The 55,041-nt window shown below is 72.2% G+C and carries 58 protein-coding genes (1 of these 58 only partly in view); 12 read left to right on the top strand and 46 right to left on the bottom strand.

The genetic code is table 11. The features are described from left to right. On the bottom strand, positions 1-448 hold the 5' portion of the coding sequence (gene rimP, locus AB4Y76_RS17785; protein WP_441927698.1) for a ribosome maturation factor RimP. The gene continues 80 nt to the left of window position 1, outside the view; the window shows 448 of its 528 coding nt (coding positions 1-448); its start codon is at positions 446-448; the stop codon falls past the left edge of the window. Between the two features lie 129 nt (positions 449-577). Here rimP and AB4Y76_RS17780 point away from each other — a divergent pair, with 129 nt between their 5' ends. After that, positions 578-1,135, top strand: a complete 558-nt coding sequence (locus AB4Y76_RS17780; protein WP_441927696.1) for a hypothetical protein — start codon at positions 578-580, stop codon at positions 1,133-1,135. After that, positions 1,132-1,551, top strand: a complete 420-nt coding sequence (locus AB4Y76_RS17775; RefSeq protein ID WP_441927694.1) for a ferritin-like domain-containing protein — start codon at positions 1,132-1,134, stop codon at positions 1,549-1,551. The genes AB4Y76_RS17780 and AB4Y76_RS17775 overlap by 4 nt, the downstream gene beginning before the upstream one ends. A 53-nt stretch (positions 1,552-1,604) precedes the next feature. Here the strand turns inward: AB4Y76_RS17775 and AB4Y76_RS17770 are convergent, their stop codons facing one another. Continuing rightward, complete coding sequence (locus AB4Y76_RS17770; RefSeq protein ID WP_441927692.1) at positions 1,605-2,333, bottom strand: HAD family hydrolase; 729 nt, start codon at positions 2,331-2,333, stop codon at positions 1,605-1,607. 200 nt (positions 2,334-2,533) lie between these two features. Next, positions 2,534-4,303: a proline--tRNA ligase gene (locus AB4Y76_RS17765; RefSeq protein WP_441927690.1), complete on the bottom strand. Its 1,770-nt coding sequence runs from the start codon at positions 4,301-4,303 to the stop codon at positions 2,534-2,536. A 95-nt stretch (positions 4,304-4,398) separates the two neighbouring features. On the opposite strand from AB4Y76_RS17765, the gene AB4Y76_RS17760 reads away from it, so the two are divergent. Next, positions 4,399-5,244 carry a hypothetical protein gene (locus AB4Y76_RS17760; RefSeq protein WP_441927688.1) on the top strand — a complete coding sequence of 282 codons (846 nt, stop codon included), beginning with the start codon at positions 4,399-4,401 and terminating at the stop codon, positions 5,242-5,244. Positions 5,245-5,251: 7 nt separating this feature from the next. On the opposite strand, the gene AB4Y76_RS17755 is transcribed toward AB4Y76_RS17760, so the two are convergent. Both AB4Y76_RS17755 and AB4Y76_RS17750 read right to left on the bottom strand, forming a co-directional pair. Then, complete coding sequence (locus AB4Y76_RS17755; RefSeq protein WP_441927686.1) at positions 5,252-5,617, bottom strand: DoxX family protein; 366 nt, start codon at positions 5,615-5,617, stop codon at positions 5,252-5,254. Between the two features lie 31 nt (positions 5,618-5,648). After that, positions 5,649-6,527, bottom strand: coding sequence for a GNAT family N-acetyltransferase (locus tag AB4Y76_RS17750; RefSeq protein ID WP_441927684.1), 879 nt, complete (start codon positions 6,525-6,527; stop codon positions 5,649-5,651). Positions 6,528-6,625: 98 nt separating this feature from the next. On the opposite strand from AB4Y76_RS17750, the gene AB4Y76_RS17745 reads away from it, so the two are divergent. Beyond that, positions 6,626-7,384, top strand: coding sequence for a hypothetical protein (locus AB4Y76_RS17745; RefSeq protein ID WP_441927682.1), 759 nt, complete (start codon positions 6,626-6,628; stop codon positions 7,382-7,384). On the opposite strand, the gene ispG is transcribed toward AB4Y76_RS17745, so the two are convergent. The 4 genes from ispG to AB4Y76_RS17725 are packed head-to-tail and all read right to left on the bottom strand — an operon-like array spanning position 7,377 to position 11,385. Continuing rightward, complete coding sequence (gene ispG, locus AB4Y76_RS17740; RefSeq protein ID WP_441927680.1) at positions 7,377-8,528, bottom strand: flavodoxin-dependent (E)-4-hydroxy-3-methylbut-2-enyl-diphosphate synthase; 1,152 nt, start codon at positions 8,526-8,528, stop codon at positions 7,377-7,379. The two genes, AB4Y76_RS17745 and ispG, sit on opposite strands and share 8 nt — an antisense overlap. A gap of 43 nt (positions 8,529-8,571) precedes the next feature. Next, on the bottom strand, positions 8,572-9,864 hold the full coding sequence (locus AB4Y76_RS17735) for a M50 family metallopeptidase (protein WP_441927678.1): 1,293 nt from the start codon (positions 9,862-9,864) through the stop codon (positions 8,572-8,574). Then, positions 9,861-10,979, bottom strand: a complete 1,119-nt coding sequence (gene dxr, locus AB4Y76_RS17730; protein WP_441927676.1) for a 1-deoxy-D-xylulose-5-phosphate reductoisomerase — start codon at positions 10,977-10,979, stop codon at positions 9,861-9,863. The genes AB4Y76_RS17735 and dxr overlap by 4 nt, the downstream gene beginning before the upstream one ends. 31 nt (positions 10,980-11,010) lie before the next feature. Further along, positions 11,011-11,385, bottom strand: coding sequence for a nuclear transport factor 2 family protein (locus tag AB4Y76_RS17725; protein WP_441927674.1), 375 nt, complete (start codon positions 11,383-11,385; stop codon positions 11,011-11,013). 185 nt (positions 11,386-11,570) lie between these two features. Between AB4Y76_RS17725 and AB4Y76_RS17720 the strand changes: the two genes are divergently transcribed. Further along, on the top strand, positions 11,571-11,792 hold the full coding sequence (locus AB4Y76_RS17720) for a tetratricopeptide repeat protein (RefSeq protein WP_441927672.1): 222 nt from the start codon (positions 11,571-11,573) through the stop codon (positions 11,790-11,792). Positions 11,793-11,804: 12 nt separating this feature from the next. Here AB4Y76_RS17720 and AB4Y76_RS17715 read toward each other — a convergent pair whose 3' ends face one another. Continuing rightward, positions 11,805-13,262, bottom strand: coding sequence for an NAD-dependent succinate-semialdehyde dehydrogenase (locus AB4Y76_RS17715; protein ID WP_441927670.1), 1,458 nt, complete (start codon positions 13,260-13,262; stop codon positions 11,805-11,807). A 22-nt stretch (positions 13,263-13,284) separates the two neighbouring features. Here AB4Y76_RS17715 and AB4Y76_RS17710 point away from each other — a divergent pair, with 22 nt between their 5' ends. After that, positions 13,285-14,142 (top strand): ABC transporter substrate-binding protein, encoded by an 858-nt coding sequence (locus tag AB4Y76_RS17710; RefSeq protein WP_441927668.1) that lies wholly within the window; start codon positions 13,285-13,287, stop codon positions 14,140-14,142. Positions 14,143-14,289: 147 nt separating this feature from the next. Beyond that, a complete protein-coding gene (locus tag AB4Y76_RS17705; RefSeq protein ID WP_441927666.1) occupies positions 14,290-15,201 on the top strand; it encodes a serine protein kinase RIO in 912 nt (303 codons plus the stop codon). Positions 15,202-15,209: 8 nt separating this feature from the next. Here AB4Y76_RS17705 and AB4Y76_RS17700 read toward each other — a convergent pair whose 3' ends face one another. Both AB4Y76_RS17700 and AB4Y76_RS17695 read right to left on the bottom strand, forming a co-directional pair. Next, on the bottom strand, positions 15,210-16,562 hold the full coding sequence (locus tag AB4Y76_RS17700; RefSeq protein ID WP_441927664.1) for a UDP-glucose dehydrogenase family protein: 1,353 nt from the start codon (positions 16,560-16,562) through the stop codon (positions 15,210-15,212). Beyond that, positions 16,559-17,767, bottom strand: a complete 1,209-nt coding sequence (locus AB4Y76_RS17695) for a glycosyltransferase family 4 protein (protein WP_441927662.1) — start codon at positions 17,765-17,767, stop codon at positions 16,559-16,561. The genes AB4Y76_RS17700 and AB4Y76_RS17695 overlap by 4 nt, the downstream gene beginning before the upstream one ends. A 116-nt stretch (positions 17,768-17,883) precedes the next feature. Here AB4Y76_RS17695 and AB4Y76_RS17690 point away from each other — a divergent pair, with 116 nt between their 5' ends. Then, on the top strand, positions 17,884-18,975 hold the full coding sequence (locus AB4Y76_RS17690) for an LOG family protein (protein WP_441927660.1): 1,092 nt from the start codon (positions 17,884-17,886) through the stop codon (positions 18,973-18,975). On the opposite strand, the gene AB4Y76_RS17685 is transcribed toward AB4Y76_RS17690, so the two are convergent. Continuing rightward, positions 18,865-19,959 carry an adenylate/guanylate cyclase domain-containing protein gene (locus tag AB4Y76_RS17685; protein WP_441927658.1) on the bottom strand — a complete coding sequence of 365 codons (1,095 nt, stop codon included), beginning with the start codon at positions 19,957-19,959 and terminating at the stop codon, positions 18,865-18,867. The genes AB4Y76_RS17690 and AB4Y76_RS17685 overlap by 111 nt on opposite strands. Before the next feature lie 7 nt (positions 19,960-19,966). Continuing rightward, on the bottom strand, positions 19,967-20,377 hold the full coding sequence (locus tag AB4Y76_RS17680) for a cyclic nucleotide-binding domain-containing protein (protein WP_441927656.1): 411 nt from the start codon (positions 20,375-20,377) through the stop codon (positions 19,967-19,969). A 177-nt stretch (positions 20,378-20,554) separates the two neighbouring features. On the opposite strand from AB4Y76_RS17680, the gene AB4Y76_RS17675 reads away from it, so the two are divergent. Beyond that, a complete protein-coding gene (locus AB4Y76_RS17675) occupies positions 20,555-22,369 on the top strand; it encodes a TIGR03767 family metallophosphoesterase (RefSeq protein WP_441927654.1) in 1,815 nt (604 codons plus the stop codon). Positions 22,370-22,418: 49 nt separating this feature from the next. Here AB4Y76_RS17675 and rlmN read toward each other — a convergent pair whose 3' ends face one another. The 7 genes from rlmN to rpsB all read right to left on the bottom strand — a co-directional run bounded on the left by rlmN (position 22,419) and on the right by rpsB (position 28,555). Further along, on the bottom strand, positions 22,419-23,573 hold the full coding sequence (gene rlmN / locus AB4Y76_RS17670; RefSeq protein ID WP_441927652.1) for a 23S rRNA (adenine(2503)-C(2))-methyltransferase RlmN: 1,155 nt from the start codon (positions 23,571-23,573) through the stop codon (positions 22,419-22,421). Positions 23,574-23,613: 40 nt separating this feature from the next. Further along, positions 23,614-24,399: an META domain-containing protein gene (locus tag AB4Y76_RS17665; RefSeq protein ID WP_441927650.1), complete on the bottom strand. Its 786-nt coding sequence runs from the start codon at positions 24,397-24,399 to the stop codon at positions 23,614-23,616. Between the two features lie 62 nt (positions 24,400-24,461). Further along, a complete protein-coding gene (locus AB4Y76_RS17660; protein WP_441927648.1) occupies positions 24,462-25,355 on the bottom strand; it encodes a phosphatidate cytidylyltransferase in 894 nt (297 codons plus the stop codon). A gap of 10 nt (positions 25,356-25,365) precedes the next feature. Further along, positions 25,366-25,920, bottom strand: coding sequence for a ribosome recycling factor (gene frr, locus AB4Y76_RS17655; RefSeq protein ID WP_441927706.1), 555 nt, complete (start codon positions 25,918-25,920; stop codon positions 25,366-25,368). Beyond that, positions 25,920-26,654 (bottom strand): UMP kinase, encoded by a 735-nt coding sequence (gene pyrH / locus AB4Y76_RS17650; protein ID WP_441927646.1) that lies wholly within the window; start codon positions 26,652-26,654, stop codon positions 25,920-25,922. Before pyrH ends, frr begins: the two co-directional genes overlap by 1 nt. Before the next feature lie 162 nt (positions 26,655-26,816). After that, the gene (tsf, locus tag AB4Y76_RS17645; RefSeq protein WP_441927644.1) at positions 26,817-27,629 is read right to left on the bottom strand and encodes a translation elongation factor Ts; all 813 of its coding nucleotides are present in this window, start codon (positions 27,627-27,629) and stop codon (positions 26,817-26,819) included. Positions 27,630-27,631: 2 nt separating this feature from the next. Continuing rightward, positions 27,632-28,555, bottom strand: coding sequence for a 30S ribosomal protein S2 (gene rpsB, locus AB4Y76_RS17640; RefSeq protein WP_441927642.1), 924 nt, complete (start codon positions 28,553-28,555; stop codon positions 27,632-27,634). 355 nt (positions 28,556-28,910) lie between these two features. On the opposite strand from rpsB, the gene AB4Y76_RS17635 reads away from it, so the two are divergent. Then, positions 28,911-29,456 carry a murein hydrolase activator EnvC family protein gene (locus AB4Y76_RS17635; RefSeq protein WP_441927640.1) on the top strand — a complete coding sequence of 182 codons (546 nt, stop codon included), beginning with the start codon at positions 28,911-28,913 and terminating at the stop codon, positions 29,454-29,456. Here the strand turns inward: AB4Y76_RS17635 and AB4Y76_RS17630 are convergent. The 10 genes from AB4Y76_RS17630 to rplS all read right to left on the bottom strand — a co-directional run bounded on the left by AB4Y76_RS17630 (position 29,404) and on the right by rplS (position 38,053). Next, positions 29,404-30,324: a tyrosine recombinase XerC gene (locus AB4Y76_RS17630; protein ID WP_441927638.1), complete on the bottom strand. Its 921-nt coding sequence runs from the start codon at positions 30,322-30,324 to the stop codon at positions 29,404-29,406. The two genes, AB4Y76_RS17635 and AB4Y76_RS17630, sit on opposite strands and share 53 nt — an antisense overlap. Positions 30,325-30,371: 47 nt before the next feature. Next, complete coding sequence (gene dprA, locus AB4Y76_RS17625) at positions 30,372-31,589, bottom strand: DNA-processing protein DprA (RefSeq protein ID WP_441927636.1); 1,218 nt, start codon at positions 31,587-31,589, stop codon at positions 30,372-30,374. Continuing rightward, entirely contained in the window at positions 31,586-33,181 is a 1,596-nt protein-coding gene (locus tag AB4Y76_RS17620) for a YifB family Mg chelatase-like AAA ATPase (protein ID WP_441927634.1), read from the bottom strand. The genes dprA and AB4Y76_RS17620 overlap by 4 nt, the downstream gene beginning before the upstream one ends. Then, positions 33,181-33,543: a YraN family protein gene (locus tag AB4Y76_RS17615; RefSeq protein WP_441927632.1), complete on the bottom strand. Its 363-nt coding sequence runs from the start codon at positions 33,541-33,543 to the stop codon at positions 33,181-33,183. Before AB4Y76_RS17615 ends, AB4Y76_RS17620 begins: the two co-directional genes overlap by 1 nt. Before the next feature lie 122 nt (positions 33,544-33,665). Next, positions 33,666-35,270 (bottom strand): hypothetical protein, encoded by a 1,605-nt coding sequence (locus AB4Y76_RS17610; RefSeq protein ID WP_441927630.1) that lies wholly within the window; start codon positions 35,268-35,270, stop codon positions 33,666-33,668. Then, complete coding sequence (locus tag AB4Y76_RS17605) at positions 35,270-35,731, bottom strand: TadE family protein (protein WP_441927628.1); 462 nt, start codon at positions 35,729-35,731, stop codon at positions 35,270-35,272. Before AB4Y76_RS17605 ends, AB4Y76_RS17610 begins: the two co-directional genes overlap by 1 nt. A gap of 103 nt (positions 35,732-35,834) precedes the next feature. Next, positions 35,835-36,143, bottom strand: a complete 309-nt coding sequence (locus AB4Y76_RS17600) for a DUF2469 domain-containing protein (RefSeq protein ID WP_441927626.1) — start codon at positions 36,141-36,143, stop codon at positions 35,835-35,837. A 73-nt stretch (positions 36,144-36,216) separates the two neighbouring features. Continuing rightward, positions 36,217-36,957, bottom strand: coding sequence for a ribonuclease HII (locus tag AB4Y76_RS17595; RefSeq protein WP_441927624.1), 741 nt, complete (start codon positions 36,955-36,957; stop codon positions 36,217-36,219). Further along, complete coding sequence (gene lepB / locus AB4Y76_RS17590) at positions 36,957-37,664, bottom strand: signal peptidase I (protein ID WP_441927622.1); 708 nt, start codon at positions 37,662-37,664, stop codon at positions 36,957-36,959. The genes AB4Y76_RS17595 and lepB overlap by 1 nt, the downstream gene beginning before the upstream one ends. A gap of 38 nt (positions 37,665-37,702) precedes the next feature. Further along, the gene (rplS, locus tag AB4Y76_RS17585; protein WP_441927620.1) at positions 37,703-38,053 is read right to left on the bottom strand and encodes a 50S ribosomal protein L19; all 351 of its coding nucleotides are present in this window, start codon (positions 38,051-38,053) and stop codon (positions 37,703-37,705) included. Between the two features lie 273 nt (positions 38,054-38,326). Between rplS and AB4Y76_RS17580 the strand changes: the two genes are divergently transcribed. After that, complete coding sequence (locus AB4Y76_RS17580; protein WP_441927618.1) at positions 38,327-38,455, top strand: hypothetical protein; 129 nt, start codon at positions 38,327-38,329, stop codon at positions 38,453-38,455. Between the two features lie 68 nt (positions 38,456-38,523). On the opposite strand, the gene trmD is transcribed toward AB4Y76_RS17580, so the two are convergent. The 11 genes from trmD to AB4Y76_RS17525 all read right to left on the bottom strand — a co-directional run bounded on the left by trmD (position 38,524) and on the right by AB4Y76_RS17525 (position 49,658). Further along, a complete protein-coding gene (gene trmD, locus AB4Y76_RS17575; protein ID WP_441927616.1) occupies positions 38,524-39,666 on the bottom strand; it encodes a tRNA (guanosine(37)-N1)-methyltransferase TrmD in 1,143 nt (380 codons plus the stop codon). Positions 39,667-39,669: 3 nt separating this feature from the next. After that, positions 39,670-40,212, bottom strand: a complete 543-nt coding sequence (gene rimM / locus AB4Y76_RS17570; RefSeq protein WP_441927614.1) for a ribosome maturation factor RimM — start codon at positions 40,210-40,212, stop codon at positions 39,670-39,672. A 16-nt stretch (positions 40,213-40,228) separates the two neighbouring features. After that, the gene (locus tag AB4Y76_RS17565) at positions 40,229-40,471 is read right to left on the bottom strand and encodes an RNA-binding protein (protein WP_441927612.1); all 243 of its coding nucleotides are present in this window, start codon (positions 40,469-40,471) and stop codon (positions 40,229-40,231) included. A 5-nt stretch (positions 40,472-40,476) separates the two neighbouring features. Beyond that, the gene (gene rpsP, locus AB4Y76_RS17560; RefSeq protein ID WP_441927610.1) at positions 40,477-41,001 is read right to left on the bottom strand and encodes a 30S ribosomal protein S16; all 525 of its coding nucleotides are present in this window, start codon (positions 40,999-41,001) and stop codon (positions 40,477-40,479) included. A 179-nt stretch (positions 41,002-41,180) separates the two neighbouring features. Beyond that, positions 41,181-42,257, bottom strand: a complete 1,077-nt coding sequence (locus tag AB4Y76_RS17555) for an amidohydrolase family protein (RefSeq protein WP_441927608.1) — start codon at positions 42,255-42,257, stop codon at positions 41,181-41,183. A gap of 5 nt (positions 42,258-42,262) precedes the next feature. Continuing rightward, the gene (gene ffh, locus AB4Y76_RS17550) at positions 42,263-43,804 is read right to left on the bottom strand and encodes a signal recognition particle protein (protein ID WP_441927606.1); all 1,542 of its coding nucleotides are present in this window, start codon (positions 43,802-43,804) and stop codon (positions 42,263-42,265) included. A 96-nt stretch (positions 43,805-43,900) separates the two neighbouring features. Further along, positions 43,901-46,132, bottom strand: coding sequence for a [protein-PII] uridylyltransferase (locus AB4Y76_RS17545; RefSeq protein WP_441927604.1), 2,232 nt, complete (start codon positions 46,130-46,132; stop codon positions 43,901-43,903). A 28-nt stretch (positions 46,133-46,160) separates the two neighbouring features. Further along, positions 46,161-46,499 carry a P-II family nitrogen regulator gene (locus tag AB4Y76_RS17540; protein ID WP_441927602.1) on the bottom strand — a complete coding sequence of 113 codons (339 nt, stop codon included), beginning with the start codon at positions 46,497-46,499 and terminating at the stop codon, positions 46,161-46,163. Between the two features lie 9 nt (positions 46,500-46,508). Beyond that, complete coding sequence (locus AB4Y76_RS17535) at positions 46,509-47,855, bottom strand: ammonium transporter (protein ID WP_441927600.1); 1,347 nt, start codon at positions 47,853-47,855, stop codon at positions 46,509-46,511. 133 nt (positions 47,856-47,988) lie between these two features. After that, a complete protein-coding gene (locus AB4Y76_RS17530; RefSeq protein ID WP_441927598.1) occupies positions 47,989-48,327 on the bottom strand; it encodes a P-II family nitrogen regulator in 339 nt (112 codons plus the stop codon). Continuing rightward, entirely contained in the window at positions 48,324-49,658 is a 1,335-nt protein-coding gene (locus tag AB4Y76_RS17525) for an ammonium transporter (protein ID WP_441927597.1), read from the bottom strand. Before AB4Y76_RS17525 ends, AB4Y76_RS17530 begins: the two co-directional genes overlap by 4 nt. Positions 49,659-49,949: 291 nt before the next feature. Here AB4Y76_RS17525 and AB4Y76_RS17520 point away from each other — a divergent pair, with 291 nt between their 5' ends. Further along, positions 49,950-50,567 (top strand): TetR/AcrR family transcriptional regulator, encoded by a 618-nt coding sequence (locus AB4Y76_RS17520; protein ID WP_441927595.1) that lies wholly within the window; start codon positions 49,950-49,952, stop codon positions 50,565-50,567. Between the two features lie 23 nt (positions 50,568-50,590). Here AB4Y76_RS17520 and ftsY read toward each other — a convergent pair whose 3' ends face one another. The 4 genes from ftsY to AB4Y76_RS17500 form a co-directional block, all read right to left on the bottom strand. Then, entirely contained in the window at positions 50,591-51,727 is a 1,137-nt protein-coding gene (gene ftsY / locus AB4Y76_RS17515; protein ID WP_441927593.1) for a signal recognition particle-docking protein FtsY, read from the bottom strand. A gap of 44 nt (positions 51,728-51,771) precedes the next feature. Beyond that, entirely contained in the window at positions 51,772-52,065 is a 294-nt protein-coding gene (locus AB4Y76_RS17510) for a hypothetical protein (RefSeq protein WP_441927591.1), read from the bottom strand. An 85-nt stretch (positions 52,066-52,150) separates the two neighbouring features. Further along, on the bottom strand, positions 52,151-52,630 hold the full coding sequence (locus tag AB4Y76_RS17505; RefSeq protein WP_441927589.1) for an acyl-CoA thioesterase: 480 nt from the start codon (positions 52,628-52,630) through the stop codon (positions 52,151-52,153). Continuing rightward, positions 52,627-55,041: AAA family ATPase (locus AB4Y76_RS17500; RefSeq protein ID WP_441927587.1), on the bottom strand; the 2,415-nt coding region annotated here is incomplete at its 5' end. The genes AB4Y76_RS17500 and AB4Y76_RS17505, both read right to left, overlap by 4 nt.

The following is a 55,041-nucleotide window of genomic DNA, read 5'->3' as shown; positions in this document are numbered from 1 at the left end:
CCTTGGCCTTGCTCACGTCGGCGTACGCGATCCGCCGGGTGCGGCCGGCGACGTCGAGCACCACGCCCTCGTCGTCGCTGCTGCCGACCCGGCCGGTCACCGGGGCGCTCCCGTCGGTGAACGAGACCTTCACCAGCCGGTCGGCGTTCCGGCGCCAGTGCCGCGGCAGCGTGAGCGGGCGGTCGACGCCCGGGGAGGAGACCTCCAGGGTGTACGCGCCCTGGCCCATCAGGTCGGAGCCGTCGAGCAGCTCCGAGACGGCGCGGGTGGCGTCGGCGATGTCGTCCATGTCGACGCCGCCGTCCTTGTCGACGGCCACGCGCAGGACCGAGTGCTTGCCGGCCTTGGTGAGCTCCACCGCTTCGAGATCGAGGCCGAGCGCCTCGACCTTCGGCGCCAGCTCTCCAGCCAGGCGGTCGGTGATGTCCGGCGTCTTCCCAGAACTCATCCGGCGACCTCCTGCTGTGATGTTGTGTGGCGCCAGCCTAGGGCATCGACCCCCGCCTCAGAACCACCCCGCCTCCGGACCACCCCGCCTCCGGACCACCCCGCGCCGACCCGCTGGCTACGATGCGCCGTGATGTCGCCCCGTCCTTCTTCCGCCAGCCCGGTCCGGTCCCCCGGTCCGTCGCGGCGCGCTCTGCTGGCCCTCGGCGCCGGCCTGACCGGCGCGGTGACCCTCGTCGCGGCCGGCTGCAGCGTCGAGAACCCGTTCTCCGACCAGACCACCCCGGCCGCGGAGGCGGTCCGGGACCTCTCCCCCGACGTCGCCGTCGCGGTCGAGGCGACCACGCTGATCCGCGGCGTGCAGGCCGCGGTCGGCGCCACCACGACGGCCTTCCCGGCGACGGCCCCCGCCCTGTCCGGCCTGGCCGCGATGCACGCCGCGCACCTGGCCGCGGTCGAGGACGCGGTGCCGGACCGGGTGGACACCTCGGCCGGCGGAGCGGCGTACCAGGTGCCGGCGACCCGGGCCGCGGCCCGCACCCGGCTGCTCGCCGCCGAGCGCACCCACCACGACCAGCTCGTCGGGCTGGCGATGCGGGCCGAGAGCGGACCTTTCGCCGGCCTGCTCGGCCAGATGGCCGCGTCGGTCTCCCAGCACCTGGCCGCCTTGGACGGGACCGCCCGATGACCCCGGTCGAGGCGCTGCAGGCGGCGCTGGCCGGTGAGCACGCCGCGGTCTACAGCTACGGCGCGATCGGCGCCCGGACCTCCGCGTCGGCCGAGCACGCCCTGTACGCCGCGATGCTGGCCGCCTTCCGGGCGCACCGCAAGCGCCGCGACCAGCTGACCGTGATGGTCCAGGGGCACGGGGAGACGCCGGTCGCGGCCGAGGTCGACTACGAGGTCACGACCGCGCTCGGCACTCCCGCAGAACTGAGCAATGCGGCGCTCCAGGTGGAGCGCCGCATTGCCAGGACGTTCAACCAGCTGGTCGAGAGCACCGCCGGCGCGGAGCGCCGGTGGGCCCTTGTCGCTCTCGACGACGCGGCCGTTCGTCAGGTGGAGTTCCGAGGAACCCCCGAGATGTTCCCCGGCACCACCTGACAGGAATCTTGTCGCCCCTCAGGTCCCAGTGGAACCAACCCGCCACTTCCACTTCATGCACTGCACAACCCGGCAACAATTGCCGGGATCTCGGCGAGCTCGTGGGCGACCGCGTCCGGGACCCCCTCGGTGTGCCCGAGCTGCTCGGCCGGGATCGCGCTGTGCGGCACGTGCACGGCCTTGAGGCCCGCGTTCCTGGCGCCCCAGACGTCGTCGAACAGCCGGTCCCCGACGTACACGCACCGGGCCGGGTCGGTCGCCCCCACCGCCGCCATCGCCGCCGCGAACGCCTCCGGCGCCGGCTTCGTCCACGGGATCTCGCTGGTGTACACGTCGCCGTCGATCAGGTCGAGCACCCCGTCGCGGCGGAACCAGCCCTCGTGCCACTCCCGTGGCCAGATCGTGTTCGACAGCACGCCGACCTTGATGCCCGCACCGCGGAGCGCGCGCAGCATCGGCCCGGCCTGCGGGTCGGTCAGGGTGTGCGGCTCCCAGAACTCCCGGTAGGCCGTCAGCAGGGCGGGGTCGTGGTCGAGGCCGGCCTCGGCGAACAGGTCGGCCACCGTGGCGCTGCGCTGGTGGTCCCGGCTCCAGCCCCAGACCGTGCTCCCGGCCGCGTGCAGCCGGGCCGCGTTCGCGTGGTGGTCGTCCTCGGTCGAGGGCGTCGCGGTCACCGCGGCCGCCAGCGCCAGCGACTCGGCGTGGAAGTCGATGTCGTGCCAGGCGGTCAGCGTGCCGCCCCAGTCGAAGATGACCGCCTCGACGGTCCGCGGGTCCTCCATCGGGCGAACCTATCCGCAGGACCGCCGCGGGGTCAGCCGGGTTTCGGGGCGGTGTGCCCCGGTGCACGTTTGAAACGACGGCATGGGGGAACTCGGACGGCGTGGGGTGATCGCGGCGACGAGATCACCGGGTACGGACCCTCGGGCTCCGGCCCGCCCGGACGGGGGATGGAAGATCCGGGTGGGTCGGGGGGCTCGGTTCAGCCGCGGACCAGGGCGTTCAGGTGCGCGGCCGCCTCGGCCACCGGCACCTCGGTGCGCTCGCCGCTGCGCCGGTCCTTGACCTCGACGTTGCCCTCCGCGAGCCCGCGGCCGACGGTGACGATCGTCGGGACCCCGATCAGCTCGGCGTCCTTGAACTTCACCCCGGGGCTCACCTTGCCGGCGCGGTCGTCGTAGAGCACGTCGACCCCGGCCGCGGAGAGCTCCGCGGCGAGCTTCTCGGCCGCCTCGAACAGCGCGGGCTCCTTGCCGGCCGCGACCACGTGCACGTCCGCCGGGGCGATCTCGCGCGGCCAGACCAGGCCGAGCTCGTCGTTGTTGCCCTCGGCGATCGCCGCGACCGCGCGCGAGACACCGATGCCGTAGGAACCCATCGTCACCGTGACGAGCTTCCCGTTCTCGTCGAGGACCTGCAGGTCCAGCGCCTCGGCGTACTTCTTGCCGAGCTGGAAGATGTGACCCATCTCGATGCCGCGCGCCGACTCCAGGACGCCGTCCGCGCAGTTCGGGCAGGCGTCGCCGTCCCGCACCTCGGCGGCCTCGATGGTGCCGTCGGGCGTGAAGTCACGACCCGCGACGAGGTCGAGGACGTGGCTGCCGGCGACGTCCGCGCCGGTCACCCACGCGGTGCCCTCGGCGACCCGCGGGTCCACCAGGTACCGGATGCCCGAGGCCGACGCCTCGCCGAGCACGCCGGGGCCGATGTAGCCCTTGACCAGCGCGGCGTGCTTCTTGAGCTCGGCGTCGTCCATCGGCTCGACCTCGATCGGCTCGAGCTGGCCCTCCAGGCGCTTCTGGTCCACCTCGCGGTCGCCCGGCAGGCCGATCGCCAGCGGCTCCCGGGTGCCGTCGGGGTGCTTGAGCACGACGAGCACGTTCTTCAGGGTGTCGCCCGCGGTCCACGGCCGGCCGGCACGGGGGTGGCGCTCGTTGAGGAACGCCACCAGCGTGTCGATGGTCGGGGTGTCCGGGGTCTCCTCGGCGTGCGCTGCCGGGGCGGCGTCGTACGCGACGGGCGCGGGCGGGCGGACCTCGACGGCCTCGACGTTCGCCGCGTAGTCGCAGTTCGTGCAGCGCACGTAGGTGTCCTCGCCGACCTCGGCCTTGGCGAGGAACTCCTCGGACTTCGAGCCACCCATCGCACCCGCCGTCGCCTTGACGATCACGTAGTCGAAGCCGAGCCGGTCGAAGGTCTTGATGTAGGCCTCGCGGTGCGCGGCGTACGAGCGGTCCAGGCCCTCGTCGGTGGTGTCGAAGGAGTAGGAGTCCTTCATCACGAACTCGCGCCCGCGGAGGATGCCCGCCCGCGGACGCGCCTCGTCGCGGTACTTGTTCTGGATCTGGTAGAGCCAGACCGGCAGGTCCTTGTACGACGAGTACAGGTCCTTCACCACCAGGGTGAACATCTCCTCGTGCGTCGGGCCGAGGAGGTAGTCGCCGTCCTTGCGGTCCTTGAGCCGGAAGATGCCGTCGCCGTACTCGGTCCAGCGGCCGGTCGCCTCGTAGGGCTCGCGCGGCAGGATCGCCGGGAACAGCAGCTCCTGGGCGCCCATCGCGTCCATCTCCTCGCGGATGATGCCCTCGACGTTGCGCAGCACCCGCAGCCCGAGCGGCAGCCAGGTGTAGATGCCCGGCGCGGCGCGGCGGACGTACCCGGCCCGCACCAGCAGCTTGTGGCTCGGCACCTCGGCGTCCGCCGGGTCGTCCCGGAGGGTGCGCACGAACAGGGTCGACATCCGCAGGATCATGGGGTGAAGGCTAGCCGTGAGGTGCGGCCGGCCGCGAAGCGGATTCCCCGAGGTCGCCGTGCCACGGGCTTGGCGCCGCGTGGCACCATCGCCGCGTGAAGCGCGTCCTGATCGGCTCCCTGGCCCTCCTCGTCCTCGCCGGCTGCGGCTCGTCCCCGGGCGAGAAGGCCGACCCGGCCCCGAGCGGCAGCCCCTCCTCCTCGGCGACCGCGACCCCGGGTGCGTGGGCGCAGGCGAAGAGCATCCTCACCGGCGGCAGGGGCCGGGTCGGCACGTTCCGGACGCAGGTCGACCTCGGCCCGCGCGGCGCCCTCGTGGAGCGCGGCGGGTACACGATCGGCCCGGACGGCTCGTCGGTCGAGCGGAAGACCCGGCTCGTCGACCCGAAGACCGGGAAGTCGAGCACCCAGGTGCTGTCCGTGATCCGCACCCCCGACAACAGTGCCTTCGTGATGCAGACGACGGGCGCCGCCGCGCACTGCTGGATCCCGGTCACCGCGAGCGAGCTCGAGCGCGACAGCAGCGGTCAGTCGCCGCTGCCCGGCGCGGTGCTCGTCCTGCAGGGCGCCCGGGTCGCGGAGGACCCCGCGAGCACCGGCAAGCCGATGTCCGTGCCGGGGACGATCTCCGGGCTGACCGCGTTGCAGGCGCTCGGTTTCAGCCTCGACGAGGTCGACGCCGCCGCCACCGCCGCGAGCGAGACCGACGTGCCGATCACGCTGCTGGTCGCGGCCGACGGGTCCCCGGCCGGCTTCACCGTCGACGGCAAGGCGGTCGCGGACGCGCTCGGTGACGCCGGCCTGCCGAAGGCGGTCTCCGACCTGCTCCCGCAGATGAGCGCCCGGTCCGTGCTGAGCCGGCTCGGTACGAACCCCCAGATCGCGGCACCGCCGGCAGCGTCGCTCGCCGCCCCGCAGGGCACCTGCACGCCGAAGTCCTGAGGCCGGGTCAGCGACCGGCGCGCAGCGCTCCCCGGATCATCGGGACCTGGAGTGGGAGCCGCGCGAACGCCGCGACCTTGAACGGAGTGTTCCGGGTCTTCGACGCGTCGACGGCCATCTTCACGTTGCCCGGGTAGACCCCGACCAGCAGCGCCGCGCTGGCGAGGCCGGCGATCCGGCGGGTCCGCGGCACCAGCATGCCGAGCGCGCAGACGATCTCGGCGACGCCCGAGCCGAGGACGACCTCGCGGTGCGCGGGCACCCAGGACGGCATCAGCGGCTCGAAGACCTCCGGCTTGACCAGGTGGACGGTGCCGGAGACGAGGAAGGCTCCGACGACGATCTTGGCGTCGCGACGCAGGGGTGCGGTCATGCGGCCGAGCGTACGGGGAGGTACCGAACCCTCAGAACATCAGCGTCGAGAAGGTGCCGGTCTGCTCGAAGCCCACCCGCTCGTACGCCGTCCGGGCACCGGTGTTGTGCGCGTTCACGTACAGCGCGACGTTCGGCGCGATCTCCCGCCGAGCGAACTCGACCACCGCCGCCATGCCCCGGGTGCACAAACCCTCGCCTCGCCGCGCCGGGTCGACGTACACGCCCTGGACCTGGCAGGCCGTCGGGGTCGCGCAGGCGACCTCGGCCTTGAAGACCACCTTGCCGTCCTCCACCCGGGAGAACGACCAGCCGCGGTTGACCAGCTGGGAGACCCGGGCCCGGTAGAGGTTGCGGCCGCCGTCGGCCTCCGGCGAGACGCCGACCTCCTCGGTGTACATCGCCACGCAGGCCGGGTAGAGCAGGTCGGTCTCCGCGGTGGTGGTCCGTCGTACCAGCGGGTCCGGCTCGACCGCCGGCTTGCCGCTGATCACCAGGTGCGGCTGGTCCCAGCGCTCGTCCCGCGGCCGGCCCCACTCGGGCTCGAGGTCGGCCCAGAGCATCTCGACCGCCTCGCGCGGGCCGACGATCGTCGAGCTCGTACGCCGCTGCGCCAGCGCACGCCGGGCGAACGCGGCGCACGCCTCGCGGCCGGCCTGCACCGGGACCAGGTTGGCGCCGACGTGGCAGAGCGAGAGCAGCTCGCCGTCCTCGACGTAGCCCCACATCTGGCCGCCGAGCCAGCGCTGGTCGAGCTGGGTGATCCGGCTGCGGTACTCCGCGAACACGTTGGTGACCGGGTCGACCGCCATCACCTCCAGCGCGGCCGGCAGGTCCGCCGGCCCGAGCACGCGCACCCCGGCCGAGCGCGGCCCGGGGGCCTCGGCGTACCGGTCGGCGGAAGTGAGCACGCTGCGACTCTAAAGGTTCCCGCGGTGCTCCCGACAGGCCCGGTCCCGACTCCGGCGACCTGCCCTCGGGCGGGCGCCGTGGCGGCTACCGTTGCGCCATGTCTCGTCTGTCCCGGTGGTTCGCACCCGCCCCAGTCGCGGGCCCGGCGCTGGCACTGACGGTCCTCCTCGGGCTGGCGACGACCGGCTGCGGTGCCGACACGGCTCCGGCGAAGGCGGCCTCGACGGCCGACCTCCAGAAGGTCTGCCGCGCCCAGTGGCACGACGTCGCCCAGACCGTCCTCGGCCTGGACGGGGAGACCGACCCGTCCGCCCTGGCGTCGCGCTGGACCTCGATCATCGCCACGATCGACTACTACGAGACGGCGGCGACCACGAAGAAGTGCCAGCAGACGATCGAGACCCAGGTACGGGCGATCAGCGCGCTGCGGCAGTTCACCCAGAAGCTGCAGCCCTACGACATGACCCGCCAGCTGCGGCAGGTCGAGCCCTCGGTCGAGCTCTACCTGACCGACCCGCTGCCGAGACCGACCCGCGACGAGAACGGGAAGCTCGTGAGGCCGGCGGGCAAGGGGCAGGTGAACCAGGCCGTCAAGCAGCTGCGCGCGAACGCCGCGGCGGCCGACGCGGACCTGGCCGCCGGCTGGGGCGAGATGGCACGGGTCGACCTCGACGACCCCGCGGCCGTCAAGGCCGCGCTGGCCGACCTGGACCAGCTCGCCCAGGACAGCCAGGCGTGGCAGGCCAGCGAGCAGGCGTTGCAGGTGATCGTCGCCGCGATCCGGGCCCAGGAGGGCCAGGTGGGTCAGCCGGCCCCCGAGCCCGACCCGACGGACGTGCCCGGCGGCGTCAGCTGACCGTGACCTCGGCGGCGGCGCCCTCGACCGGCTCCATCTCCTCGGCCAGGCGCATGGCCTCCTCGATCAGGGTCTCCACGATCTGCGACTCGGGCACCGTCTTGATGACCTCGCCCTTGACGAAGATCTGACCCTTGCCGTTGCCGGAGGCGACACCGAGGTCGGCCTCGCGGGCCTCGCCGGGGCCGTTCACGACGCAGCCCATCACGGCCACCCGGAGCGGGACCTCCATCCCCTCCAGCCCGGCGGTGACCCGCTCGGCGAGGGTGTAGACGTCGACCTGGGCCCGGCCGCAGGACGGGCACGAGACGATCTCCAGCTTGCGCGGCCGCAGGTTCAGCGACTGCAGGATCTGGATGCCGACCTTGACCTCCTCCACCGGCGGGGCCGACAGCGAGACCCGGATCGTGTCGCCGATGCCGCGGGAGAGCAGCGCGCCGAAGGCGGTCGCGGACTTGATGGTGCCCTGGAACGCCGGCCCGGCCTCGGTGACCCCGAGGTGCAGCGGCCAGTCGCCCTCCTCGGCGAGCAGCTCGTAGGCGCGGACCATGACGACCGGGTCGTTGTGCTTCACCGAGATCTTGAAGTCGCGGAAGCCGTGCTCCTCGAAGAGGGACGCCTCCCACTTCGCGGACTCGACCAGCGCCTCGGGCGTCGCCTTGCCGTACTTGGCGAGCAGCCGCGGGTCCAGCGAGCCGGCGTTGACGCCGATCCGGATCGAGGTGCCGTGGTCCTTCGCGGCCGCGGCGATCTCCTTGATCTGGTCGTCGAACTTCTTGATGTTGCCCGGGTTCACCCGGACCGCGGCACAACCGGCCTCGATGGCGGCGAAGACGTACTTCGGCTGGAAGTGGATGTCCGCGATCACCGGGATCTGCGAGTGCTTCGCGATCTCCGGCAGCGCCTCGGCGTCGTCCTGGGACGGGCAGGCGACCCGGACGATGTCGCACCCGGCGGCGGTGAGCTCGGCGATCTGCTGGAGCGTGGTGTTCACGTCCGAGGTGAGCGTGGTGGTCATCGACTGCACCGAGACCGGCGACTCGCTGCCGACCCCGACCTTGCCGACGCGGATCTGACGCGTCGGACGACGCGGGGCGAGCACCGGCGGCGGGGCCTCGGGCATGCCGAGGGAGATCGAGGTCATGGACCCAGGCTATCGGCCCGGGCCTCACGATCCCGCACGACGCCTACGCCACGGGAGCGACGATGTCGGCGTACACCAGGACGACCGTCATGACGAGGAGCAGCCCGGCCACGACGTACGCCACCGGGAGCAGCCGGGCGACGTCGAAGTAGCCCGGGTCGGGCTGGCCGCGCAGCCGCGCCCAGGCCCGCCGCATCGCCTCGTACAGCGCACCGGCGATGTGGCCGCCGTCCAGGGGCAGCAGCGGCACGAAGTTGAACATGCCGAGGAACAGGTTGACCCCGGCGAGCAGGCTGAGGACGAACGCGGCCTTGTCGCCGAACCCGACCCCGTCGTTCGACGCCGCCTCACCGGCCACCCGGCTGACGCCGACGACGCTCATCGGGCTCTCCGGGTCGCGCTGCTCGAGGCCGAGCGCGGCCTTCCCGACGCCCCACAGCTTGACCGGCAGGTTGCCGAGGGCCTTGACCGTGTCGACGGTGTAGCCGCCCATCTGGCCGAGCGTGAAGAGCGGACCCTTCGAGACGTTCTCCTGGGTCGGGGTGATGCCGAGGTAGCCGACCTTGACGGAGTCCTCCTGGTTCTTCAGGGAGGGCAGCTCGTTGACGGCGGTCGTCGCGGTCAGCACCTTCTCCTGGCCGTCGCGCAGCACCGTGATGTCGGCGGTGCCGGCGCCGTTGGCGCGGATCAGCTTCTGCAGCTGGGCGTAGGAGGTGATCTCGGTGCCGTCGAACGCGACGACCTGGTCCCCCGCCGCGATGCCGGCGACCTTGGCCGGCGCGGCCGGGTCGGCGTCGGTGCACCGCGGGGTCGGCTCGTCGACGCGTACGGCGACGACGCAGTCGGCCACCGACTTCACCGTGGTGGTGGTCTCCGGGACGCCGTGGAACCAGAAGACCGCCCCGAAGAGGACGAACGCGATCATCAGGTTCACCGTCGGGCCGCCGGCCATCACGATGACCTTCTTCTGCCACGGCAGCTTGTAGAACATCCGGTCCTCGTCGCCCGGGATGAGCAGCTCGGCCTCGGCGGCGCGCGCGTCGGCGACCAGACGGCCGAACCCGGTCTCCTTGCCGGCCTTGTCGGCCCGCTCGTCGTGCGGCGGGAACATCCCGATCAGCTTCACGAAGCCGCCGAGCGGGAAGGCCTTGAGGCCGTACTCGGTGCCGTTGCGGTGCTTCGACCAGACGGTGCGGCCGAACCCGACGAAGAACTGGGGCACCCGGACGCCGAACTTGCGCGCCGGGACCATGTGCCCGCACTCGTGCAGCCCGATCGAGATCGCGAGGCCGAGCATGATCGCCGCGACACCGACGGTGTAGAGCAGAGGGGTCATCGGCGCTTCTCCAGCAGGCGGGCGGCCTCGTCGCGTGCCCAGGCGTCCGCCGCCAGCACGTCGTCGAGGGAGAGATCGGTCGGCGTCGAGCCTACGTCGTGGTTGGTGAGCGTGTCGGCGATCGTGTCGACGATCCCGGTGAACGGCAGCCGGCCGTCGCGGAACGCGGCCACGCACACCTCGTTCGCGGCGTTGTAGACCGCCGGCGCGGTGCCGCCGCGGGTGCCGGACTCGCGGGCCAGCCGGACCGACGGGAACGCGTCGTCGTCGAGCGGGAAGAACTCCCAGGTCTGCGCCGTGGTCCAGTCGACGGCCGGCGCGACGTCGTCGAGCCGGTCCGGCCAGGCCAGCCCGAGCGCGATCGGGATCAGCATCGTCGGCGGCGAGGCCTGCGCGATGGTCGACCCGTCGGTGAACTGCACCATCGAGTGCACCACCGAGGTCGGGTGCACCACGACCTCGATCCGGTCGAACGGGATGTCGAAGAGCAGGTGCGCCTCGATCACCTCCAGGCCTTTGTTGACCAGGGTCGCGGAGTTGATCGTCACCACCGGGCCCATGTCCCACGTCGGGTGCGCGAGGGCTTCCGGGAGGGTGACCGCGGCGAGCTGGTCGCGGGTCCGGCCGCGGAACGGCCCGCCGCTGGCGGTGAGGACCAGCTTGCGGACCTCGCCGGCCGAGCCGGAGCGCAGGCACTGGGCGAGCGCGCTGTGCTCGCTGTCCACGGGCACGATCTGGCCCGGCCGGGCACGCGAGGTCACCACCGAGCCGCCCATGATCAGGGACTCCTTGTTGGCCAGCGCCAGGGTGTTCCCCGCCTCCAGTGCGGCCAGCGTCGGACGCAGGCCGACCGCTCCGGTGATGCCGTTGAGCACGACGTCGGCCTCGACGGCGGCCGCCTCGATCGAGGCCTCCTGGCCGAGCCCGCTGAACAACCCCGGGTACGTCGCGGCGAACTCGTCCACCTGGTCGTCGTACAGGGCGCGGTGGGATCCGCCCGCGGTCAGCCCGACCACCCGGAAGCGGTCGGGGTTGGCGCGGACGACGTCGAGCGCCTGGGTGCCGATGGAACCGGTCGAGCCGAGGATCACCACGTCGCGTCGGGGAGAAGTCACGGCACCATCCTCCCAGGCCCGGGCCCGCCCGTCAGCGCGGGAAGGCCCGGTTCAGCAGCGCTTCACCCCCGTACGCCTGGAACCGCGCCAGCCGGCCGTCCCCGTCGAAGTCCAGGACGTCGACGGTGTCGACCTTCTCGCCGTCGATCGTCGTCTCGGTGAGCACCACGACCTTGTCGCCGTCCGCGAGGAATTCCTTCGGGGACGTCTGGAAGCCCTTCTCGACGATCTTCATCCAGAAGCCGCCGACCTCTTCCTTGCCGCGGTAGGTCCCGCTGATCGCGCTGTCGCCGCTGACGACCCACTCGATCGCGTCGGACATGTCCTTCATCGCGCCCTCGGCGTCGAGGGCGATGAACGCCGCGTACCCGTCCTTGGCCACCTGCTTGTTGCTGTCCGCTGCCATGTCGCACCTTCTGTCGGTTTCCCCCGAAACCGGGTCGCCCGCCCCGCAGCACTCCCCTCGACGCTAGGCGCGCTTCCCCGGCACGACAAGACTCGGTGGGGTGGTTTCCCCGCGGACCGCTCAGGTCGTCGCCGGGACGGCCGATGTGACGGCGATCACCTGATCCGACACCCGGGGAGACATACGTGGACGACCGCCTGCTGGCCAGCGTGGAGGCCGCCGTCGCGGCCCTGCCCGAGAACCTCTCCCTCCGGGTCCGGCTGGCCGACCTGCTGGTGCACGCTGGGAGGCCGGGCGAGGCGGTCCAGCACGCGGCCGCGGCGCTCGCCGTCGACCCGGGCTACGCCGACGCGCGGGCCGTGATGGGCCGTGCGCTCGCCGCCGCGCCGACGATGTCGGCGGCCTGACGGCCGGGTCGCTCAGACGTTGATCGCGACGTACTTGGTGTCCAGGTACTCCGCGATCCCCTCGTTGCCGCCCTCGCGGCCGGTGCCGGACTGCTTGACGCCGCCGAACGGGGCGCCGGCGTTGGAGACGATGCCCTGGTTGAGCCCGATCATCCCGGTCTCCAGCGCCTCGCAGACGCGGAAGGCCCGGGACAGGTCACGGGTGTAGACGTAGGCGACCAGTCCGTACTCGGTCCGGTTGGCGGCGGCGATCGCCTCCTCGTCGGTGCCGAAGGTCGCGATCGGGGCGACCGGGCCGAAGATCTCCTCGACCAGCACCTTGGCGTCCGGGGTCACGCCGGTCAGCACGGTCGGGGTGTAGAAGTACCCGTCTCCCTCGCCCTTCGTCCCGCCGGTGATCGCGGTAGCGCCCTTGGCGACCGCGTCCTCGACCAGCTCGGCGACCTTGCCCTGCTGGGTCTCGTCGATCAGCGGCCCGACGTCGGTGCCGTCCTCGGTGCCGCGGCCGACGGTGAGCGCGCCCATCCGGGCGGCGAGCTTGGCCGCGAACTCCTCGGCCACCGACTCGTGCACGTGGAACCGGTTGGCCGACGTGCAGGCCTCCCCCATGTTCCGCATCTTCGCCAGCATCGCGCCCTCGACGGCGGCGTCGAGGTCGGCGTCGGCGAAGACCAGGAACGGCGCGTTGCCGCCGAGCTCCATCGAGACCCGCAGGACCTGGTCGGCCGCCTGCGCGATCAGCTTCTTGCCGATCTGGGTGGACCCGGTGAAGCTCAGCTTGCGCAGCCGCGGGTCGCCGATGATCGGGGCCGAGACCTCGCCGGAGCGCATCGCGGTGATCACGTTCAGGACGCCCGGCGGCAGGCCGCACTCCGCCAGCACCTTCGCCAGCGCGAGCATCGACAGCGGCGTCTGGTGGGCCGGCTTGACCACCATCGTGCAACCGGCCGCGATCGCAGGCCCGATCTTCCGGGTGCCCATCGCGTTCGGGAAGTTCCAGGGCGTGATGAAGTAGCACGGGCCGACCGGCTGGCGCATCACCAGGACCCGGCTCTGCCCGTTGCCGGTGGTCTTGTAGTAGCCGTCCAGGCGCAGCGCCTCGCCGGAGAACCAGCGGAAGAACTCGGCGGCGTACGCGATCTCGCCCTTCGACTCCGCGACCGCCTTGCCCATCTCCAGGGTCATCAGCAGCGCGAGCTCCTCGGACCGCTCGCCCAGGGCGAGGAAGGCGCGGTGCAGGATCTCGGAGCGCTCGTTGGGCGGCGTCGCGGCCCAGCCGGCCTGCGCGGCGACGGCCGCGTCGAGCGCGGCGACGGCGTCCTCGGGCGACGCGTCCGCGACGCTGCAGAGGGTCTTGCCGGTGGCCGGGTCCTCGACCTCGAACGTCGCTCCGCCGGTGGCGTCGCGCCACTCGCCGCCGATGTAGAGCTGCTTCGGTACTGACGCCAGCACGGACTCTTCGGAGGTCATGTGCCCACCATAGAGTCGGCGTGTGCGCATCGTCAGCCTGCTCCCGTCGACCACCGAGATCCTGTTCGCGATCGGTGCCGGCGCCGACGTCGTCGGAGTGACCTTCGAGTGCGACTTCCCGGCCGAGGCGCGGACCCGGACGATCGTCTCGACGTCGGCGATGCCGGAGGGGCTGACGCCCGCGGAGATCGACGCGTACGTCGTCGGCGCGATGGCGCGCGGCGAGGACCTGTACCACCTCGACGAGGGCGCGCTGGCCGACCTGGACGCGGACCTGGTCGTGACGCAGGACCTCTGCGCGGTGTGCGCGGTCGACGTCTCCGTGGTCGACGACGCGCTCGCCCACCTCGGCTGCACGGCCGAGGTGCTGACCATCGACCCGCACACCCTCGACGAGGTCTTCGCCTCGATCGAGACCCTCGGTGCCGCCACCGGGCGCTCGGCGGAGGCTGCCGCGCTGGTCGCCGCCGAGCGCGCCCGGCTGGACGCCGTGAGCTCCCGGATCGCCGGCCGGATCGCCGGTGGGCCGCGCCCGCGGGTGATGTTCCTGGAGTGGACCGACCCGCCGTTCGCGCCGGGCCACTGGACCCCGGAGATGATCGTGCTCGCCGGCGGCGAACCGCTGCTCGGCACCCCGGGCCAGAAGTCCCGGCGGGTGACCTGGGAGGACGTCCACGCTGCCGCGCCCGACCTGGTGGTGGTCGCGCCGTGCGGCTACGACCGGGACGGCTCCGCCGCCCTGGCCGCGGAGCTCGTCGCCGCGGGGATGCTCCCCGCCGGGATCCCGGTGCACCCGGTCGACGCGAACGCCTCCTGGGCCCGCCCCGGCACCCGGCTGGTCGACGGCGTCGAAGAGCTCGCGCGGATCCTGCACCCGTAAAACCTGTTGCCCCGCCCCGGCCCCCTCGGTGAAGGTGGACCGGTCGAGCCCGGTCGTCGGGCTCCGGAGAGAGGAGAGGTGACATGCAGATCGCTGTCGTCGGCGTGCACTCGTCCCGCCACCCCTTCTCACTTCTTCGGAGCCACGATGACTTCAGCAGGGAACACCCCTGCGGCCGCTGAGCCGGCCGACCTCTTCACCCCTGAGCTCGACGCAGAGCTCGACGCAGAGCTCGACGCGCAGCTCGATCCCGCCTTCACCTGCGCCTGGGACGCCCTCGACGAACCCGGCGACGACCAGCGCTTCACCCGCTACTGGGACCTCGAACCGCTGATGCGGGGACCGCAGCCGGTCCCGGACTGGCTGGTCACCGACCGGGCCGCGGTCGAGACCGACCTCGGCGTCCTCAAGACCGGCAAGGAGGCGGACGTCCACCTCCTCGAACGGGCGGTCCCCGGGACCGGGGACCAGGTGGTGCTCGCCGCGAAGCGCTACCGCGGTGCCGAGCACCGCACCTTCCACCGCACCGCCGACTACACCGAGGGCCGCCGGACCCGGAACTCCCGGACCACGCGGGCCGTGGCCAAGAAGTCCGCGTTCGGCCGCGAGGTCGCCGCCGGCCAGTGGGCCTGGGCCGAGTGGGAGTCGCTGCAGCGCTGCTGGACCGCAGGCGTGCCGGTCCCCTACCCGGTGCAGATCGACGGCACCGAGATCCTGATGGAGCTGGTGACCGTGGACGGCGCACCGGCACCGCGGCTCGCGACCACCCGGCCGGAACCGCGGCTGCTGGCGGCCTGGTTCGAGCAACTCCGGGAGGCGATGCGGGCGATGGCGACGCACGGGTTCGCGCACGGCGACCTGTCGCCGTACAACATCCTCGCGGCCGGCGAGCGGCTCGTGGTGATCGACCTCCCGCAGGTCGTCGACCTGGTCGCCAATCCCCAGGGCGCGGACTTCCTGCTCCGCGACTGCCACAACGTCTGCACCTGGTTCGCCCGGCGCGGCCTGGCGGTCGACGAGCACGAGCTGTTCGCCGACCTGGTCGTGCTCGCCTGCTGAGGCGGCCGTCAGACGAGGCTTCCCGCCCGGGCCGGTGCCGCCAGGTGCCGGCCCGGGGCGCGGACCGCCCACCCGGCCGCCGTCCAGGCGTCCACGTCCAGGGCGTTGCGCGCGTCGATGAGCACCCGGCGCCGTACCGCCTGACCGACCTCCTCCGGGTCGAGCGCGCGGAACTCCGGCCACTCGGTCAGGTGCAGCACCAGGTCGGCCTTGCGGCAGGCGACCAGCGGGTTCGCGGCGAACCGCACCCCGGGGGCCGCGGCACGCCCGGTGAGCACCGCCGCCGGGTCGTACGCCGTCACCCGGGCGCCCGCGCGACGCAGCCGGTTCATCACGTCGACGGCCGGGCTGTCCCGGACGTCGTCGGACCCCGGCTTGAACGACGCCCCGAGGACCGCGATCCGGACGCCGTCGAAGGCGCCGACCTCGCGCTGCGCCATCGCCAGGACCCGGTCACGGCGGCGCAGGTTGATCGCGTCGACGTCGCGCAGGAAGGCCACGCTCTTCCCGCAGCCGAGCTGCTCGGCCCGGGCCACCAGGGCCCGCAGGTCCTTCGGCAGGCAGCCGCCGCCGAACCCGAGCCCGGAGTCGAGGAAACGGCGGCCGATCCGCTCGTCGTGCCCGAGCGCGTCCGCGAGCGCGGTGACGTCCGCCCCGCTCGCCTCGCAGACCTCGGCCATCGCGTTGACGAAGGAGATCTTGGTGGCGAGGAACGAGTTCGCCGCCTGCTTGATCAGCTCGGCGGTCGGCAGGTCGGTCACGACGACCGGGACGCCGGCCGCGATCGCCTCGGCGTAGACCTCCCGCAGCAGCGCCTCGGCGCGCGGCCCGGGGACGCCCAGCACGATCCGGTTCGGCGCCAAGGTGTCCTCGACGGCGTGCCCCTCGCGGAGGAACTCCGGGTTCCAGGCCAGCTCGACCGTGACCCCCGGCGCGCTGATCTCCTCGATCCTCGACCGCAGCGCCGCGGCGGTACCGACCGGGACGGTCGACTTCCCGACCACCAGCGAGTCGAGGCGCAGCAGCGGGACCAGCGCCTCGACGGCGCCGATCACCTGGCTCAGGTCGGCGGACCCGTCGGCGCCCTGGGGTGTCCCGACACAGACGAAGTGGACCTGCGCGTGTGCGACGTCGGCGACCTCGGTGGTGAAGCGCAGCCGGCCCGAGGCGACGTGCCCCTGCAGCATCTCGGCCAGGCCCGGTTCGTGGAACGGCACGATCCCGCGGGACAGGGAGTCGATCCGGGACGGGTCGCGGTCGAGGCCGATCACCTCGAAGCCCAGCTCGGCCAGGCCGGCGGCATGGGTCGCGCCCAGGTAGCCGGTGCCGATCACGGAGAGGACAGGACGGTGGGTGCTCATCGGGTTCTCCTCCTGGTGCGGGTCGACGATCCGATCACCGACCGGTAGTGGTCGGTCAGTGCGACGTTGACGGCGTGCCAGGAGCGGTCCCGCACGCCGGCGTGGGCGGCCAGCCCCATCCGGTGCCGGGCCGCGGGGTCCGCGACCAGCGCCTCGAGGTGGCCGTAGAGGTCGCAGGCGTTGCCCGGCTCGAAGAGCAGCCCGTTGACGCCGGGCACGACCAGGTCGCGCAGGCCGCCGGCGTCGGCGGCGACGACCGGGACCCCGGACGCCAGCGCCTCCTGCGCGGACTGGCAGAACGTCTCGGTGCTGCCGGTGTGGACGAACACGTCGAGCGAGGCCACGATCCGCCCGAGGTCCGCCCCGTGCCGGACGCCGAGGAACCGCGCCTCCGGCAGCAGCGCCCGCAACCGGGCCTCCTCCGGGCCGCCGCCGACGAGGACCAGCCGCTGGCCGGGCAGGTGCTGGACCTGGGCGAGCAGGTCGAGCTCCTTCTCGCCGGCGAGCCGGCCGACGTAGCCGACCAGGACCTCGTCGGGCAGCGCCCCGACCGCGGCGCGGAGCTCGGCGGTGCGGTGCGCCGGGTGGAACTGGCCGACGTCCACACCCCGCGGCCACAGCGCCTGCCGGGTCACGCCGAGGCCGGCGAGCTGGGCCCGGCTGACGCTGGACGGCACCAGGGTCAGGGTGGCCGGGAGGTGGATGCTCCGCGTCAGCCGTCGCATCGCGGGAACGCCGCCCGGGAACGGGTAGCGCGCGGCGAAGCCGATCAGGTCGGTCTGGTAGACGGCGACGACCGGTACGCCGGCCTGCCGGGCGGCCCGGCCGGCCGCGTGCCCCAGCAGCGCCGGCGAGGCGAGGTGGACGACGTCGGGAGCGAAGTCGCGCACGAGCCGTCGCAGCGCGTGCCGCGACGGGAGCCCGACCCGGAAGTCGCGGTAGGTCGGCATCCCGACCGACGACGAGCGGACGACCGGGAAGCCCGCGTACTCGGCGGGTCCGCTCGGCGCGACCACCTGCGCGGTGTGACCTTCCGCGGCGAGGTGGTCGAGCACGCGGCGTACGGAGTGGGTGACGCCGTTGACCTGCGGCAGGAAGGACTCGGTGACGACCAGGACACGGAGTCCTTCGGCAGCGCCGCGCAGGCCGGTACCCGTTCCCGGGCCCGTTCCCGGGCCCGTTCCTGCGCGCACTCCTGGGTCCATGTCTCGACGGTAGGAACCGCCCCGGAACGGGCGGCAAGGCGGAGCCTGCGTGTCGATGAACGTCACGTGGCCGCGAGACGCGCGGTTCCGGGCTTCGGATGCCCTAGGTTCGGGCCGTGGACCTGCGCGAGATCGAGTCCCTGGCCGCCTTCGACGCCCTCGTCGCCGCAGGCGGCCGGTCGCTGCGACGGTGCCACCTGCAGGCGGTCGACCTGAGCGCGCGCGGCGACGTGCTCGCCCGGATCCGGGTCGCGGGCGCGGTCTTCCTGGGCTGCCGGTTCCCCGCGTCCGGCCCGGGCAGCGAGCCCGACGTCGAGGCCCGGGGCGGGCTGGTCTTCCCCGCGGTCCCGGACCTGCCGTTCGACCCGTACCGGCCGACGCTCTACACCCCCGCCGACCTGTACGACGGCCTGCCCGGCGGGTACGCCGGCACCCCCGACGCCCGCGCCTACGCCTGGTCCCGCGGGCCGCGGACGATGGACCGCACCCTGGCCTCGGCGCTGCACGACCACGCGGTCGACGACGCGCTGGCCGAGTTCGCCGACGGCCGCCACCTGGTCGGCGTCCTCGGCGGGCACGCGCTGCGCCGCGACGACGCCGCGTACCGGTCGGCCGCGCTGCTCGGCCGGGATCTCGCGCGGCACTTCACGGTGGCGACCGGCGGCGGCCCGGGCGCCATGGAGGCCGCCAACCTCGGTGCGTGGCTCGGTGATCGCGACCTGGACGGCGCCCTCGGCGTGATCGCCGGCGCCGCCGACTTCCACGACGGCATCGACGCCTGGGCCGGGGCGGCGTTCGAGGTCCGCGAGCGCTGGCCGGACGGCGCGGAGTCGCTCGGCATCCCGACGTGGTTCTACGGGCACGAGCCGCCGAACGCGTTCGCGACCGCGGTGGCCAAGTACTTCAGCAACGCGCTCCGCGAGGAGGTGCTGCTGCGGATCTGCCGCCGCGGCCTGGTGTTCCTGCCCGGTGCCGCGGGCACGGTCCAGGAGATCTTCCAGGCGGCGTGCGAGAACTACTACGCCGACGCCACCCAGGTGATCCCGATGGTGCTGGTCGGCCGCGAGCACTGGACGCGCACGCTGCCGGTGGACGGCCTACTCGGGGCTCTCGGCACCGGCCGCGCGTTCGGGGCGCGCCTGCATCTCGTCGACGACCCGGAGGAGGTCCTGCCCCTTCTCGTAGATCTGGGCGGCGACGGGCGGTAGCTCGTCCTCGTCGAGCGGCCGGCGCAGCACCCACGGCTCCAGCCTGCGGTAGCCCTTGACCGAGACCCGCCGCATCCGGCGCAGCTTGAAGTCGGGGTCGCCCTCGACGGCCTCGGCGAGCTCCTTGTCGATGAGTACCCGGCCGGGGCGGGCCACCGAGGTGAGCCGGGACGCGAGGTTCACGGTCGGCCCGAAGACGTCGCCCAGCCGGTGGAGGACCGGCCCCCACGCCACGCCGACGCGCAGCTCCGGGAAGTCCTCGTCCTCCCGGTGTCCCTCGACCAGCTCGAGCGCGATCCGCGCGGCGTCGGCGGCCGAGTCCGCGGCGAACAGGATCTCGTCACCGATCGTCTTGATGATCCGGCCGTGGTGCGCGGTGATGATCGCCAGGGCGCGGGCCTCGAACCCCTCCACGAGGGCGGCGAGCTCCTCCTGCGAGAGTGATCGCGTCTGCCGGGTGTAGCCGACGATGTCGGCGAACCCGATCGCGGCGTTGACGCCGTCCTCGTCCTCGACCGGCGGGGCCAGCAGCGCCCGGGACGCGGCGCCGAGGATGTGCCGGCGCCAGACGTAGCCCTGGACCTGGTCGATCAGCGGGATGATCTCGTCGACCACGGCGTCGAGCTCCTCGGCGCCGAGAACGCTCGGGTCGACGGTGCTGCCGAGCATCGCGAGCTGCCACTCGGCGAGCCGGGCGAAGCTGCGGCCCAGGGTCCGGATCAGCGCCGCCTCGTCCTCGACCGAGATCAGGCCGAGCTCGTGCATCCGCTGGGTCAGCCGGAGCGCCTCCAGGTCCGCTGGGGTGAAGGCGACCTCSTCGTCGGCGACCGCGGTGAACCCGAGCGAGCGCCAGCGCAGCCGGGCGACCTCGATGCTGACGCCGACCTCGTCGGCGAGCTGCTGGCCGGTCAGCGTCGGCGGGCCGCCGAGAAGCTTCTGCTCCAGGAGCTCGACGACCTCCTGCGGGTCGAGCGGGTCGGTCACGCCGGGCTCAGCTCGCGCCGTCGGAGTCCAACCGGTCGGCGGCGGTGGCACGGATCGCCTCGCCGAACGCCGGCACCGAGTCCAGGAGCTCGGTGAGCGCCTCGCGGGTGAAGTGGATGACCTCGAGCGGGGTCAGGCTGACCACGCTGGCGTTGCGCAGCTTGTGGTTGACGATGGCCAGCTCGCCGATGACGTCGCCGGCGCCGAGTCGGGCGATCTCCTGGCCGTTGCGGCGTACCGAGACCTCGCCGTCGATGATCAGGTACGCCTTGTCGGCCGGGGTCTTCTCCCAGATCAGCGACCAGTCGGCGGGCAGGTGGACGTGCCGGCCGGCGGCGACGACCGCCTTGAGGTCGGCGTCGCTGAGCGACTCGAGGCGGTTGAGCTGCTTGAGCTTGTCGGGCTGGGCCTCGGACATGGTCGTGCTCCTCCGGTTCGGGGGCGCGTGCCGGGATGACCACCGGCGACGCGGGACAGGGGGCCCGGGGTGCTCCGGGTTCGGCGGCCATCCTCGCAACCCGGCGCGACAGGTGTCCACCGAATCGCCACGTACCGGACGATCGGGGCCGCTTCGTACGCACGAGTAGGAACAGACGTGACCGGCGCCACGTCCGGTCGTTGGTGGGACATGGACCTCACCCGTCGCCACCTCCTCCGCTCGGCCGCCGTCGTCGGCGGTGCCGCCGCCGTCAGCCCCGTCCTCGGCTCGCTCAGCGAGGCCGCCGTCGCGTCCTCCGGCYCCGGCGGCACCACCCTGGCCCGCACCCTGAAGCGCGGCACCCCGAACGCCAAGGGCTACGCCAAGGTGGTCCAGGCGGCCGGTGAGCCGCACGTCGTCCGCACCGACCTCGGCATCGCGGCCGCGCCCGGCCGCGCCGGCTGCCGTACGCCGCTGCTGGCGTTCGCGCAGTTCAGCGACGTGCACGTCGTCGACCACCAGTCCCCGGCCCGGGTCGAGTGGCTGGACCGGTTCGAGGACCCGAACGCGCTCGACGCCAAGCTCGGGCTCCTCGACTCCTCCTACCGCCCGCACGAGATGCTCAGCGCCCAGGTCGCCGACGCGATGGTCCGCGCGGTGAACGACATCGGGGTCGGCCCGGTCACGAACCTCCCGCTGGCGTTCATGATCGAGACCGGGGACAACTCGGACAACTGCCAGAAGAACGAGGTCCGCTGGAACATCGACATCCTCGACGGGAAGGCCGGCGTCCGGCCGGACAGCGGCAGCTACTCCCGCTACGAGGGCGTGATGGACAACAACGTCCTCTACTACGACACGCACTACTGGCACCCCGAGGGGACGCCGCTGCTGCACGTGGACGACAAGCTCCGCAAGGACCACGGTTTCCCGGTCGTCAAGGGTCTGCTCGACGCCGCCCGGCGGCCGTTCGACGCGGAGGGCCTGGACATCCCCTGGTACAGCTGCTTCGGCAACCACGACGGCCTGATCCAGGGCAACTTCCCGGCCAACACCACCCAGCTCGGCCTGCTCGGCACCGGCGGCCTCAAGGTCATCACCGCTCCCCCGGGCCTGAGCCAGAGCGACGTGATCAACGCGGTCGCCGAGCTCGACCTGGAGGACCTGGTCACCAGCGTGCTGCTGCTCCCGGGTGCCCGCCTGGTCACGCCGGACCCCGCGCGCAGGACCATGAGCCGCAAGGAAGTCGTCGCCGAGCACTTCAACACCCCGGCCACGCCCGGCCCGGTCGGTCACGGTTTCACCGCCGAGAACAAGGCGAAGGGCACCGCCTACTACTTCTTCGACCAGGGCAGCTTCCGGTTCGTGGTGATGGACTCGGTCAACCCGAACGGGTACGCCGACGGCTCGCTCGACAAGGCGCAGTTCGACTGGCTCAAGACCACGATCGCCTCGGCGACCGGCAAGGCGGTGCTGGTCTTCAGCCACCACACCAGCGACACGATGACGAACCCGCTGGTGCTCACCGGCCTCGACGCGAGCCAGCGCGTCCTCGGCGCCGAGCTGACGACGTACCTGCTCAGCCAGCCGCGGGTGATCGCCTGGGTCAACGGCCACACCCACAACAACGCGATCACCGCGCACCCGCGTGCCGACGGCTCGGGCGGGTTCTGGGAGATCAACACCGCCTCGCACATCGACTTCCCGCAGCAGGCGCGGCTGATCGAGGTGGTGGACAACAAGGACGACACATTGTCGATCTTCACCACCGTCGTCGACCACGCCGGGGCGACCGACTACGCCGGCGACCTGAGCACGACGGTCGCGCTGGCCGGGCTGTCGCGCGAGCTCGCGGCGAACGACCCGCAGTCGAACCTCGCCGGGCACACCGGGACGCTCGCCGCGCGGAACACCGAGCTGCTGCTGGCCACCCCGCCGGAGCTGCGCGGTGCCCTCTGCGCGACCTCGAACGTGGCCCTCGCGCCGGCCTGATCCGGAGGGGTCCTCAGGACTCGGGGGTCAATCGGGGGTCACTCCGGGGTCACTCGGCGGCGGCGAGCTGCCCGCAGGCGCCGTCGATGTCGCTGCCGCGGGTGTCGCGCACGGTGGTCGGGATCCCGTGCACCTCGAGGCGGCGGACGAACTCGCGCTCGTCGGCGGGGTCGGAGGCGGTCCACTTCGAGCCCGGCGTCGGGTTCAGCGGGATCAGGTTGACGTGCACCCAGCCCCAACGGCGCTCCTCCGGCCCGGTGCCGTAGGAGTTCAGCACGTCGGCGAGCAGATCGGCCCGCCAGGCCTGGTCGTTGATGCCGCGCATCATCGCGTACTCGATCGAGACGCGGCGCTTCGTCTTCCGGGCGTAGTCCCAGGCGGCCTCGACGGTCTCCGCGACCGAGAAGCGGGTGTTGATCGGGACGAGCTCGTTGCGCAGCTCGTCGTCCGGGGCGTGCAGGCTCAGCGCGAGCGTGACCGGGATGCCCTCGTCGGCGAGCTGCCGCATCCGCGGGACGAGACCGACCGTGCTCACCGTGACGCCGCGGGCGGACATGCCGAGCCCGTCCGGCGTCGGGTCGGTGAGGCGTCGTACGGCGCCGATGACCGCGTTGTAGTTGGCCATCGGCTCGCCCATACCCATGAACACCACGTTCGAGACCCGCCCGGGGCCGCCGGGGACCTCGCCGCGGGCCAGAGACCGGGCGCCGGCGACGACCTGCTCGACGATCTCCGCGGTCGACATGTTCCGCTGCAGCCCGCCCTGGCCGGTGGCGCAGAACGGGCAGGCCATCCCGCAGCCGGCCTGGCTGGACACGCACATGGTGGTGCGCCCCGGGTAGCGCATCAGCACCGACTCCACCAGGGCGCCGTCGAAGAGCTTCCAGAGGGTCTTGCGGGTGGTGCCCTTGTCGGCCTCCATCACCCGCAGCGGCGTCATCAGGTCCGGGAGCAGGCCGGCGACGAGCGCATCGCGGGTGCCGGCCGGAAGATCGGTCATCTCGGCCGGGTCGTCGACCAGGCGGGAGAAGTAGTGCGTGGAGAGCTGCTTGGCCCGGAACCCGGGGAGGCCCAGCTCCTCCAACCGCGCCTTGCGCTCGGCGGCGGTCAGGTCGGCGAGGTGCCGCGGCGGCTTCCCGCGACCCTTCGGCTCCTCGAAGACGAGCGGGAGGGTCTTGATGCGCAGTTCATTCGGCTCCGTCATGACGGGTGCGATTCTCCCACCGCCGGAGCGGGATTCCGAATCAGCCGGCCGAGCCCGTCCGGAAGGCCAGACCCTGGTCGCCCTTCCGGATCCACAGCGTGCCCTGGTCGAGCTCGTAGGTGGTGACCCCGTCGAGCACCGTCGCGAACGCCCGCTGAACGTCCTCGGACTCCGGGCACGCCATCCTCGTGCCCGCCAGCGGGCCGAACGTGATCCGGGAGCCGGAGACCACGGCGGGCCCGTGGCCGTTGTTGCAGCCGTCGTTGAGCTGCACCTGGCCGTCGGCGAGCTCGATCCAGGCTGTCACCCCGGCGGGGATGGAGCTGACCGTGCTCCCGTCGGCGATCGAGTCCAGCTCCCACCGGGTGCCCTCCAGCGCGTCGTCCGGCGCGACGGCCTCGCGGTCCTTCAGGGTGAGCTCCACCTCGCCCGCGGTGATCGTGGCGTCGTCCCCGGAGATCGCCATCTCCACCGGCTGCTCGAAGAGGCCGGCGAGCCACGAGTCCTGCTCCATCAGCGCGGTCGGGCAGGCCATCTGCGTCATCGCGAGGGTGTCCACGGTGAGCGTCCCGCCGTCGTAGGTGTAGCCGCCGCTCATCGTGTTGCAGCCCGCGGTGATCACCAGCCGGTCCTCGGCGAACTCGAACCGGATCTGCGACCCCTCGACCGGCGGACGCGGCTTCCCGGACTCGGTGATCCCGGTGACGACGTAGGTGGTGCCGCTCGGGTCCGCGGACGCCTGTCCCCCGGATCCGTCCTTCGACGAGGACCCGGGCTCGTCGCCGCAGGCCGCGAGACCGGCGAGCAGCGCGAGGACCGTCAGCATCCGGAGCACTCTCATGGTGCTCCGACGCTCCCAGGGAGCCGTTCGGTTCCGCCTCGTCCGAATCAGGTGAACACGAGGTAGTGCAGCAGCAGCCAGATCGGCGCGATCGTCGCGAGCAGCGAGTCGAGCCGGTCCATCAGGCCGCCGTGGCCGGGGATGATGTGGCTCATGTCCTTGATGCCGAGGTCGCGCTTCATCACCGACTCGACGAGGTCGCCGAGGGTGGCCATCACGACCGCGATCAGGCCGAGCAGGACGCCGACCCACCAGTCGCCGTCGAGGAGCCACACGACCAGCGCCACACCGGTGCCGACGCAGAAGACCAGCGAGCCGGCGAAGCCCTCCCAGGACTTCTTCGGCGAGATCACCGGCGCCATCGGGTGCTTGCCGAACAGGACACCGGCGATGTAGCCGCCGATGTCGCTGGCGATGGTGACCAGGACGAAGGTGAGGATGCCCTTGACGCCCTCGTCCAGGGTGCCGTCGACGATGCCGCGGGCCTTCCAGTCGCCGCCCTCGGCCAGCATCAGGCCGACGAACGAACCGAGGAACGGCACGTAGATGACGGTGAAGACGGCTGCCGTGGAGTTCTTCACGAAGCCGTCCACGCCGCGACGCAGCAGCCAGAGCATGATCACCAGCCCGGTGACCGCGGTCGCCGTGACCAGGGCGGGCGCGCCCCAGAAGTAGGCCACCGCGACCATCACGACGCCGCCGACCATCACCGGCTGCTCCGGGATGTCGATGTCCCGGGCGGCGAGCCCGCGGTGCAGCTCCCAGACGGCGACCACCAGAGCCGCCGCCACGAGCACCATGAACAGCGACTTGTAGAAGAGCAGCGTGCCGGCGATCAGCGCGAGCAGGACCACCGCGGAGGTGATCGCCGCAGGCAGGTCACGCCCGGCGCGGCCGTGGTCCTTCTGGGGCGCGGGGCTGCCCGCGTCTGTGCTCGTCATCGCCGCGACCTCAGACCTCGAGGAGCTCGGCTTCCTTGTGCTTGAGCATCTCGTCGATCTCGTCGGTGTGCTTCTTGGTCAACCCGTCCAGACGCTTCTCGGCACCGGTGACGTCGTCCTTGCCGACCTCGCCGTCCTTCTCGAGCTTGTCGAGGGTCTGCTTGGCGTTGCGCCGGATGTTGCGGACGCTGACGCGGCCGTCCTCGGCCTTGCCCTTGGCGACCTTGATGTACTCCTTGCGGCGCTCCTCGGTGAGCTCGGGGAACGAGCACCGGATCGACTTGCCGTCGTTGGACGGGTTCACGCCGAGGTCGGAGTCGCGGATCGACTTCTCGATCGCGTCCAGCGCGCCCATGTCGTACGGCGTCACGATGATCGTGCGGGCGTCCTGCGAGGAGAACGAGGCCAGCTGCTGGATCGGCGTCGGGGTGCCGTAGTACTCGGCGACCAGCTTGGAGAACATCGCCGGGTTCGCCCGGCCCGCGCGGATCGCGGCGAACTCCTCGCGGGTCGCCTCGACCGACTTGCTCATCTTCTGGTCGGCCTCGTTGAGCGTCTCGTTGATCACTGCGTCTCCTTGTCCGTGCGGTCTCCGCTGCTCACCAGCGTGCCGATCTTCTCACCCTGGACGACCTTGAGGATGTTGCCCTCGGGCTCCATCCCGAACACGATCATCGGGAGCTCGTTCTCCATGCACAGCGCGAACGCCGTGGCGTCGGCCACCTTGAGGCCCTGCTGGAGGACTTCCTGGAAGGTGACCGACTCGTACTTGACGGCCGTCGGGTCGGTCCGCGGGTCGGCGGAGTAGACGCCGTCGACGCCGTTCTTGCCCATCAGCACGACCTCGCACTTGGTCTCCAGCGCGCGCTGCGCGGCGACCGTGTCGGTCGAGAAGTACGGCATGCCGGCGCCGGCGCCGAAGATCACGACGCGCCCCTTCTCCAGGTGGCGGATCGCGCGGCGCGGGATGTACGGCTCGGCGACCTGCCCCATCGTGATGGCGGTCTGCACCCGGGTCTCCACACCCTCCTTCTCCAGGAAGTCCTGGAGGGCCAGGCAGTTCATCACGATGCCGAGCATGCCCATGTAGTCGGCTCGCGCGCGGTCCATGCCGCGCTGCTGGAGCTCGGCTCCGCGGAAGAAGTTGCCGCCGCCGGTCACGACCGCGACCTCGACGCCGGCGCGCTGGACCGAGGCGATCTCGCGGGCGATGCCCTGGACGACGTCGGGGTCGACCCCCACCTTGCCGCCACCGAAGACCTCACCGGAGAGCTTGAGCAGGACCCGCTTGTACGTCATCTCACCCTTCCTCGCGCCCCGGGGACCTCCCGGTGCCTTCTCGTGCGAAAGGCCGGACCGATGATCGTGGATTGATGCATCGGCCCGGCCTCCCGTTCGAACGTCAGGGGCAGACTATCCCTGTCCCCGTCGTCCGTGGTGGTGCCTCGTGGTGGAGGTCGCTCAGGCGCCGACCTCGAAGCGGGCGAACCGCTTCACGGTGACACCGGCCTCGTCGAGGACGGCCTTGACCGTCTTCTTCGAGTCGGTGACCGAGGACTGGTCGAGCAGCGCGACGTCCTTGAAGAAGCCGTTCAGGCGACCCTCGGCGATCTTCTCGATCGCACCTTCGGGCTTGCCCTCCTCGCGAGCGATGGCGGCGCCGATCTCACGCTCCTTGGCGACGACGTCCGCGGGGACCTCGTCACGGGAGAGGTACTTCGGCTTCATCGCGGCGATCTGCATCGCGGCACCGCGAGCGGCGTCCGCGTTGTCGCCCTCGTACTCGACGAGGACGCCGACGGCCGGCGGCAGGTCCGCAGCGCGCTTGTGCAGGTAGACGACCGACTGACCGCCGAAGTACGCGACCTCGCCGAGCTCGATCTTCTCGCCGATGGTGACGGCGAGGTCGTGGACGACGTCCGCGACGGTCTTGCCGTCGAGCTCGACGGCCTTGAGCGCCTCGGTGTCCGCGGCCTGGGCGGCCTCGGCGGCCTCGGCGATCTTCTGCGCGGCGGTGATGAAGGCCTCGTTCTTCGCGACGAAGTCGGTCTCGCTCTTCAGCTCGACCAGCGCACCGCCGGAGTTCGCGACCAGACCGGCCGAGGTCTCGCGCTCGGCGCCGCGCTCGGCGGCCTTCTTGCCCAGCTTGATGCGGAGCAGCTCGGCGGCCTTGTCGAAGTCGCCCTCAGCCTCCTCGAGCGCCTTCTTGCAGTCCATCATGCCCGCGCCGGTGATCTCGCGGAGCTTCTTGACGTCAGCAGCGGAGATAGCCATGCTCACGCCTCCTTGGTCTCGTCGGTGGCCTCGGCGGCCGGAGCCTCCGCGGCGGGGGTCTCGGCCGGCGCCTCGGCAGCGGCCTCGGCCGGAGCCTCAGCGGCAGCCTCGGCGGGAGCCTCAGCCGGAGCCTCGGCCGCGGCCTCGGCGGGCTTGTCGCCCTCGAGCAGGTCGCGCTCCCAGTCGGCCAGCGGCTCGTCGGAGCCGATGGCGGCGTCACCCTCGGTCTTGGCGCCCGAGCGGGCGATCAGGCCGTCGGCGACGGCGTCGGCGACCACGCGGGTCAGCAGGCCGACGGCGCGGATCGCGTCGTCGTTGCCCGGGATCGGGTAGTCGACGACGTCCGGGTCGCAGTTGGAGTCCAGGATCGCGATGATCGGGATGCGCAGCTTGCGCGCCTCCTCGACGGCGAGGTGCTCCTTGTTGGTGTCGACGATCCAGACGGCGGACGGGGTCCGGCCCATCTCGCGGATGCCGCCGAGGGTCTTGTCGAGCTTGTCGCGCTCCCGCTTCATCTGCAGGAGCTCCTTCTTGGTGCGACCCGAGCCGGCGACGGTGTCGAAGTCGACCTCGTCGAGCTCCTTGAGGCGGTTGATCCGCTGGTGCATCGTCGAGAAGTTGGTGAGCATGCCACCCAGCCAGCGCTGGTTGACGTAGGGCATCCCGACGCGGGTCGCCTGCTCGGCGATCGCCTCCTGGGCCTGCTTCTTGGTGCCCACGAACATGATCGTGCCGCCCTTGGCCACGGTGTCCTTGATGAACGCGTAGCTCGAGTCGATGTACGACAGCGACTGCTGCAGGTCGATGATGTAGATGCCGTTGCGCTCGGTCATGATGAAGCGCTTCATCTTCGGGTTCCAGCGACGGGTCTGGTGCCCGAAGTGGACGCCGCTCTCGAGGAGCTGGCGCATGGTGACGACGGCCATGCCGTGTGCCTCCTGGTCAACGTCCGTGCGCATGCTGACGCGCACGAACTCGGTTTTCAGTTCGATGCCGGCACGGGTGTGCCGACCCTGACGCCTGCGCGAGTCCCTGACCGGTTCGACCGAGGTCGGTCCGGACTGAAGGTCCTCACCCGTGGATGCCCGGCTCCCAGGGGAGGCCGGCACGGTCTGCGGGCGTGCGAAGTCAACCCAGGCGGGTTGCTGCGGCAAGTCTAACGGCCACCCGCGTCCGTGTCGAAACGGCCGGAACCGTCCCCAGGCAGGCTGCCGGGGCCGCGGTCCCCAGGCAGCTCCGCGGCGAGCGTGCCCGCCCCCGCACCCACGGCACCGTCGCCGGATGACGTTCCTCTTCCGCCTCCTCCACCTCCTCGGCGCACTCGCCCTGGGGCTGCTGCCGGCCCCGCCCGCACCGGTCCGCGCCGAGCGCGCCGTCCCGCCGCTCGCGCCGCCCCGGGTCGTGGCCCGGTTCGCCCCGCCCGACACCGCCTGGACGGCCGGGCACCGCGGCGTGGACCTGCTCGGCTCCCCCGGCCAGCAGGTGCGGGCCGCCCTGGCCGGGACGGTCACCTTCGCCGGTGTGCTCGCCGGGCGCGGGGTCGTGGTGGTCGCGCACGGGCCGCGCCGGACGACGTACGAGCCGGTCGGGGCCTGGGTGCGGGCCGGCGACGTGGTCGGGACCGGACAGGCGATCGGCGTGCTCGCCCCCGGTCCGAGCCACTGCGCCCCGCGGACCTGCCTGCACTGGGGGCTGCGCGAGGGAGAGGTCTATCTGGATCCGTTGTCGCTGCTCGGCGGCGGGCCGGTGCGACTCCTGCCGCTCGCGTCCCGGGTCACGCCCGCGGATGAGCCAGCCGGTAGGCGCTCCGCAGCCGGTCCGTGGTGACGTGCGTGTAGATCTGCGTCGTCGCCAGCGAGGCGTGGCCGAGCAGCTCCTGCACCGTGCGCAGGTCGGCTCCCCCCTCGAGCAGGTGCGTGGCCGCCGTGTGCCGGAGCCCGTGCGGCCCCAGGTCGGGAGCCCCCGGTACGTCGGCCAGCCGGCGGTGCACCATCGACCGCACGGCGCGCTGGTCGATCCGGCCGCCGCGTGCGCCCAGGAAGACGGCCGCTCCGGCGCCGGGGACGAACAGACGGGGCCGCCCCTCGGCCAGCCAGCGCCCGAGCGCCTGGTCCGCGGGCAGGCCGTACGGCACCGTCCGCTCCTTGCGCCCCTTGCCGAAGACCCGGACCACCCGCCGGTCGCGGTCGACGTCGTCGATGTCGAGGCCGCACAGCTCGCCGACCCGGATCCCGGTCGCGTAGAGCAGCTCCAGGACCGCGACATCGCGCAGCCCCACCGGGCCGCCGTCGTCGGCCTGCACCGCGGCCGCCTCCAGCAGGGCCCGGGCCTGGGCGACGTCGAGCGCCGGCGGCAGCGGCTTGTGCGCCTTCGGGCTGCCGAGCAGGGCGCCCGGGTCGGTGCTCGCCCGGCCGGTGCGCAGGCACCAGGCGGTGAACACCCGGACCGCGGTCGCCCGACGGGCCATCGTCGTCCGGGCCTTGCCGAGGGTCTGCTGGTTGGCCAGCCAGCTGCGCAACGCCCGGATGTCGAGGTCGTCGAGGCGGGCGAACCCGAGCGCGGTGGCGTGCGACAGCATCCCGGAGACGTCACCGAGATAGGCCCGCACCGTGTGGTCGGTGAGGTCGCGCTCCGAGCGCAGGTGCCGCTCGTACGCCGCCAGCGCGGTCGCGAACTCCTCGGGCAGGTCTTCCACCCGCCCCAGCCTACGAAGCGACCGCACGGCGAAGGCGCAGGCGCGCGCTACCCGTCCACGTCCGGGTTCACTTCTGGGCCTTCTTCTGGGCCTACTTCTGGGCCTACTTCTGGGCACTGCCGCCAATGCTCACCGGCGCGCTCGACGAACCCAGCCGTGTGCAGCGCGACCAGCGCGGCCGCCACGCCTCGCGGAGCCAGCCCGGCCACCCGGGCGATGCTGCGGACGGTCGCCCCCTGGAGCCGCGGGACCGCCTCCAGCACCTGGCGGTGCTCGGCCTCCAGCCGGTCGCGCGGCCGCTCCTCGCCCTGCGGCCGGGAGCCCAGGTGCACGCCGGCCGCGCCGACCGCCTCGAGCACGTCCTCGCCTCCGGTGACCAGAAGGGCGTCCCGCGCCCGGATCAGCTGGTGCACCCCGACCGAAGGCGCGCTCGTCACCGGCCCGGGTACGCCCATCACCACCCGGCTCAGCCCGGCGGCCCAGTTCGCGGTGTTGAGGGCGCCGCTGCGCGCCGCCGCCTCGACCACCACGCAACCGGTCGCGAGGGCGGCGATCACCCGGTTGCGGGCCAGGAACCGGATCCGCAGCGGCGCGGCGCCGGGCGCCGCCTCGGAGACGACGAGGCCGACCTCCGCGATGTGCTCGAGGAGCCGGTGGTGCGCGGCCGGGTAGGACCGATCCGCGCCGCAGGCGAGCACGGCCACCGTCGGACCGTCGACGGCGAGCGCGCCCCGGTGGGCCGCCATGTCGATGCCGAAGGCCGCACCGGAGACCACGGCGCGGCCCGTGCCGGCGACGGTGGCCCCGACCTCGCCGGCGACCTCGGCCCCGTAGCCCGTCGCCGACCGTGAGCCGACCACCGCGACCGCACCGGAGGCGACCTCGTCGAGACGGAGCGGCCCGCGCACCCAGAGCCCGACCGGCACCCCGCCGCGCTCGTGCAGGTACGGCGCGTGGGCCAGGTCGTCCAGCGCGCCGGGCCACTCCTCGTCCCGCGGCGTGACGAAGCGGATCCCCCGCCTGGCTGCCCGGGCGACGACCGCCTCCGCATCTGCGGCGCGGAGCCGTTCGCCCAGCGCCTCGCGCAGCGCCCGGTGCCGTCCCTGCTCCACGAGTGCGGCCAGGACGTCGACCGGCCCGAGCTCCGCGACCAGGCCGGTGAGGCGGATGTCCCCCGGTTCCCCGACGAGGCTCAGTACCACCCGGGCCCGCCGCTCGGGGTCGGTCAAAGCGGCGACCGCGGCGTCCGCGGCGTCCGGGCTCACCACGACGACCCCGGGCCGGAGAGCGTGCGCAGGTCGAGCGCGGTGCCGCGCCGCAGGCGCAGGGCGACGTCGAGCTCGGCGGGACCGGGCTGGTCGACGTCGCGCAGGTCGGCCACCGTCCACGCGACCCGGTGCACCCGGGTGGCACCCCGGCTGGTGAGCGCCGCGGCGTAGAGCTCGGCGTCGAGGCCCTTCATCGCCTCCGGCGTGAGCGGCCAGCGGGACCGGAGCACCGGTCCGGGGACGTGACCGTTGAGCCGCCAGCCGTGGTCGGCGTACCGGAGCCGTTGCCGCGCCCGCGCCCGCACCACCCGCTCGAGCACCACGGCGGAGCTCTCCGGCACGACAACGTCGCCGTGGTGGTGCGGCCGCAGCGGGCCGACGAAGCGGGTGATGTCGATGCGGTCGGCCACCGGTCCCTCGAGCTTGCGCCGGTACTCGCGGCGGCGCACCTCCGAGCAGGTGCACCGGTGGTCCCGCCTCGACGGGGTGAAGTCCCCGCACGGGCACGGGTTGGCCGCGAGCACCAGCATGCCGCCCGCCGGGTAGGTCGCCTCGTCGTCGCCCCGGGCGATGGTGATCTCACCGCTCTCCAGCGGCTGCCGCAGCGCGTCGATCACGTCGGCGGGCAGCAGCGGGAACTCGTCCAGGAACAGCACGCCGTGGTGCGCCTTGGAGACCTCCCCGGGATGCACGCGCCCGGTCCCGCCGCCGAGGATCCCGGCGCGCGACGCGGTGTGGTGCGGGGCCCGGAACGGCGGCCTGGTCATCACCGACACCCCGGCGGGCAGCCCGCCGCAGAGCGAGTGCACCGCGGTGAGCTCGAGCGCCTGCTCCGGGTCGAGCTCGGGGAGGATCGTCGGCAGCCTCTCGGCGAGCGTCGTCTTGCCCGATCCCTTCGGCCCGGTGAGCATCAGGTGGTGACCGCCGGCGGCGGCGACCTCGAGGGCGTACCGCGCGTCGGCCATCCCGCGCACCTCCGCCAGGTCGACCTCGTCGAGGCGGTCCTGCCCGCGCCAGGACAGCAACGCGTCGCCGGTGAACGGCTCGACCGGCGGCGCCACCGGGATCTCCTCGGTGCCGCGCACCAGGGCGACCACCTGGCGCAGCGAGCGGGCGCCGTACACCTCGACGCCGTCGACGAGCGCGGCCTCGGCGGCCTGGGGCTCGGGCACCACCACGCGGTGGATGCCCCGCGCGGCCGCGGCCATCACCATCGGCAGCACGCCCGGCACGCAGCGCAGCCGGCCGTCGAGGCAGAGCTCGCCGATCACCACGAGCCCGTCGAGCTGCTCGCGCGGGAACTTCTCGTCGTGGGCGACCACGACCGCCAGCGCGATCGCGAGGTCGAAGTGCGGGCCGCGCTTCGGGATGTCCGCCGGCGAGAGCAGGATCGTGGTCCGGCGCGAGTCGGGCCAGGCGAACCCGCTGTTGTCGACGGCCGACCGGCAGCGCTCGCGGGCCTCGTTGATCGCCAGGTCCGGGCGGCCCACGAGGACGGTGCGCACGGTCCCCCGCCCGATGTCGGCCTGGACCTCGACGACGTGACCGACGGCGCCGTGGAGCGCGACGGTGCGACAGGTCGCGAACATCAGCCGATCCCCCGCACGTGCTCGACGACCGCCGCACCGCGGGGCGGCAGGACGACGCCGACGACGTCGAGCCGGACGCGCTCCGCGCGCACACCGCGGCTCTCCTGCCACAGCAGCGCGAGCAGGTGCAGCCGTCGGGCCTTCGCGTCGTCGACAGCGGCCACCGGGTGGCCGCGGGTCAGGTCGCGACGCGTCTTCACCTCGCAGACGACCAGGACGTCGCCCTCGCGCAGCACCAGGTCGATCTCGCCCGCGTGACACCGCCAGTTGCGGTCGAGGACCGTCATCCCCTGCTCGCGCAGGTGCCGTTCCGCGATCCGCTCTCCGTGCGCCCCCACGGACGCATTCCGAATGCCGTTCATCGGCGCTCACCTCCGCGAGGAGGGGACCGCGCCGGGACGGTCAGGCGCACCCGGGGGCGGGCGCCCTGTGAGGTCCTGCTCCCAGAACAGGGCTGTGGGCGCCGCGCCCCCGGGTACGGGCTCTAGCCGGCCAGCACCGGGTTCGTGCAGTCGGGCTCGTCCTTGAAGATCACGTCGGCGCCACCGAGGTTCAGGCCGAGCAGATCGGTCAGCGGCGTCAGCAGCGCCGAGTTCAGCACCGCGATCACCGGGTTGAGGATCGGGGTCACGATCGAGCTGAGCACCGCCGAGAGGATGCCGGCCTGGCTGACGCCGAGGGGCAGCAACCCGAGGAGGTTCAGGTGCAGGTCGCTGAGCTGGAGCTGCGGCAGGATCACCCCGGAGCCGCTGGACTTGACCACACCCAGCGAGTCCGGCGGGTTGCGGTACTGCAGCGTCGTGCTGGCCGGCGGCGCGGTGGTCCCGACCCCGCCGTACACCTCGACGAGCGGCAGGCCGAGCAGCTTGAGAACGATGTTCGGCGACAGGCTGAGCTGGGCCAGCCCGGACCCCACGGAGACGTCGATCCCGGACGGGTTCCCGCAGAACGCGTTGGTGCGCCGGGCCGTCCCGGTGCCGACCTGGAGGCTCAGGTCGACCGTGGTGACCGCCCGGAAGAGCAGCAGGTCGAGGTCGGCGACCGTAACGTGCAGCTGCAGGTCGATCTGCGAGGTGTTCACGAGGTCCGACGTGCAGGTGTGGTGCGGCTTCTCGACGATCTTGAGCGAGCCGGTCACATTGAGCACACCGGGGATCGCGTTGAGGCCGAGGTTGGGGATCGCCAGGGCGTTGTTGCCGTTGGCGACGAAGGCGCTCGTCGCGACCAGGTCGAGCAGGTTCAGGTTCGTGCCGAGCGCGGCGTTGTTGCCGGACTGGAGGTTGAGCAGGTCGCCGAGCTTCACGTGTGGCAGCGCCCCCAGGTTCGCGGTCGCGAGCTGGTTCAGGAGGGCGACGTTCGCGGCGTTGCCGCCGGACTTCTGCAGCGCCCGTGCCGAGGCGAGGTAGAGCTGGTTGAGCGAGAGGTCCTTGAGGTTCAGCAGCTCGTCGACCGTGCCGGCGTTGAGCTCGGTGGCGAGCCCGAGCAGCTTGACGTTGGCGTTCGCCAGACCGGTGTAGGTGATCGCGCTGAGGTTGAGCGCGTCGCCGACCAGCGCGTTGAGCAGTGCCGACCTCTGCGAGTTCAGGTTGAGCGAGTACGAGCCGATGTCGTAGCACGCCGAGCTGTCGGTCTTGGCGAGCGCCGTCCGCGTGACCGAACCCCTGCCGGGCATGATCGTGAAGGTCACCGACGACTTGACCGTGACCCGCACCGCGGTCGGCACCAGGTTCGGGTCGGTCATCTTCACGAAGTTCGCGCCCGGGTTGTTCGGGTCGAAGGTGCCCGCCAGCGTGCCGAGCTCGGGGACGACGGTCGGCGTACCCCCGGGACCGGAGTTGCGGGCGGCGCTCTTGTCCGCGGCGGCCTGGAGACCGCCGCTGAGCTGGCCGTACTTCCGGCCGTCGAGCAGCCTGGCCAGGTCGAGCGCCACCAGGTCGGCGACCGACTGCGCGTCCCGGCGGGCCACCCGCTGGACCCCGATGTCCACGGCGTACGCCGCCAGCGGGATCAGCATGAAGCAGGTGATCAGGGCGACGGCGACCGCGACGACGCCGCGCTCGTCCCGTGGTCCTCGGAGCCGCGCCACCATCAGCTCACCCGGGCGGTCGCCGAGTAGCTGACCGTCTTCGGCAGCGTGAAGCCGAGTCCCGGGATCGTCGGCAGCAGCGAGTGGTCGCGGTACGGGTACTCGACCACCACGGTCATGCAGCTGCCGGTGCTGCCGTCGCCGCAGCCGACCTCCTTCGGCTTCACCGTGCAGATCATGTAGCCGGTGTTGCACTTGAGCCCGCCGGTACCGGTGGCGAGCGCCTCGTTGATCGCGTTGATCGCGGCCGCCTCGCGCACGGAGTCGTCGATGCCCGCCGGCGCCACCGCGGCGGCACGAGCCCCCTCGGTCGCGCTCTGCGAGACCGTCTGGCGGAAGCTGAGCATGTAGGCGTAGCCGATGGTGGCGAACACCAGCGGCAGCACGATGAAGCACAGGCACAGCGCGGTCTCGACGACCGCGGCACCGCGTTCGTCGCGCTGTCCGGAACCCCGCACGATCATGGAAACCCCCATCTCCTGGGCGGAGGTTATCCAGAAAAGGGACTTTTGTCCCTTATGGTCTACTTTTTCCTAGACCGGTCGGGCGGCGAACGGGACGGCCCGTTCAGGCCTTCGGCGGCTCGAAGTCCGAGGTCGCCAGCTCCTCGACGTTGACGTCCTTGAAGGTCAGCACCTTGACGTTCTTGGCGAACCGCGCCGGCCGGTACATGTCCCAGACCCAGGCGTCGGTCATGGTCACCTCGAAGAACACGTCACCGGCCTCGGTGCGCGCCTTCACGTCGACCTGGTTGCACAGGTAGAACCGCCGGTCGGTCTCGACGACGTACTTGAAGATGCTGACGACGTCGCGGTACTCCCGGTAGAGCGTCAGCTCCATCTCGGTCTCGTACTTCTCGAGATCCTCCGCACTCATCGCAGCCCTCGCTTCGCTGCGGGCAGCGCTTCGCGCCGGCAGCTGCGTTCTCTGTCTCGCTCGCTGCGCTCGCTCATGTGCCCGCCTCCTCGTCGTCGAACAGCTCGAGCTGAGGCTCGAGGCTGAGAGGCTGCACCTCCGGCAGACCCGCGGCGCGCCGTACGTTGACGAACCTCATCCGGTGGACCGGACTCGGGCCGTGCTCGTCGAGCGCCGCGGAGTGCTCCGCGGTGATGTACCCCTTGTGCGTGGCGAAATCGTAGTCCGGCCAGCTCTCGTGGAGCTGCATCATCAGCCGGTCGCGCGTCACCTTCGCGATCACCGACGCGGCGGAGATGCAGGCGGCCACCCGGTCGCCCTTCCACATGGCCAGTCCGGGCACCTCGAGCCCGTCGACCGGGAACCCGTCGGTGAGCACGTACGACGGCCGGACGTCGAGCCGGGCGAGGGCACGTCGCAGCGCCTCGACGTTGGCGACGTGCATGCCGAGCCGGTCGCACTCCTCGGAGGAGACGACGACCACCGACCAGGCGAGCGCCCGCCGGGTCACCTGCGCGTAGCAGCGCTCGCGCGCCTTGGCGGTGAGCAGCTTGGAGTCGGCGAGCTCGGGGACCTGGCCGGCCTTCCCCTCGGGGAGGATCGCCGCGGCTGCGACGAGCGGGCCCGCGCACGCTCCCCGGCCGGCCTCGTCGACGCCGGCGATGGGGGCGAGCCCGGCCCGGCGCAAGGCGCGCTCGTAGCCGTACAGCCCGGCGTCGCGCCGGATCGTGGCTCCGCGTGGGAGCCCGGCGACGGGATCCTGCGCGCCGCTCATCAGGGGGCCGGGATTCCCTGGAAGGTCTCCGGGGTGTGGATGCGCTCGGCGCGCTTCCACGGCCAGATCAGCGCCCAGACCTTGCCGACGACCAGGTCCTGGTCGACGAACCCGCCCCCGGGGTCACCCATGTGGCCGCGGGAGTCGTAGGAGTCGCTGCGGTTGTCGCCCATCACCCAGAGGTGCCCCTCGGGCACGCGGACGTCGAACGGGTCCTCCGAGGGCAGGGTGCCCTTGGGCAGGTAGGACTTCTCGTCGAGCGCCTTGCCGTTGACGGTGACCCGGCCCTCAGCGTCGCAGCACTTGACCCGGTCGCCACCGGTGCCGATGACCCGCTTCACCAGGTGCCCGCCCGACGGGTACAGGCCGACGGCCTCGAGCGCCTTGGTGATCGGGTTGTCCGCGCTGTGGCTCTCGTCGCCGCCGAGCCAGTTCCCGGGGTCCTTGAACACCACGATGTCACCGCGCTGCGGCGACCCGTCGCCCCAGTAGGACATCTTCTGGACGAGGATCCGGTCGTTCTTGATGAACTGCGGCTCCATCGACGGCGACGGGATGTAGAACGCCTGGACGAAGAAGTACTTGATGCCGATCGCCAGCAGCAGCGCGATGACGAGCAGCAGCAGACTCTCCTGCCAGACCGGGAGCGCCGGCTTCTTCTCGCCCTGGGGAGAGGACGCCGGGTTCTCGGTGATGGGGTCGGTCACGTGCGGAGCCTAGCCGGGTGGCTGTAGGAAGCCCGCGATCAGAACTCGCGGCGCTCCTTGATCTTCGCCGCCTTGCCGCGCAGGTTGCGCAGGTAGTACAGCTTGGCGCGCCGGACGTCACCGCGGGTCACGATCTCGATCTTCTCGAAGATCGGGGAGTTCAGCGGGAAGGTGCGCTCGACACCGACGCCGAAGGAGACCTTGCGGACGGTGAAGGTGCGGCCGATGCCGGACCCCTGGACGCGGATCACGACGCCCTGGAAGACCTGGACGCGGGAGCGGTTGCCCTCGACGACCTTGACGTGGACCTTGACGGTGTCACCCGCACGGAAGGCGGGGATGTCCTCGCGGAAGCTCGCGGCGGACAGCGCGTCGATGACGTTGGTCATGATTTCTCCTCGCACGTGCCACAGGTCAAGCGCGGATGTGTTGGATCGAAGTGTTGACCCCGTCTGGCTGGCCGTCGCGCTGCGCCCCCTGTGGCAGGTGCTCACGCGGATCCCCGGGACGTTCCTCCGGGCGATCGTGGCCGACTGGGCCGAGGAGCAAGTCTGCCAGAGACGGCGGGCCGAACGGAAATCGGGGATCGAGGTCTTGCCAAACTCGACTATTTCAATAGACTATCAATGGAAACGGCCCGACATGCCAGGAAGGAGCCGACCATGTCCCTCCTCTCCGTACGCCGCCCCGCCGGCGCACCGCTCTCGCAGCGGGTGCTCTGGATCACGGCCGTCGCCGTCGCCGTGGCCTGGACCGCCACCCTGGTCGTCGCGGTGCTGGCCGGCCCCTGAGGAGCGCCCTGAGCAGGGCCCTGAGCAGGGCCCTGAGCAGGGCCCTGAGCAGCGCCCTGAGCAGGCACCTAGCGACGCTTCTTGGTCAGCCGGACCACGCCCGGCTCGATCTCGCCCCGCGGCCGGTAGCCGGCCTTCTTGTAGATCCGGAGATTGCGCTCGCTGCCGGCGCCGGTGAACAGCTCGAAGACCTCGGCCCCGTCCGGCGCGGCCTGCTCGATCCGCTCGAGCAGGATCCGGCCGAGGCCGCGGCCCTGCAGGTCCGGGGCGACCATCAGGCGGCCGACCTCCCAGGTGGCGCCGTCGAGCCGGCCGCGGGACGACGCGACGAGACGTCCGCCGGAGCGGGCCACCAGGACCGTGTCGCGGGCGATCGTCGCCTCCACGTCGGCGAGCTCCTCGTGCAGCGGCGGGATCCGCACGCCGGGATTGGCCTGCTGCTCCTGGATCCAGCAGGCCCGCTGGAGGGTGAACAGCTCCCCCGCGTCGCCGGGCACCGCCGGCGCGACCTCCAGGTCCGCCAGCGCGGCCGAGGGGTGCAGCAGGTCCGGCCGGCGCTCGGCGGTGCGCCGCAGCGACTGCTCGTGCCGCCACGCCGCGATCCGGCGGTGATCACCGGACAGCAGCACCTCGGGGACGTCGAGCCCCCGCCAGGACGCCGGCTTGGTGTACACCGGGTACTCCAGCAGGCCGTTCTCGTGCGACTCCTCGACCAGCGACTCCGCGTTGCCCATGAAGCCGGGGACGAGCCGGACGACGGCCTCGATCACCGCGAGCGCGGCCACCTCTCCCCCGTTGAGCACGTAGTCGCCCAGCGAGACCTCGCGGACCTCGAGCCGGGTCGCGGCCTGGTCGAGCACGCGCTGGTCGATGCCCTCGTAGCGCCCGCAGGCGAAGACGAGGTGCTCGCGGGTGGACAGCTCGGCGGCGAGCGCCTGGGTGAACGGGCGGCCCGACGGCGTCGGGACCACGAGGACGGCGCCGTCCGGGGCCAGCGCGTCGAGCGCTTCGCCCCACGCCTCGGGCTTCATCACCATGCCGGCGCCGCCGCCGTACGGGGTGTCGTCGACGGTGCGGTGCCGGTCGCGGGTGAAGTCCCGCAGGTCGTGCACGTGCAGGTCGAGCAGGCCCTTCTCCCGTGCCTTGCCGGGCAGGGAGAGCTCCAGCGGTGCGAGGTAGCCGGGGAAGATCGAGACGACGTCGATGCGCACAGGTCAGTCGTCCAGGTCGGAGAGCAGCCCGGGCAGGTCGGCGACCACGATCCGGCCGCCGGGCACGTCGACCTCCGGGACCAGGGCCGAGACGAACGGGACCAGGACGTCCGGCCCGTCGCCGCCCGGCGTGATCACCAGCAGGTCCTGGGCGGTGCCGTGCACGATCTCGCGCAGCGTGCCGACGCCCGCGCCGTCGGTGGTGACGACGGCCAGCCCGACGAGCTGGTGGTCGTAGAACTCCTCGGGGTCCGCCGGATGCTCGTCGGGGTCCAGGGGGATCAGCAGCAGCGTCCCGCGCGCCTCCTCGGCGGCGTTGCGGTCGGCGATCTCCTCGAAGCGGACGAGCAAGCGGCCCGAGTGCCACCGCGTCCCGGCCACCGTGAGGTGGGCGGGACCGGGGGCACCGGGCCGCTTGTCCTGCGTCTGCAATTGTGAGCCGACCGCGAAGCGGCGGTCAGGCTCGTCGGTGCGAGGCTCCACGGAGACCTCGCCCCGGATGCCGTGCGGCTTGCCGATCCGCCCGACGACGATCGTCTCGCTCAACCGACGACCGTCTCGCTCAGCGGCGACGGTCGACGTCGACGAAGTCGATCCGCGCACCGTCACGGCCCGCGAGCGCCGAGACGACCGTCCGGAAGGCGGTGGCGGTACGACCGTTGCGGCCGATCACCTTGCCCAGGTCGGACGGGTTCACGCGGACCTCGAGGATCGAGCCGCGACGGAGCTGCTTGTCGCGCACCGAGACGTCGTCGGGGTGGTCGACGACGCCGCGGACCAGGTGCTCGAGGGCCTCGGCGAGCACGGTGCTCAGGCCTCGGTGGTCTCGTCGGCGGCAGCCTCGGCGGCGGCCTCGGCGGGAGCCTCCTCGGCAGCGACCTCGGCGGCCGGGGCCTCCTCGGCAGCCGCCTCGGCGGCCGGGGCCTCCTCGGCCTTCGGCTCGTCGGCCTTCTTGGCGGCCTTCTTGGTCACGGCCTCGCGCTTCGGCTCGTTGGCAGCGTCCTTGAGAGCCTCGTTGAAGATCTCGGTCTTGTCGCGCTTCGGCTCGGCGACCTTGAGGGTGCCCTCGGCGCCCGGGAGGCCCTTGAACTTCTGCCAGTCACCGGTGATCTTGAGGATGGCCTCGACGGCCTCGGTCGGCTGCGCGCCGACGCCGAGCCAGTACTGCGCGCGGTCGGAGGTGATGTCGATGAACGACGGCTCCTCCTTGGGGTGGTACTTGCCGATCTCCTCGATGACCTTGCCGTCCCGCTTCTTGCGGGAGTCGACGACGACGACGCGGTAGTACGGCTGGCGGATCTTGCCCATGCGCTTCAGGCGAATCTTGACGGCCACGTTTGTGGTGTCTCCTTGGTGTGTGTCGTGGGTGAGCGTCCCTGACCAGGTGGGGACCGGGTGGAACCGCTCGGAGGGCTCGACCGAACCGAGATTAGAGGGTCCGGAAACGGGCGAGACTCAGCCGGTCATTCTGCCAGAGATCGGCGAGACCCAGAAATTGGCCCGGAAATCGGCGGTCAGGCCCGGACCACGCGGCCGCGCAGCACGATGCAGGTGGGCTCCCGGAGCACGCTCAGGTCGGCCAGCGGGTCCCGCGGGTAGACGACGAAGTCGGCCGGCGCCCCCTCGGCCAGGGTGGCGTTCCAGCCGAGCCACTCCCGGGCCCGCCAGGAGGCCGCGCCGAGCGCGTCGAACGCCGTGATCCCCAGGTCGGCCATCCCCTGCACCTCGCCGGCCAGGTTCCCGTGCTTGGCGACCCCGCCGCCGTCGGAGCCGGCGTACAGCGGCACGCCGGCCTCGTACGCCGCCATCACGGTCGCGCGCCGGCGGGCGTACAGGTCGGTCATCGTGCTGGCGTAGGCGGGGAACTTCTCCCGGCCGCCGGCGGCGTGCTCGGGGAACTTGTCGACCTGCATCACGGTCGGGACCAGCGCGGTGCCGCGGGCGACCATCGCGTCGATCAGGTCGGTGGTGAGCCCGGTGCCGTGCTCGATGCAGTCGATCCCGGCCTCGATCAGGCCCGGCAGCACGTCGTACCCGAAGCAGTGCGCGGTCACCTTGGCGCCGTGCTCGTGCGCGGCGGAGATCGCGGCCGCGAACGCCTCCGCCGGGAACGACGGCGTCAGGTCGCCGTCGTCGCGGGAGATCCAGTCCCCCACCAGCTTGACCCAGCCGTCGCCGCGAGCGGCCTCGCGGACCACGCTCGCGACCAGGTCCTGCGGCTCGACCTCGTCGGCGTAGTTGCGGATGTAGCGCCGGGTACGGGCGATGTGCCGGCCGGCCCGGATCAGCCGCGGCAGGTCCTCGCGCTCCTGGATCCAGCGGGTGTCCATCGCCGACCCGCAGTCCCGGATCAGCAGCGCGCCGCCGTCCCGGTCGGCGACCGCCTGGGACTCGGCGGTCTCGACGTCGGTGGCCCCGTGGTCGTCGAGGCCGAGGTGGCAGTGCGCGTCGACCAGCCCGGGCACGATCCAGCCCTCGGCGGCCGTGTCGGCGCCGGGCTGCGGCTCGTAGGTGACGGCGCCGTCGACGACGTACAGGTCGGCGGCCTCGCCGTCGGGCAGGACGGGTCCGCGGAATCGCAGCGCTGGCACGCGGCCTACTTCAGGTACTTCGACAGGTCCGGCATGTCGTTCGGGTCGAAGTCGGCCGGGATGCCGGCACCGCCGAGACCGAACGGGTCCGCGGCCGGGGCCTTCGGCTCCTCGGACGCCTGCTGCGCCGCCTTGGCCGGGTTGCCGCTCCTGCGCGCCCCCTTGCCCTTCTTCTGCTGCGGTGCCTGCCGCCCCTTCGCCTTCTTGCCGAGGCCCATGCCGGGCATGCCGGGCATCCCCGGCATGCCACCGCGGGCCATCTGCTGCATCGCCTTGCGCGCCTCGAAGAACCGGTCGACGAGCTGGTTGACGTCCGAGACGGCGCGCCCCGAGCCCTTCGCGATCCGGGACCGGCGGGAGCCGTCGATCATCTTCGGGTTGGCCCGCTCGGCCGGGGTCATCGACTGGATGATCGCCTGGATCCGGTCGATCTCGCGCTCGTCGAAGTTCTCGAGCTGGTCGCGGAACTGGCCCATCCCCGGCAGCATCCCGAGCATCTTGGTCAGCGACCCCATCTTGCGGATCTGCTGCATCTGCTCGAGGAAGTCGTCGAGGGTGAAGTCGCCGCCCTGGATCTTCGCCGCGGCCTTGGCCGCCTGGTCGGCGTCGAAGGTCTTCTCGGCCTGCTCGATCAGGGTGAGCAGGTCACCCATGTCCAGGATGCGCGAGGCCATCCGGTCGGGGTGGAAGTAATCGAAGTCGGTGAGCTTTTCGCCGTTCGAGGCGAACATGACCGGCTTGCCGGTCATCTGCGCGATCGAGAGCGCGGCACCGCCGCGGGCGTCACCGTCGAGCTTGGTGAGCACGACGCCGTCGTAGCCGACGCCGTCGAGGAAGGCCTGGGCGGTGTTCACCGCGTCCTGCCCGATCATCGCGTCGACGACGAAGAGGACCTCGTCCGGGGAGACCGCGTCGCGGATGTCCGCGGCCTGCTTCATCAGCTCCTCGTCGATGCCGAGACGGCCGGCGGTGTCGATGATGACCACGTCGTGCAGGGTGCGGCGGGCCTCCTCGACACCGGCACGCGCGACCGCGACCGGGTCCCCCACGCCGTTGCCCGGTTCCGGCGCGAAGACCGTCACGCCGGCGCGCTCGCCGTTGACCTGGAGCTGGTTGACCGCGTTCGGGCGCTGCAGGTCCGCCGCGACCAGCATCGGGCTCTTGTCCTGGCTCTTCAGCCAGAGCGCGAGCTTGGCGGCCAGCGTCGTCTTGCCGGCACCCTGGAGGCCGGCCAGCATGATGACGGTCGGCGGGTTCTTCGCGAAGCGCAGCCGGCGGGTCTCCCCACCGAGGATCGCGACCAGCTCCTCGTTGACGATCTTGATGACCTGCTGGGCCGGGTTCAGAGCCTGGCTGACCTCGGCGCCGCGGGCGCGCTCCTTGACCGCCGCGACGAAGTCCTTGACCACGGGCAGGGCGACGTCGGCCTCGAGCAGGGCGAGCCGGATCTCGCGCGCGGTGGCGTCGATGTCCGCCTCGGAGAGCTTGCCCTTGCCGCGAAGGTTCTTGAAGGTCTCGGACAGGCGGTCGGACAGAGTGGCGAACAAGGCATTCCTCGGTGTGTCGGAGCGATCGGCGCCTCTCAGCGCGTGCCCACCTTAGTTGACTCCGGCGAACCGGCCGAGTCGACCAGGACGACGCGGTCAGGATCCGGCGGCCGGAACGGTGAGCGCGGCACGGACCGCGTGCGCCGCCTCGGCGGCCCGTCGGTCCCCGAGCGCACCCGCGTTCGCCTCCTGGACGTAGAAGACGTCCACGGCCTGCGGCCCGAGCGTGTCCACGTGCGCGGAGGTGACCGTCAGCCCCAGCCGGGCCAGCGCCGAGCAGACCAGGTAGACCACCCCCGGCCGGTCGGAGGCCCGGACCTCGATCACGGTGGCCCGGTCGGAGGCCTCCGGCCGGACCGTCACCGTCGGCGCGAGCGCCTCCTTGTCCACCCGGCCCAGCCGAGCGGCCGGGTCCACGACGCCCTCGACGATCCTGGCCAGCCGCTCCCGCAGGACCGCCGCGTCCAGCCCGGTGCGGGCGACCTGCCAGACCGAGACCCCGATCTCGCCGTCGACCCAGGCCCGGGCCGCCCGCACCGAGACCCGCTGGAGCGCGAGCATCCCGGCGGCGTCGGCGAGCAGGCCGACCCGGTCGCCGGACATCACGGTCACCGAGGAGCCGTCGCCGTGCTCGACGACGCCGACCTCGACCCGGCCGGGGTCCGCCCGGACCGCGTCCGGCACCTCGACCCCGTGACGGTCGTCCTCGACGACCGGGAAATTGGCGAGCTCGGCCGCGACCCGGCGTACCAGGTCCCGGATCAGCGAGGCCCGCCAGGTGGTCCAGGCCTTGTCCGAAGTGGCCCGCGCGTCGGCCTCGGTGAGCGTGGCCAGCAGCTCGAGCTGCTCGCGGTCCACGACGTGCTTGAGGACGAGGTCGACGGTGGCGGGGTCCTCCGGGTCGCGCGTGGTCGCGGTCTCGGGGAGCAGCAGGTGCCAGCGGACCAGCCCGGCGAGGAGCTCGGTCTCGCGCTCGTCGAAACCCATCCGGCGGGCGATGTCGCGGGCGATCGGCTCGCCGGCGACGCAGTGCTCGGTCAGCTGCCCCTTGCCGATGTCGTGCAGCAGCGCGGCCACCATCAGCACGTCCGGGCGCGCGACCCGGCGGATCATCGCGGACGCCTCGATGCAGGTCTCGACCATGTGCCGGTCGACCGTGAAGCGGTGCACCTCCGAGGCGTGCGGCAGCAGCCGGACCCGCTCCCACTCGGGCAGGAAGGTGGCCACGGCGCCGATCTCGTCGAGCGTCTCCCAGACGGGGAGCAGTCCGCGGCCGGCGGCCAGCAGCCGGACCAGCAGGTCCCGGGCCTCGGCCGGCCACGGGTCGGGCAGCGCCGGCACCTCGGCGACCAAGCGCGCCGCGGTGGTCGGCTCGAGCACCAGGTCGCGCTCTGCGGCCTCCGCCGCCGCCCGGAGCAGCAGCAGCGGGTCCCGGGACGGCTGCGCGTCCCGGTCCAGCACGATCTCCTCGTACGCCACCGCGAGGCCGTTGCCGATCGTGGTCAGCTGCGGGCGCCGCGACGCCGGGTTCTTGGCCGGCCGCCGCAGCACCGAGTCCACGCGGCGCCAGGTCAGCCGGGACAGGTGGGTGAGCCGCCGGCCCAGCCCACGGGTGTGCTTCTGGACCGCGGTCGCGTCCGGCAGGTCGAGCAGCGGCGCCATGTCGGACCAGTACTCCGGCGTCACCCGGTCGGTTCCGCGGCCGGCGACCGCGTGCAGCGCGTCCCGGACGTCGAGGAGCGCCTGGCGGCAGGACTCCAGCTCGCCGTGCGGCACGTCGACCAGCCAGGTCGCGACCAGCGCCTTCATCACGGTCGCGTCCCGCAGGCCGCCGGTCGCCTCCTTCAGGTCGGGCACCGAGTCGTGGGCGAGCTCGCCGAGCAGGCGGCCGCGGTTGCGCACCAGCTCGTGGAGCTCGGGCAGCCGCTGCCGGGCGTCCCGGCGCCAGGCGGCCAGGATCGCGGTCCGCAGCCGCAGGGTCAGGTTCGGGTCGCCGGCGAGGTGCCGGACGTCGAGCATGCCGAGCGCCACCTTGAGGTCGGCGCCGGCCTGCTCCAGCACCTCGGGCACCGAGCGCACCGAGTGGTCGATGTTCGCGCCGGAGTCCCAGAGCGGGTACCAGACCGCCCCCGCCCAGTCGCCGACCGCGACCTCCGGGTCGTGCACCAGGACGACGTCGAGATCGCTGTACGGCGCCAGCTCCTCGCGCCCGTAGCCGCCGACCGCGACCAGCGCGACCCCCGTCTCCGGGCAGCCGACCTCCGCGAAGGCACGCTGGCAGAGCTCGTCGGCCGCTGCGGCGCGTGAGGCCCTCTCGGCAGCGGTCACGGGCACGCCCCTTCGGTCATGCGCCCGCCTAGATCGCGGCTTCGTCGCGGTCGCCGGTCCGGACCCGGACGACGGTCTCGACCGGGGTGACCCAGACCTTGCCGTCGCCGATCCGGCCGGTCGCCGCCGCGGTCACGATCGCGTCGCTGATCGCCGCCACGTCGTCGTCGTCGGCGACGATCTCGATCCGGACCTTGGGAACCAGCGAGATGTCGTACTCGGCCCCGCGGTACACCTCGGTGTGGCCCTTCTGACGGCCGTACCCGCTGACCTCGCTCACCGTCATCCCGGTGACACCGACCGTCTCCAGGGCGGAACGGACGTCCTCCCACTTGTGCGGCTTGATCACCGCGGTCACGAGCTTCATGTCCGACTCCTATTCGTTGCGCATCTGAAGACTGCCACTGCCACCGCCGAGGTGCGGGCGTGCCCCGCCGGTGGCGGCGTGCAGGTCGTACGCCGTCTCGGCGTGGATGACCAGGTCGACGCCGGTCAGCTCGTGCTCCTCGTCCACCCGGAAACCGACCATGCGGTCCAGCAGGAGGGCGAGCAGTCCGGAGACGGTGAAGGCGTACAGGAAGGTCACGGTGCAGGCGACCGCCTGCTTGCCCAGCTGGTCGACGCCGCCCCCGTAGAAGAGGCCGTCGACGTGCGCGACGTCGGTCGTGGCGAGCAGGCCGATCAGCAGGGTGCCGACCAGACCGCCGACCAGGTGGACGCCGACCACGTCGAGCGAGTCGTCGTACCCGAACTTGTACTTCCAGCCGATCGCCGCGGCGCAGACGGTGCCGGCCACGGCGCCGACGACCATCGCACCGAGCGGGGTGACGAAGCCGCAGGCCGGGGTGATCGCCACCAGGCCGGCGACCATGCCCGACGCGGCGCCGAACGACGTCGCGTGCCCGTCCCGGAACCGCTCCACGACCAGCCAGGCCAGGCAGCCGGTGCAGCCGGCCATCAGGGTGTTCACGAAGACGATCGCCGCGGTGTTGCCGGCGGCCAGGGCGGAACCGGAGTTGAACCCGAACCAGCCGAACCAGAGCAGGCCGGCGCCGAGCATGACCAAGGTCAGGTTGTGCGGCTTCATGGGGTCCCGGCCGAACCCGAGCCGGGTGCCGATCACCAGGGCGACGGCGAGCCCGGAGGCACCCGAGGTGATCTCGACGGCGGTGCCGCCGGCGAAGTCGAGCGCGCCGAGCCGGTTGGCCATCCAGCCGCCGACGTGGTCGCCGGCGCTGAAGTCGAAGATCCAGTGCGCGATCGGGGCGTACACCACCAGTGTCCAGATCCCGGCGAAGAGCAGCCAGGTGCCGAAGCGGGTGCGGTCGGCGATCGCGCCGGCGATCAGTCCGCAGGTGACGACGGCGAAGAGACCCTGGAAGACCGCGAAGGCGGTCACCGGGATGCCGCCGGTCTCCCCCGTCACGTCGGGGAGCATGTCCTTGAAGCCGAGGTACTGGAGCGGGTTGCCGAACAGGCCGCCGACGACGTCGTCGCCGAAGGCGATCGAGTAGCCGACCAGGACCCAGACGACGGCCACGACGGCGAGGGCGCCGAACACCATCATGATCATGTTCAGGACGCTCTTGGAGCGGACCATGCCGCCGTAGAACAGGGCCAGCCCCGGGACCATCAGCATGACCAGGGCGGCGGAGGTGAGCAGCCAGGCGGTGTCACCGGTGTTCACCGTGGCGGCTGCGGTCGTGAGGAGTGGTGAGCTCATGGGGCGACACTGTCCCGGGCACAGGTTTCCGGTGGGCGCGCCACACGTTTCAGGCGTGTGTCGCGCCCACCGGATTGTTACGGCTGTGTTAACAGCCGCTCACTCCTGGAGGGAGTCCAACCGGACCGATCGGTCAGATCGCCGCCTCGTCGCGGTCACCGGTACGGACCCGGATCACGCTGTCGACGCCGGAGACCCAGACCTTGCCGTCGCCGATCCGGCCGGTCTGCGCCGCCTTCACGACGATCCCGGTCACGTCCTCGACGTCACCGTCGTCGACCACGATCTCGATCCGGATCTTGGGAACCAGGGCGATGTCGTACTCGGCGCCGCGGTAGACCTCGGTGTGGCCCTTCTGACGGCCGTAGCCGCTGACCTCGCTCACCGTCATGCCGGTGACACCGAAGGTCTCGAGCGCCTCGCGGACCTCTTCCCACTTGTGCGGCTTGATCACCGCGGTGACGAGCTTCATGCGTTCACCCCTTCCTTGGCCGCCGACTTGGCGAGGACCGACGTACCGCCACCGAAGCCGCCCGAGGAGGCCAGGTCGTAGGCGGTCTCGCCGTGCTCGGCGAAGTCGATGCCGTCGACCTCTTCCTCCTCGGTGATCCGCCAGCCGATCGTGTACTTGATGGCGAGAGCGATGATCGTGGTCAGCGTTCCGGTCCACACGATGGTGAACAGCGCCGCGCCGGCCTGGTGGCCGAGCAGGGTCAGGTCGCCGCCGTAGAAGAGGCCGTTGGTGCCCGCCGGGAAGAAGCCGTCACGGCCCTGCGGGGAGGCGGTGGTGCCGACGAAGCCGATCAGCAGGGTGCCGACCAGACCGCCGACGAGGTGGACGCCGACGACGTCGAGCGAGTCGTCCATCTTCAGCTTGAACTTCAGGCTGACCGCCACGGCGCACAGCGCGCCGGCGACGACACCGACCACGAGGGCACCGGTGGTGTTCACCGCGCCACAGGCCGGGGTGATGGCGACCAGACCCGCGACGATGCCGGAGGCGGCGCCGAGCGAGGTGGCCTTGCCGTGCACGATCCGCTCCACCAGCAGCCAGGCGAGCATCGCGGCCATCGTGGCGATGGTGGTGTTCACGAAGGTCACGCCGGTCTCGGTCAGGAACTGCGTGGTGTCCTTCTCGGCGCCGTCAGCGGCCGAGAAGACGATCGAGCCGACGTTGAAGCCGTACCAGCCGAACCACAGCAGGCCGGCGCCGATCATCGTCAGCGTCAGGTTGTGCGGCTTCATCGGCTCCTTCATGAAGCCGACGCGGCGCCCGATGACCAGGGCCAGCACCAGGCCGGCGATACCGGCGTTGATGTGGACGACCGTTCCACCGGCGTAGTCGATCGCCGGGAGCTTCGTGGCCAGCCAGCCACCGGCCCAGACGTTGTGCGCGACCGGGAAGTAGCAGAGCGTCACCCAGATCGGCAGGAACACCATCCAGGACGAGAGCTTGACCCGGTCGGCGATCGCGCCGGAGATCAGGGCCGCGGTGATCGCGGCGAAGGTGAGCTGGAACGCCATCGCGATGTACCAGCTCCAGGAGACCCCTTCGAGGCCCCACTGCGTGAACGGGTTCGAGATGAGCTTGCCGTTGCCGAAGCCGTTGTCCCAGCCGCCCATCGACCAGCCCCAGAGCACGAAGACGATGCCGACGACCGCGAGCGAGACGTACGACATCATCATCATGTTGAGCACGGACTTGGAGCGGCTCATGCCGCCGTAGAAGAGAGCGAGTGCCGGGGTCGTCATCATCAGCACGAGTGCTGTGGCGACGATCATCCAGGCGTAATAGCCGTCCATCGGACCTCCAGTGGTGAGACTGCCTGCACGGCGGCCTCCCGGGCTCCCCACGACGGTGTCGGGACCAGGGCCAGGCCGCGCTGTCCGGAGAAGAGTCGTCGGCCGACGTTTCGCCCACGCGTGCGCAGCCGTTTCCGTTGCGTGACACATCGCCCGTGCGTGTTACGAACGTGTGAACTCGGCCACCCGCGCCCCGGATGCCCGGCTCGTCCGCTTTGCTCCGGACTCGTCGGGCGGACCGTTCTTCGGCGTTTCGCCCCGTGACGGCCAGTCTCGAAATACCTTGTCCCCGTGCCCGAGACCGCAGTCATGACGATTCCCCACGAGCCCGCCGCTCCGCGTCGCAAGGGACGTCCGCGCGACGCCAGCGCGGACGAGCGCATCCTCGCCGCCGCGGCCGAGCTGATCCTCAAGCGCGGCTACGACAACATGACCGTGGACGAGGTCGCCGCCGTCGCCAAGGCGGGCAAGGCCACCGTGTACCGCCGCTGGGCCGGCAAGGAGGACCTCGCTTTCGCCGCGCTCTCCCAGCTCTACACCAGCGAGTTCCCGATCCCGGACACCGGCACGATCGCCGGCGACCTGCGGGCGGCGTACCGGCAGGGGCTGGAGTTCGCGAACTCCGACGCCGGCCGCGCCTACCTGCGGATGAGCGTGGCCGAGTCGCTGCGTGACGAGCGGATCGCCACGCTGTACATCGGCGCGCACAACGCCCAGGAGGCGGCGTCGCGGATGATCTTCGAGCGCGCCATCGAGCGCGGCGAGGTCCGCCCCGACATCCCGATCGACATCGCGGTCAGCCAGTTCGGCGGCCTGCTCGTCCTGTGCTCGATCACCGGTCAGCGGATGCCGAAGGCCGACGACGTCGACGCGCTCATCGACATGCTGCTGAACGGGATCCGCGCGTGACCCGAGCCGACTGAGCAGCTGCCTCAGGACAGGATCGCGTCGACGAACCCTTCGGGGTCGAACGGGGCCAGGTCGTCCGGGCCCTCGCCCAGGCCGACCAGCTTCACCGGGACGCCGAGCTCGCGCTGGACCGCGACGACGATGCCGCCCTTGGCGGAGCCGTCCAGCTTGGTGAGGACGATCCCGGTGACGTCGACGACCTCGCTGAAGACCCGGGCCTGGACCATCCCGTTCTGACCGGTGGTCGCGTCGAGGACCAGCAGCACCTCCCGTACCGGGAGCTGCTTCTCGATGACCCGCTTGACCTTGCCGAGCTCGTCCATCAGGCCGGCCTTGTTCTGGAGCCGGCCGGCGGTGTCGACCAGGACCACGTCGACGTCGCGCTCGACGCCCTGGCGCACGGCCTCGAAGGCCACGCTCGCCGGGTCGCTGCCCTCCGGACCGGAGACGACCTCGACCCCGACCCGCTCGCCCCAGGTCCCGAGCTGCTCGGTCGCGGCGGCGCGGAAGGTGTCGGCCGCCCCCATGAGCACGGACTTCTCCTCGGCGACCAGGACCCTGGCGATCTTGCCGACCGAGGTGGTCTTGCCGGCTCCGTTCACGCCGACCACGAGGACGACGGCGGGCCCGTCGGCGCCGTCGACGTGCCGGTCGACGTGCAGGGTGCGGTCCATCGTCGGGTCGACCAGCGCGAGCAGCTCCTCGCGGAGCACCGCGCGGGCGTCCGCGGGCTGGCCGCCCTCGACCCGCAGCCGGGTGCGCAGCCGCTCGACCAGCTGGGTGGTCGGCCCGACCCCGACGTCGGCGGTGATCAGCGCGTCCTCGAGCTCCTCCCAGGTGTCTTCGTCGAGCCGGTCCCGGGAGAGCAGCGCGAGCAGGCCGCGGCCGAACGACCCCTGCGAGCCCGCCAGGCGCTGGCGCAGCCGGACCAGGCGCCCCGCGGTGCCCTCCGGACGCTCGAGGGTGGGAGCGGCCGGCTCGGCCGCCGCGGGTGCCCCGAGGACCTCAGGTGCCTCGGGCGCTTCGGCGACCTCGGTCGTCGGGGTCGGCGCCACCGGCGGCCCCGTACGACGGCCGCGGGTGCTGACGAAGCCGATCAGCCCGGCGATCAGCAGGACCGCGAGGACTCCGGCGAGGACGAGGTATTCGGTCGGACCCATGGCGCCATCCAACCAGAGGCCGCACCCGGGGGCGGGGCCCGGGCTCAGGCGAGCGTCGGGCCGTCCTGGACGTGATCAGGGGTCTCCACGACCGCCGGGGAGTCGGCCGGGAGGCCGGTCTCGTCCGGGTGGAACAGCCGACGGACACCCTGCTCCGGGACCCGCGGCTCGTCGAACTCGCCCTCGAGCACGGGCATCGCCTCGACTCCGCGCTTCAGCGCCTCGCCGACCCACGGCGCACCCGGGACCTCCTCGCCGCGGTGCGGGTACGCGACGTAGACCACCACGACCGCGGCGGCGGCCAGGATCAGCACCATGGCGATCAGCATCCAGAGCATGAGGAGGGGTCCTTCCGAGACATCCGTGTTTCCCATGGTGGTACCCCGCGCCACGCCCTGCGAAGCCCTCGTTCCCGAACTGTGATCAACGCGACAGCGGTTCGAGAACTGCTCGGATCACGTCCGGGATCGGCGTGCTCGGGCGACCGCCCTCGCGTGCCGGGTCGGTGTTGTCGACGTACACGTGCACGAACCGGCCCTCGGCGGCCGCCTCGTCGGTCGGCAGGCCCTCGCCGCCCTGGAAGATCCCGATCCGGTAGACCACCGAGGAGGTGCCGATCCGCTCGACCGCGAGGCCGAGGTCGACCGGGCGGGGGTAGCCGATCTCCTTGAAGTACCTGCAGGACACCTCGGCGACCAGCCCCACCGCGGGCAGCGACCGGATGTCGGCGCCGGTGGCCTCGGCCAGGTGGGCGTTGACGGCGGTGTCGATGAGCTCGAAGTACTTGGCGTTGTTCATGTGGCCGTAGACGTCGTCGTCGGCCCACCGTGTGGTCGCCGTGCGCCAGGCGGTGTAGTCCGCCCGGGTCGGCAGCGGCTCCCGCTGGGTTGCCTGATGGGTCACGCGGACTCGGCCTCGCGCAGCCGCTGGCTGATCACCGCCGAGACTCCGTCGCCGCGCATCGAGACGCCGTAGAGCGCGTCGCCGACCTCCATGGTCCGCTTCTGGTGCGTGATCACGAGGAGCTGCGAGTTGTCGCGCAGCTCCTCGTAGATCTCCAGGAGCCGGCCGAGGTTGGTGTCGTCGAGCGCCGCCTCGACCTCGTCGAGGATGTAGAACGGCGACGGGCGGGCCTTGAACAGCGCCACCAGGAACGCGACCGCGACCAGCGACCGCTCACCGCCGGAGAGCAGGGAGAGCCGCTTGACCTTCTTGCCCGGCGGGCGGGCCTCGACCTCGACACCCGTGGTGAGCATGTCGTTCGGGTCGGTGAGGACCAGCCGGCCCTCGCCGCCCGGGAAGAGCCGCGCGAAGGTGGCGTCGAAGGCCTTCACCACGTCGGCGTACGCCTCGGTGAAGACCTGCTCGACGCGCTCGTCGACCTCCTTGACGATGTCGAGCAGGTCGCGCCGGGTACGGCGCAGGTCCTCGAGCTGCTCGCTGAGGAACTTGTGCCGCTCCTCCAGCGCGGAGAACTCCTCCAGCGCCAGCGGGTTGATCCGGCCGAGCTGGGCCAGCGCCCGCTCGGCGCTGCGCAGCCGCTTGGTCTGCTCCTCGCGGTCGTAGGGCACCGTCGTCGGGAGCCCAGAATCGCCCGCAGAATCGCCCTCAGAATCGCCCTCAGCGCCCTCGACGGTGAGCAGCGGGACCGGCTGGTCGGGGCCGTACTCGGCGATGAGCGCGTCGGCCGCCAGGCCGAGCTCCTCGAGCGCGCGCTCCTCCAGCTGCTCGATCCGCATCCGCTGCTGGGTGCGCGCCATCTCGTCGCGGTGCACCGAGTTCACGAGCTCGTCGAGGGTCTTGCCGAGCGCGCGCAGCTTCTCGCGGGCGGCGACCAGGTCCTGCTCGCGACCGGCACGGCCCTGCTCGACGCGGGAGCGCTGCTCGGTGGCCAGCTCGACCGACCGCTCCAGGCGATCCAGCACGACGGCGACGCCCTGGCTGACGGCCTCGGCCACCCGGCCCTCGCGCAACAGCCGCTCGCGGCGGGCGATCGCCTTGGCGCGGGCCTCCCGCTCGGCGTTCGCGGCCTTGCGCAGGTTGTCCGCGCGACCGTGCAGTGCGCGGGCGCGCTCCTCGGCGGTGCGCAGCGCGAGCCGCGCCTCCATCTCGAACGCCCGCGCGGCGCGGGCCTCGTCGGCCAGCCGCTCGCGGTCGGCCGTGTCGGGCTCGTCCTCGGGCGCGTCCTCGGCGTTCGCGAGCCGAGTCTCCAGCTCGGCGAGCCCGGCGAGGTCCTTGGTGTGCGACTCCTGGGCGCTGGCGATCGCTTGTTCCAGCCGGGCAGCCTCGGCCTTGGCCGAGCGGGCCTGCGAGCCGTACTGGCCGAGCTCCTCGGCGACCGCGGCGAGGGCGGCGTCGGACTCGTGCAGCTTGGCGAGCGCCACGTCGACCCGGCGGGCGGCGTCCTCGCGCTCGGTCTCCAGCGTGGAGAGCGTGAACGAGAGCCGCTCGAGCTCGTGGCCGGCCCGGGTCAGCGACTCGCCTGCCTCGTCGACGGCGGCCTGCACCTCGATCAGGCTCGGAACGGTGGTCGAGCCGCCGGAGGCGAAGTGGGCGCCGAGGAGGTCGCCGTCGAGGGTGACCGCGGTGACGTCCGGGGCGTCCGCGACCAGCGCCCGCGCGGCCTGGAGGTCCTCGACCACGGCGACCTTGAAGAGCAGCCGGGACAGCGCCGGACGGAGGTCCTCGGGGCACTCCACGACGTCCATCGCGTAGACGGCACCGGTGGCGAGGCCCGGCCAGCCGGCGTCGTCGACGACGGCGCCGCCGAGCAGGATCCCGGCCCGGCCGAGGTCGTCGGTCTTGAGGTGTCCGATCGCGTGGATGGCGGCGTCGACGTCGCGGACCGCGACGGCGTCGGCGGCGCTGCCGAGCGCGGCGGCGACAGCGGCTTCGTAGCCGGTGCGCACGTTGAGCAGGGCGGCGACCGAGCCGAGCAGGCCGGAGACCGAGCCCGTGGCCGCCAGCAGAGCGCCCGCGCCGTCCTTGCGATTCAGGCCGAGCTCGAGCGCCTCCTTGCGGGCGGTCAGCGCGGAGCGTTCGCGCTCGGCCGCCTGCACCTCGGCACCGACCTTGGCGAGCCGCTCCTCGAGGTCGGCGAGCAGGCTCGCCGCCGCCTCGTGCTCGGCGTCCAGGCCCTCCTCGCCGGCGTCCAGGCCGGCGATCCGCGACTCCAGGGAGGTGAAGCTCTGCTGCGCCTTCTCGGCGCGGGCGACGGCCTCGGCGCGAGCCTCGGCGAGGCGCGCGACCTCGTCCTCGGCGGCGGCCGCGCGGCTGCGCAGGCCGTTGACCTGGCCGTGCAGCCGGGCCAGGCC

The organism is Marmoricola sp. RAF53 (genome assembly GCF_052114005.1).
Taxonomy (GTDB): Bacteria; Actinomycetota; Actinomycetes; order Propionibacteriales; family Nocardioidaceae; genus Marmoricola.
The sequence above is the reverse complement of the archived record's forward strand: the minus strand, read 5'-3'. Positions and strand labels throughout refer to the sequence as shown.

Excerpts from the sequence above, each read along its gene's own strand:
- AB4Y76_RS17775 (WP_441927694.1), top strand. The coding sequence starts at position 1,132 with ATGACCCCGGTCGAGGCGCTGCAGGCGGCGCTGGCCGGTGAGCACGCC.
- AB4Y76_RS17770 (WP_441927692.1), bottom strand. The coding sequence starts at position 2,333 with ATGGAGGACCCGCGGACCGTCGAGGCGGTCATCTTCGACTGGGGCGGC.
- AB4Y76_RS17765 (WP_441927690.1), bottom strand. The coding sequence starts at position 4,303 with ATGATCCTGCGGATGTCGACCCTGTTCGTGCGCACCCTCCGGGACGAC.
- AB4Y76_RS17755 (WP_441927686.1), bottom strand. The coding sequence starts at position 5,617 with ATGACCGCACCCCTGCGTCGCGACGCCAAGATCGTCGTCGGAGCCTTC.
- AB4Y76_RS17745 (WP_441927682.1), top strand. The coding sequence starts at position 6,626 with ATGTCTCGTCTGTCCCGGTGGTTCGCACCCGCCCCAGTCGCGGGCCCG.
- ispG (WP_441927680.1), bottom strand. The coding sequence starts at position 8,528 with ATGACCTCGATCTCCCTCGGCATGCCCGAGGCCCCGCCGCCGGTGCTC.
- AB4Y76_RS17735 (WP_441927678.1), bottom strand. The coding sequence starts at position 9,864 with ATGACCCCTCTGCTCTACACCGTCGGTGTCGCGGCGATCATGCTCGGC.
- AB4Y76_RS17725 (WP_441927674.1), bottom strand. The coding sequence starts at position 11,385 with ATGGCAGCGGACAGCAACAAGCAGGTGGCCAAGGACGGGTACGCGGCG.
- AB4Y76_RS17715 (WP_441927670.1), bottom strand. The coding sequence starts at position 13,262 with ATGACCTCCGAAGAGTCCGTGCTGGCGTCAGTACCGAAGCAGCTCTAC.
- AB4Y76_RS17705 (WP_441927666.1), top strand. The coding sequence starts at position 14,290 with ATGACTTCAGCAGGGAACACCCCTGCGGCCGCTGAGCCGGCCGACCTC.
- AB4Y76_RS17700 (WP_441927664.1), bottom strand. The coding sequence starts at position 16,562 with ATGAGCACCCACCGTCCTGTCCTCTCCGTGATCGGCACCGGCTACCTG.
- AB4Y76_RS17695 (WP_441927662.1), bottom strand. The coding sequence starts at position 17,767 with ATGGACCCAGGAGTGCGCGCAGGAACGGGCCCGGGAACGGGCCCGGGA.
- AB4Y76_RS17680 (WP_441927656.1), bottom strand. The coding sequence starts at position 20,377 with ATGTCCGAGGCCCAGCCCGACAAGCTCAAGCAGCTCAACCGCCTCGAG.
- rlmN (WP_441927652.1), bottom strand. The coding sequence starts at position 23,573 with ATGACGGAGCCGAATGAACTGCGCATCAAGACCCTCCCGCTCGTCTTC.
- AB4Y76_RS17665 (WP_441927650.1), bottom strand. The coding sequence starts at position 24,399 with ATGCTGACGGTCCTCGCGCTGCTCGCCGGTCTCGCGGCCTGCGGCGAC.
- AB4Y76_RS17660 (WP_441927648.1), bottom strand. The coding sequence starts at position 25,355 with ATGACGAGCACAGACGCGGGCAGCCCCGCGCCCCAGAAGGACCACGGC.
- pyrH (WP_441927646.1), bottom strand. The coding sequence starts at position 26,654 with ATGACGTACAAGCGGGTCCTGCTCAAGCTCTCCGGTGAGGTCTTCGGT.
- tsf (WP_441927644.1), bottom strand. The coding sequence starts at position 27,629 with ATGGCTATCTCCGCTGCTGACGTCAAGAAGCTCCGCGAGATCACCGGC.
- rpsB (WP_441927642.1), bottom strand. The coding sequence starts at position 28,555 with ATGGCCGTCGTCACCATGCGCCAGCTCCTCGAGAGCGGCGTCCACTTC.
- AB4Y76_RS17635 (WP_441927640.1), top strand. The coding sequence starts at position 28,911 with ATGACGTTCCTCTTCCGCCTCCTCCACCTCCTCGGCGCACTCGCCCTG.
- AB4Y76_RS17620 (WP_441927634.1), bottom strand. The coding sequence starts at position 33,181 with ATGTTCGCGACCTGTCGCACCGTCGCGCTCCACGGCGCCGTCGGTCAC.
- AB4Y76_RS17615 (WP_441927632.1), bottom strand. The coding sequence starts at position 33,543 with ATGAACGGCATTCGGAATGCGTCCGTGGGGGCGCACGGAGAGCGGATC.
- AB4Y76_RS17610 (WP_441927630.1), bottom strand. The coding sequence starts at position 35,270 with ATGGTGGCGCGGCTCCGAGGACCACGGGACGAGCGCGGCGTCGTCGCG.
- AB4Y76_RS17605 (WP_441927628.1), bottom strand. The coding sequence starts at position 35,731 with ATGATCGTGCGGGGTTCCGGACAGCGCGACGAACGCGGTGCCGCGGTC.
- AB4Y76_RS17600 (WP_441927626.1), bottom strand. The coding sequence starts at position 36,143 with ATGAGTGCGGAGGATCTCGAGAAGTACGAGACCGAGATGGAGCTGACG.
- AB4Y76_RS17595 (WP_441927624.1), bottom strand. The coding sequence starts at position 36,957 with ATGAGCGGCGCGCAGGATCCCGTCGCCGGGCTCCCACGCGGAGCCACG.
- rplS (WP_441927620.1), bottom strand. The coding sequence starts at position 38,053 with ATGACCAACGTCATCGACGCGCTGTCCGCCGCGAGCTTCCGCGAGGAC.
- AB4Y76_RS17580 (WP_441927618.1), top strand. The coding sequence starts at position 38,327 with ATGTCCCTCCTCTCCGTACGCCGCCCCGCCGGCGCACCGCTCTCGCAG.
- AB4Y76_RS17540 (WP_441927602.1), bottom strand. The coding sequence starts at position 46,499 with ATGAAGCTCGTGACCGCGGTGATCAAGCCGCACAAGTGGGAGGACGTC.
- AB4Y76_RS17535 (WP_441927600.1), bottom strand. The coding sequence starts at position 47,855 with ATGAGCTCACCACTCCTCACGACCGCAGCCGCCACGGTGAACACCGGT.
- AB4Y76_RS17530 (WP_441927598.1), bottom strand. The coding sequence starts at position 48,327 with ATGAAGCTCGTCACCGCGGTGATCAAGCCGCACAAGTGGGAAGAGGTC.
- AB4Y76_RS17525 (WP_441927597.1), bottom strand. The coding sequence starts at position 49,658 with ATGGACGGCTATTACGCCTGGATGATCGTCGCCACAGCACTCGTGCTG.
- ftsY (WP_441927593.1), bottom strand. The coding sequence starts at position 51,727 with ATGGGTCCGACCGAATACCTCGTCCTCGCCGGAGTCCTCGCGGTCCTG.
- AB4Y76_RS17510 (WP_441927591.1), bottom strand. The coding sequence starts at position 52,065 with ATGCTCTGGATGCTGATCGCCATGGTGCTGATCCTGGCCGCCGCCGCG.